We start from the raw sequence: 57,671 nt of genomic DNA on the forward strand, positions 1-57,671 counted from the left end.
CCCAACGGGAGCAAGCTCCCTCGCCACACATACAGCGTTCACCCTTAACTGACTGGCATTACGCACACCTGCCGTACCTTTAATAAAAACAATTATGAGGGCACCCGCGCATCGGGTGCCTGAGGTCCACACGATGTCCAAGCCTGCACCTGTTGCCCAGGTTTCCGTTGCCGTATCCGCGGCAAACAGCGACAAAACCAGTCGCTATTTCCAATTGCTGCTGCTGGTACTGGCCGCGGGCGCGATCTACCCGATCCTCTACCTGCGCCAGGTTTACCAGACCACCATGCTCGATGTGTTCCACATCAACCACAGCGAGCTGGGGTACCTGTACTCGATGCTCGGCACAATTTTCTTGCTCAGCTACTTGCCCAGCGGTTGGCTGGCCGACCGTTTGCCGCCGCGCTTTCTGATCTTCTTCTCGCTGGTCGCTACCGGCGCACTGGGCCTGTGGTACGCCAGCGTGCCGTCGATGACCGGCCTGATGATCATCTTCGGCTGCTGGGGCCTGACCACTGGCCTGACGTTCTGGGCCTCGGTGCTCAAGCGCGTGAAGATGATTGCCCATCACACCGAACAGGGCCGTTTCTTCGGCATCCTCGACGGTGGTCGTGGGTTGGTGGAAGCCTTGCTCGCCACCGTCGCCCTGGGCCTGTTTGCCTACGCGACCGAAACGCGCAGCGAGTCGGCGGCCGAGGGGTTCAAGCACGTCGTGTACCTGTACTCGTTCATCTGCATCGCTCTCGGGTTTGGCTTGGTGCTGCTCAAGGACCCCAAGTCCCTGGCGGAAACCGCCGCGGTGGAGAAGGGCAAGTTCAACCTGATTGCCGACCTGAGCACATTGGTAAAGATCCCCGAGCTGTGGCTGGTGACCGCCATCGTGTTCTGCGGTTATCACATGTTCTGGGCCACCTACAGCTTCTCCGACTACTTGCAGGGCAGCGGTATGACCGCCGTGATGGCCGGCACCATCACCACCATCAAGTTGTGGATGCGCCCTATCGGCGGCATCGGCGGCGGCTGGTTGGGGGATAAGTTCTCGAACATTTCGGTACTGATCGTCGCACTGGTACTGGTGACCCTCGCGATGGTCGGGCTGATCCTGTTCCCGGCGTTCAACAGCCTGGGCCTGCTGATCGGCACAGTGATCTTTATCGGCCTGATGACCTATGCGATCCGTGGCCTGTACTGGGCGATCCTCGACAGCTGCGACATCCCGCTGCGCATCACCGGCCTGGCCATCGGCATCGTCTCGGTGGTGGGCTACCTGCCGGACACGTTTATCCCGCTGATCAACGGCTACCTGACCGAGACCTACCCGGGCAAGGCCGGTTACAACCTGTATTTCGGCTACATCGCCTTCATCGGCGTGCTCGGGACCCTGGCGGCCCTGACATTGCGCGCCCGGATCAACCGTAAAAAATTCAACCAGACAGGTGCCTGAGATGAAAATCGTCGCCCTTGAAACCCATATCGTTGCCGTTCCACCGCCGCATATCGGCGGTATGTACTGGCTGTTCGTGAAGCTGAAGACCGACTGCGGCATTGAAGGCGTCGGCGAGATTTACGCCGCTACGTTCGGCCCCAAGGCCATGTTGCCGATCATCGAGGACGTGTTTGAGCGCTACCTGCTCAACCATGACCCGCACCATATCGAGCGCTTCTTCCGCCAGGCTTACTCCAGCGGTTTCACCCAGCGCCCGGACCTGACCATGATGGGGGTGGTCAGCGGCCTGGAAATGGCCTGCTGGGACATCATCGGCAAGGCCGCCAACAAGCCGGTCTACGAGTTGCTTGGCGGCAAGGTCAACGAGCGCCTGCGCTCCTACACCTACTTGTATCCGGTCAACAGCAAGGGCGAATACGACTACGACGACCCGGACCTCGCCGCCGAGTGCGCCATCGAGAACATGAATAAAGGCTTCACGGCGCTGAAGTTCGATCCGGCCGGGCCGTACACCGCCTATTCGGGCCACCAGATTTCCCTGGAAGTGCTGGAGCGCTGCGAGACGTTCTGCCGCAAGATCCGCGAAGCGGTGGGCGACAAGTGTGACCTGCTGTTCGGCACCCATGGGCAGATGGTGCCGTCGTCGGCAATCCGCCTGGCCAGGCGCCTGGAGAAATACGATCCGCTGTGGTTCGAGGAGCCGGTGCCGCCAGGCCAGGAAGACGCCATGGCCCAGGTCGCGGCCAAGACCAGCATCCCGATTGCCACGGGTGAGCGCCTGACCACCAAGTACGAATTTTTCAAGCTGCTGCAAGCCGGCGGCGCGTCGATCCTGCAAATGAACGTGGCGCGCTGCGGGGGGCTGCTGGAGGCCAAGAAGATCGCGAGCATGGCCGAAGCCTACTACGCACAGATTGCGCCGCATCTGTACAACGGGCCGATTGGTGCAGCGGCGAGCTTCCAACTGGCGACCTGCACGCCGAATTTCCTGATCCAGGAAAGCATCATGACCTGGGGCGGCTTTCACGCCGACGTGCTGACCAAGCCACTGCAATGGGAGGACGGCTACATCATCCCGTCCAGCGAGCCCGGGCTGGGTGTGGAACTGAATATGGACGTGGTGCGCAAGCACTCGCCGTATACCGGTGAACGCCTGCATTTGCAGATGGCGCCAACCCCGGCTGACGTCAAAGACACTTCGCCCGCCAAGGGCTAAAAAACGACTTACGCGGTAACCGTGAATGACATATGACTACATCATCGCCGGTGCTGGCGCCGCAGGCTGCGTCCTGGCCAACCGGCTGTCCGCCTCAGGCAAATACTCCGTCTTGCTGCTGGAAGCCGGCGGCAAGGACAGTTCCTGGTGGTTCAAGATCCCGGTCGGTTTCGCCAAGATGTACTACAACCCGACCTTCAACTGGATGTACTACAGCCAGCCGCAAAAACAGCTGGCCGGGCGTGAAATCTACGCGCCTCGCGGCAAAGTGCAGGGTGGCTCGGGCTCGATCAACGCGATGATCTACGTGCGCGGGCAGGCCCACGATTTCAATGACTGGGCCGCCAACGGCAACGACGGCTGGGGCTTCAAGGACGTGCTGCCGTACTTTCGCAAGCTGGAAAACCATCCGTTGGGCGACACCGAGTACCACGGTGGCAGCGGCCCCATCAGCATCACGCCGATGAAGGGCCATACCCACCCGATCTGCGATGCGTTCCTCAAAGGCTGCGAGCAGCTCGGCTATGGCCTGAGTGATGACTTCAACGGGCCGGATTTCGAAGGCGCGGGCCTGTATGACGTCAATACACGCAATGGCGAGCGCTGTTCCAGCAGCTTTGCGCATCTGCATCCGGCACTCAGTCGTCCGAACCTGACCGTAGAGCTGCATGCACTGGTCGACCGTGTGCTGTTCGACGACCAGCAGCGCGCCACGGGCATCAGTGTGACCCAGCACGGCGTGGCCCGCACCTTCACGGCACGCAAGGAGGTCATCCTTTGTGCCGGCGCTGTGGACACGCCGAAAATCCTGCAACTGTCCGGCGTGGCTGACCAGCGATTGCTCGCCGAACACAATATTGCGCTGGTCAAGCACCTGCCGGCCGTGGGTGAAAACCTGCAGGACCACCTCTGCGTCAGCTACTACTACAAGGCCAATATCCCGACCCTGAACGACGAACTCAGCTCGCTGTTCGGCCAGTTGAAGCTGGGCCTCAAGTACCTGTTCACGCGCAAGGGCGCGCTGGCCATGAGCGTCAACCAGGCCGGTGGGTTCTTTCGCGGCAACGATCAACAGGCGGACCCGAACCTGCAGCTCTACTTCAACCCGCTGTCGTACCAGATCCCGAAAAACAACAAGGCCAGCCTCAAGCCCGAGCCGTACTCCGGTTTCCTGCTGTGCTTCAACCCGTGCCGGCCGACCAGCCGCGGCACCATCCGCATTGCTTCAAAAAACCCAAGGGACGCGGCGCTGATCGATCCCAACTACCTGAGCACCCAAAAGGACATCGACGAGGTGATCCAGGGCAGCCGGTTGATGCGCAAGATCATGCAGGCCCCTGCGCTCAAGGGCATCACGGTGGCCGAGGTTCTACCCGGCGCGGCAGTGCAGACCGATGAGCAAATGCTGCATTACTTCCGTGAAAACAGCGGTTCGATCTACCACTTGTGCGGCTCCTGCGCCATGGGCTCGGACCCGCAGGTATCGGTGGTGGACAAGCGCTTGAAGGTGCACGGATTGGACGGATTGCGCATTGTCGATGCGTCGATCTTCCCGAACGTGACTTCGGGCAACACCCATGCGGCGGTGTTGATGGTGGCGGAGAAGGGGGCGGATTTGATCCTGCAGGATGCATAGGCGCCCATGTGCAGGAATAACAGGCAGTGCTATATATTTCCCAATGGAATAAATAAAGACTTATATATTCCTTTTAATGTTTTTATCGGTGGCGCATTTTGAGGGCCTGCGCATTCGTGCGGATTGACCCAACAGCCAAAAGGAAAGCCGACATGACCATTAAAGCGATCAACGTGCGCAACCAGTTCAAGGGCGTGATCAAGGAAATACTGCTGGGGGAAGTGGTGTCCGAGATCGACGTGCAGACCGCGTCCGGCATCGTCACCTCGGTGATCACCACCCGCTCGGTGCGTGATCTGGAATTGAAGGTGGGCAGTGAGGTGATCGCTTTTGTGAAGTCGACGGAAGTGTCGATCGCCAAACTCTGAGAGGTGTTCCCACGCGCTGCGTGGGAACACCGACCAGGCGCCCTGGGTGTCAGCGATGACGCAGGGCGCGCTCCATACGGTGTAATCCTTCTTCGAGCATCGCCCGTGGGCAACCGAAGTTCAGACGTACGAATTGTTGGCTGTCGTCGCCGAATTCGATCCCCGCGCTCAAACCGACCTTGGCCTGCTCAAGGAAGAATTGCTGCGGATCGTCCAGGCCCAGGGCACTGCAATCCAGCCAGGCCAGGAAGGTGCCTTGCGGGGCGTGCATCACCACGCCGGGCAGGCGGGTTTGCACGGCCTCGAGCAGGTAGTCACGGTTGGCTTGCAGGTACTTGACCAGCGCTTGCAGCCAATCGCCGCATTGGCTATAGGCGGCGCGGGTGGCTTCCAGGCCCAGGGGGCTGACGCTGTCGACCATGCCGCAACGCGCGTTGTTGAAGCGTTCGCGAATCTCGGCGTTCTGCACCACGGCAAAACAGGTCTTCAGGCCAGCCACGTTGTAGGCTTTGCTCGCCGACATCAACGTGATGGTGCGCTGGGCGATTTCGGGGCTGAGGCTGGCGGTGGGGATGTGGCGACGGCCGTCGAAGCACAGTTCTGCGTGGATTTCATCGCTGATGATCAACGTGCCGTTTTCCAGGCAGGCATTGGCTACCGCCAGCAGTTCTTCGCGAGGGAAGACCTTGCCGATCGGGTTGTGCGGGTTGCTCAACAACAGCGCACCGGCGCCGGTCAGTGCCTGCCGCATGGCAGCCAACGGTGTGACGTATTCCTCTCCCGCCCATTCAAACGGCACTTCGATGCGTGGCAGGTTCCAGTGGCCGGGCGCCAGGCGAATCGGCCGGTAGTTCGGGGTCTGCAGCACCACCGGCTGGCCCGGTTGCACGAAGGCGTGCAGCGCCATGTTGAAACCGGGCTCGACGCCGGGCAGGAACAACAACTCCTCAGGCTGCACACGCCAGGCGTACTTGGCCCACAGGTCGGCCACAATGGCTTCGCGCACGTCCGGGCCGGCCACGCTGTAGCCCAGAACCTGCTGGTCCAAGCGCTGGTGCAAGGCTTGCAACACGGCGGGTGGCGCGGCGATATCCATGTCGGCGATCCACATCGGCAACACGTCTGCCGGGTAACGGTTCCACTTGGTGCTGCCGGTGCCGAAGCGTGGGTGGATCGTGTCGAAATCAAAGCTCATGGGCGGCTCGTATCAGGGGAGGCGGGCAAATAATGGCGCCGATTCTAGCGCCATTAATTTTATAGGCCAGTGCTGATTGCCACAGACAGTGGCTGGTGTGCTTATTGAGGCACCAGCGTTCTGTCACCGACAAGCTCTGTAATAAAAACGCCATTGCGCTGGGGATTAAAACAGGGAAGGGCTATTTTGGTGCATCTCAATAAATAGAGTAGCCATGGATGAAATACCAACCCTTCAGCCGTACGTTGATTGCCACTGCGCTGGTGTTGACGGTCGGCGGTGTGCAAGCCGCTTCCCAGGCGCCGGTGGCCGGTGAAAACGGCATGGTCGTGACCGCCCAGCATTTGGCCACGCATGTGGGCGTGGATGTGCTCAAGGCCGGCGGCAACGCGGTGGATGCGGCCGTTGCGGTCGGCTATGCGCTGGCGGTGGTGTACCCGGCGGCGGGTAACCTCGGCGGCGGCGGCTTCATGACCGTGCAACTGGCCGACGGGCGCAAGACCTTCCTCGACTTCCGCGAAAAAGCGCCCCTGGCGGCCACCGCCGACATGTACCTGGACAAAGACGGCAAGGTCATCGACGGCCTCAGTGCCAAGGGCCACCTGGCGGTCGGTGTGCCCGGCACTGTGTCCGGCATGGAGCTGGCCCTGAGCAAATACGGCACCCTCAAGCGTGCCCAGGTGATTGCCCCGGCGATCAAGCTGGCGGAAAACGGTTTTGAACTGGAGCAGGGCGATATCGACCTGTTGCACACGGCTACCGGCGAGTTTGAAAAAGACCAGGACCTGCGCGGGATCTTCCTGCACAACGGCCAGCCGATGCAGGTCGGCCAGAAACTGGTGCAGAAAGACTTGGCCAAGACCCTCAAGGAAATCTCCGCCAAGGGCAGCGACGGCTTCTATAAAGGCTGGGTCGCCAAGGCACTGGTGGATTCCAGCCAGGCCGGCAAAGGCATCATTACCCAGGCCGACCTGGACAAATACAAAACCCGTGAACTGGCGCCTATCGAGTGCGATTACCGTGGCTACCACGTGGTCTCGGCGCCGCCTCCAAGCTCGGGTGGCGTGGTGATCTGCCAGATCATGAACATCCTCGAAGGTTATCCGATGGCCGACCTTGGCTATCACTCGGCTCAGGGCCTGCACTATCAGATCGAGGCCATGCGCCACGCCTACGTGGACCGTAACAGCTACCTGGGCGACCCGGATTTCGTGAAGAACCCTATTGCCCACCTGTTGGACAAGGACTACGCCAGCAAGCTGCGCGCCGTCATCGAACCGCAGAAAGCCGGCGACTCCCAGGCGATCAAGCCGGGCGTCTCGCCCCATGAAGGCAACAACACCACCCACTATTCCATCGTCGACAAGTGGGGCAACGCGGTGTCGGTGACCTACACCCTCAACGACTGGTTTGGTGCCGGCGTGATGGCGAGCAAGACCGGCGTGATCCTCAACGACGAAATGGATGACTTCACCGTCAAGGTCGGCGTGCCGAACATGTACGGCCTGGTCCAGGGTGAAGCCAACGCCATCGCACCGGGCAAGGCGCCGCTGTCATCGATGAGCCCGACCATCGTGACCAAGGATGGCAAGGCGGTGATGGTGGTGGGTACGCCGGGTGGCAGCCGTATCATCACGGCCACCTTGCTGACCATCCTCAATGTCATCGACTACAAGATGAACATTCAGGAAGCGGTGGATGCGCCGCGTTTCCACCAGCAGTGGATGCCGGAAACCACTAACCTGGAACGGTTTGCCGTAAGCCCCGACACCCAGAAGATCCTCGAAAGCTGGGGCCATAAGTTTGCCGGCCCGCAGGATGCCAACCACCTGGCCGCGATTCTGGTCGGCGCGCCGTCCCTGGACGGCAAGCCGGTAGGCAACAACCGTTTCTACGGGGCGAATGATCCGCGCCGTAACACCGGCCTGTCGTTGGGCTACTGACTGTAGCGAGCGGCTTGCCACCGCGCCGGGTGGCGCAGGGCAAGCCGCTCACTGCAACAGCCGCTCTACCGCCGTAAACGCCGCGACCCGGCGCTCTTCCCAATGTCCGTCAATCACCACGAAGGGCTGTTGATGCGCTTGCATCCACGCCAGGCTGTCCTGGAAGAATGCCCGACGATCCTCCAACTGCGGTTGGCAGCGCTGACCGTCCGCGGTCCATTCCACATCCTCCGGCGACAGCAGCAGGTGCAAGTCGTACCGGCGGGCCAACAGTTCACTGTCGAGCCAGGCCGGGTAGTCGCCGAACAGGGTCTGGCTCCATAACGTATTGGTCAGCAAGTGGGTGTCGAGAATCAGCAAATCGGGCTGTTCGGCGCGGGCGGCGTCTTCCCAGGCCAGTTGGCCACGAGCGATGGCCGGAATGTCGGCCAGGGTCGTGTCGCGCTGGTGGCGGTCGATGAAATCGCGCACATATTCGCCCACCATCAGCCCGCCGAAATGGGCGTGCAGCTCGGCCGCCAACCAACTTTTGCCACTCGACTCGGGCCCGGCCAATACCACCACCTTCATGCGTGCAGCGCCGGGTCGGTGCGCCATTCACGCCAGCCTTGCACGGCGATCACGGTGAACAGTGCATACAGCGCGGCGGTCAGGTACAGGCCCTTATAGAGAAACAGCCCGACGAAGATCACGTCCACGGCGATCCACAAGGGCCAGCACTGCACGCGTTTTTGCGCCATCCACAGTTGTGCCACCAGGCTGAAACCGGTGAGGGCCGCGTCGAGCCAGGGTTGGGCGGCGTCGGTCCAATGGGCCATGGCGGCGCCAAGCAGCAGGCTGAATACCGCGCCGATGGCCAGGCTGGTCGTGATCGCAGGCCAGCCCAGGCTGGTCACCTGGCGGCCTTGCCTGACCTCGCCGGCGCGGGTCCATTGCCACCAGCCGTAGAGTTGCAGGGCGGCGTAGACCACCTGCAGCAGCATGTCGGAATAGAGCTTTACGTCGAAGAATACCCAAGTGTAGAGCAAGACCATCACCAGGCCGATGGGCCAGCACCAGGGGTTTTGTTTGACCGTCAGCCAGACAGCGATCACCCCCAGGGCGGCGGCGAACAATTCAAGCCCGGACATGGCGGTTCCTTGGGAGAGTCGAAGAGGGCGGTGATTGTAACTTCAAAATGTGGAGGGACCAATGTGGGAGGGCGCAAGCTCTCTCCCACCTGTGGAAACGCGCTAGACCTTGAATTGGCGCAGGAGCGCGTCAAGTTGTTCGCTCAAGGCGCGCAGCTGTTCACTGGCCACGCTGGACTGCTGCGCCGCCAACGCCGTGCTATGGGACAAACCGGCCGCTTCGGTGACGTTCTGGTTGATGTCTTCCACGACATGCGCCTGTTGCAGGGTGGCGCTGGCGATTGACGCGTTCAGCCCGTTGAGGTTGTGCAGCGCCTGGCCGATGGCCGTGAGGCTGGCGCCGGCCTGGCCCGCTTGTTCAATGGTCAGTTGCGAGGCCGTGTGACTGTCACTGATGACCTTGACCGCCGCTTCCGAATGACCTTGCAGGCGCTCGATCATCACCTGGATTTCAGCGGTGGACTTCTGCGTGCGTTGGGCCAGCAGGCGGACTTCATCGGCCACCACCGCAAAGCCGCGGCCTTGCTCGCCGGCGCGGGCGGCTTCAATCGCCGCGTTGAGCGCCAGCAGGTTGGTCTGGTCGGCGATGGAGCGGATCACCTCAAGCACGCTACCGATCTGCGTACTTTCGCTGGACAGCGTGCGGATCACTTCCACAGCCTGGCCGATGGTGCCGGAGAGCCGGTCGATCTGTTGCAGGCTGCCGTCGATGTTCACCTGGCCCTGTTGCGCTTGAGCCTGGGCGTCGCGCATTTCGCTGGCGGCGTGCTCGGCGTTTTTCGCCACGTCCTGCACGCCATAGGTGACTTCATTGATGGCCGTCGCCACCAGTTCCATCTGCTGCGACTGTTGCTGGCTGCGGTCATGGGCCTGGCTGGCATTGGTGCCAAGCTCCGTCGACGACTGGCCCAGCGCGTTGGCGCAGGCCTGCAACTGGCCGATCACCTGGCGCAGTTTTGTCGTGAAGGCATTGAAGTGCAGGGACAGTTGGGTGACTTCGTCGCGCCCGTGGGTGTCGAGGCTACGGGTCAGGTCGCTTTCGCCACTGGCGATATTGGCCATGGCGTTTACGGCCTGTTGCAACGGGTGCAGGATGCTGCGGGCAATCAGCAGCACCAGCAATGCCATCACCGCAGCGATTGCCAGACTGATGAACGAGGTTCTCCACACTTGCACCTTGAATTCGGCCTGGACGTCATCCACGTACACGCCGGAGCCGATGATCCAGCCCCACGGCTCGAACAGTTGGATATACGAGGTTTTCTCCACCGGGGCTTCGGCTCCCGGTTTTGGCCAGCGATAGCTGACGATACCCGCGCCCTTGGCCTTGGCCAGGCTGACGAACTCGTTGAATACCGCAAACCCGTCCGGGTCGCGAATCGCCGAGAGGTTCTGGCCATCCAACTTGGGGTTGGCCGGGTGCATGATCATCACGGGCGTGAGGTCGTTGATCCAGAAATAATCGTCGTGGTCATAACGCAACCCGCGCACCGCGCTCAGGGCTTGCTGCTGCGCCGCTTCCCGGGTCAGCACGCCGGTTTTCTCAAGATTCTGGTAATACGCCAGTACGCCACTGGCGGTCTGGACCACGTGTTGGGTCTGTTGGCGCTTGGCCTGGTAGAGATCCCCATGGATCTGCTTGAGCATCAACAAACTCAAGGTCAACAGCATCAGCACGGCGACTATCAGGATCAGCCAGAGACGTCGGCTGATCGACATGTTGCGCAAACTGTTCATCGTCCTGTCACTCCATGCTTTTTATAGTTGTGGTGCTGCTTCGACATTTCCGGCGTGTCTGATAGGCTTTCGGCCCGTAATCGGAAAACCTGAGTACTGCCTGATTTTTCACGGAATTTTTGCAGTCCGGCGTGGATTATCCAACGCCTGGCCTTCAGCGCACTCATCATCATTGAACCACTAGAAAAGACTGACGAGGCGTGCCTCGCGCATGACCTTTGGGGGAAATATGGATTTTTGGACCGCCATACAGGCATTGATTCTTGGCGTGGTGGAGGGGCTGACGGAGTTCCTGCCGATCTCCAGCACCGGTCACCAGATTATCGTAGCCGACTTGATCGGTTTCGGTGGCGAGCGTTTTGAAGCGTTCAACATCATCATTCAGTTGGGTGCGATCCTGGCGGTGGTGTGGGAATTCCGGCGCAAGATCCTCGACGTGGTGATCGGTTTGCCGACTCAGCGCAATGCCCAGCGCTTCACCGTCAACCTGATCATCGCCGTGCTGCCGGCCGTGGTGTTGGGCGTGATTTTCGCTGACCTGATCAAGCACTACCTGTTCAACCCGATCACCGTGGCCACTGCGCTGGTGATCGGCGGCGTGATCATGCTGTGGGCCGAGCGCCGCCAGCATGCCGTACACGCACACAGCGTGGATGACATCACCTGGAAGGAGGCGCTCAAGGTTGGCCTGGCCCAGTGCCTGGCGATGATTCCCGGCACTTCGCGTTCCGGGGCGACCATCATCGGCGGGTTGCTGTTCGGTCTGTCGCGCAAGACGGCCACCGAGTTCTCGTTCTTCCTGGCCATGCCCACCATGGTCGGTGCGGCGGTGTATTCGGGCTACAAGTACCGTCACTTGTTCCAGCCGGATGACCTGCCGGTATTCGCCATTGGTTTCGTCACCTCGTTCATCTTCGCGATGATCGCGGTCAAGGCGTTGCTCAAGTTCATCGCCAGCCACAGCTATGCGGCCTTTGCCTGGTACCGGATCGCGTTCGGCCTGGTGATCCTGGCGACCTGGCAGTTTGGCTGGATCGACTGGTCTGCGGTCAAACCATGAGCCTCCAGCACCCACGCTTGAAGGCGGCGATCTTTGCACTGCTGTGCGCCGCGCCGCTGACAGGGGCGGCGTTGCTGTGGTATCGCGGCGAGACGCTGATCCCGCTGGCCGCCTATGGCGTGGTCAGCGTGGTGGCGTTTTTCCTGTATTGGAGCGACAAGCGCAAGGCGCAAACCGATGCACGCCGTATCCCGGAAAACATCCTGCACGCTGTCGAGCTGGCAGGTGGTTGGCCGGGGGCGTTGATTGCCCAGCAGGTGTTTCGCCACAAGACACGCAAGGTGTCTTATCAGGTGCTGTTCTGGGTGATCGTGCTGTTGCACCAGGTGTTCTGGCTGGATCAGTTGTTCCTGGGCGGTACGTTGTTGTCAGTCCTCTAGCCGCAGCCCGACCTGCGTGCGCTTGGGCAGTTTGCTGACCACCAACTGGTGGGAGCGCTGCAACAAGCCACGCAGTTCATCGGCGCCCAGCGGGTAGGGCGTGTTCATGATGATCCACTGCGCACGGGCCAGGTACGGTGCAGGATGAATGCCCGGACGGTCCACATGGCCGAGGAACAGTTCCTTGTCGACCTTGAATGCCAGCGAGTCACCGCGCAGGTTTTGCACGGCGAACATCTTGTTGCCGGCAATCGAAAACACCCGCACGCCGCCCCATTTGTAGTCTTCCCGCGCGCCGGGCAGGCCCAGGCAGAAGGTGGCGACTTGTTCTTCGTTCATCTTCATAGCAGTCGATCTCCGCAACCTTTGAAGCCCTCTTCAAGAAAGTCGATCCAGGCACGAATGGCCGGCAGCACGCCTCGCCGATGCGGGTAAACCGCCTGCAACCAGCCCCCCGGCAACGACCATTCAGGTAGCAGTTGTACCAAGCGGCCGCTGGCCAACTCTTCTTCGCAATACATCATCGGCAGCACGGTAAAACCCAGGCCCATGATTGCGCTGGCCTTGCGGACGATGAAGTCGTCGATACCCAGTCGGGCCTCCATCACCAGTTCATGGGGATGCCCATGGGGGTCGAGAATGCGCTGATGCACCATGCGGTCCGCCTCCAGGGCGCCGAGCATCGGCAGTTGCTTGAGGTCTTCGAGGGTATTGATCTGCCTGTCATGTATAAAAGCAGGGCTGGCCACCAGTGCCGTCTGGGCCTGGCGCAGGCGCTTGGTGACCAGCAACGGGTCTTCATCCCCCTGTTCGCGCACGCGCAGGGCGACGTCGATACCTTCAGCTACCAGGTCCACACGGCGGTTGACCAGGGTCATTTCCAATTGAACCAGCGGGTGGGCGGCGAGAAACCCGGCGACCATGTCCGGCAGCATGTGCTGCGCCATGCCCACCGGGCAACTGACCCGCAGGCGTCCACGGGGCTCGCTGGACATGCTGGCCACGGCCTCATCGGCCATTTCCGCCTCCAGCAACATTGCCTGGCAATGGCGCAAGTAGCGTTCACCCACGGCGGTGAGGGTCAGTTGCCGGGTGGTGCGCTGCAGCAGGCGGGCGCCGAGGCGTTCTTCGAGTTCGGCAATGCGCCGCGACAGGCGTGATTTGGGAATGCCCAGCAGCCTGCCGGCCGCCGCGAAACCGCCGGACTCGACAACTTTCGCGAAATAGTAGAGGTCGTTGAGGTCTTGCATGGTCGTCCCATTGTCCTGTCAATGGGACGAACTATCCGCGCCTGATCCGTACAAATCTACTTCTGGATTTAAAATTGTGCGCCGCCCATCAGCACATATTTCACATGCACATACTCGTCGATCCCGTAATAGCTGCCTTCGCGGCCGTAGCCGGATTGCTTGATGCCGCCAAATGGAATCGACGCCGTGCCCACCGAACCCGAGTTGAGAATCACCATTCCGGCCTCCAATTGGCGCGACAGACGCAACGAGCGACCGAGTGCGCTGGTATAGGCATAGGCCACCAGGCCGAACTCGGTCTGGTTGGCGCGGGCGATGACTTCTTGCTCATCCTTGAACGAGTAGATGGCAAACACCGGCCCGAAAATTTCCTCGGTTGCCAGCGGTGAGTCATCCTGCAGGCCCGTCAGCACCGTCGGCTCATAGAACAGGCCACCCTTGGCGTGGGGCTTGCCGCCCATCAATATCCTGGCGCCGGCAGCCTTGGCGTCTTCCACCAGGCGCGCGACCTTGTCGAAGCCCAGTTGATTGACCAGCGGCCCGACCACAAAGTCTTCACGCAGGCCCTGGCCCACTTCGATTTGGGCCACGCTGTGCTGCAGGCGCTTGATGAAGTCCTCAAGGATGCTGTGCTGCACAAAGATCCGGTTCGGCGAGATGCACACCTGCCCGCAGTTGCGCAGTTTGGCGCTGACCAGGCCCTTGACGGCCTCATCCAGGTTGGCGTCCTGGAACACAATAAAGGGCGCGTTGCCGCCCAGTTCGAGGGTCATTTTCTTGACCGTTGCCGCGCATTGCGCAGCGAGCAATTTGCCGACACCGGTCGAACCGGTGAACGAGATTTTGCGGATGCGCGGATCGCCGGTGAGGAGCAGGCCGATTTCCCTGGGGTCACCGACCACCACTTCCAGCACGCCCTCATCGATGCCGGCTTTGCGCGCGTATTCCAGCAGCTTGAAGGCGGTGAGCGGGGTGTCTTCGGCAGGCTTGATCACCATGGTGCAGCCGGCGGAAAGGGCTGTCGCTACCTTGCGGGTGATCATCATGAAAGGGAAGTTCCACGGGGTGATGGCCGCGACCGGGCCGATGGCCTCTTTGGTCACCATCACATTGGCGTTGCGGTCGTGGGTGGGGATGGTGTCACCGTAGACGCGTTTGGCTTCTTCGGCGTACCACTCGATAAAGCCGAGGCCGTAATCGATTTCGCCGCGGGCTTCGCTGAGACATTTGCCGTTTTCACGGCACAGCAGTTCGGCGAAGGCTTCCTTGTCGGCTTTCACAGTGTCGTGCCAGCGGCGCAGGATGTCGCTGCGCTCCTGGGCGAGCTTGCCGGACCAGGCGGGGAAGGCGGCGCAGGCGCGGTCGATGGCGGCCTTGACTTCGGCCTGGGAGTTCTTGGTGACGCGGCCGATTTCTTCGCCGGTGGCGGGGTTGTAGACGATAAGCATGTGGGGAGTCTCCGAGGGCTGAACGTGCTGATTCAGGCTACGCAAAGCGTGCTGCCGGGCGAATATCCATTCCAATGTGCTGATTGCCTATTCCTATGAGCCCATGGTCATGAAGCCCCTGGCGCGGTAACGTGCGGTTTTATCCCGGAGCCGCCAAGCATGGGCCGTGCCGCAAGAATCATCGAACTGATGGGCAGCCTCGCGCCTGTCGAAGGCTATAATCTGAGCCCCATGGATGATGTGCGCTTCCTGCGTTCCAACCGCCCTTTGCACCGAGTGCCGGTGCTGTACGACCCGGGTATCGTGATGGTGTGCCAGGGCCGCAAGCGCGGTTACCTGGGCGACGCGGTGTACCTGTACGACGCGCAGCATTATCTGGTGGTGTCGGTGCCGGTGCCGTTCACCATGGAAACCGATGCCAGTGAGGAGGAGCCGATGCTGGCGGTGTACCTGCGCCTGGATTTCACCCTGGCGGCGGAGCTGATGCTGCTGCTGGACGCGTTTCCCGACTTGCCCGACGCCAGGCCCAGGGGCATGTATTCGTCGCCAATGGACGACAAGCTGAGTGAATCACTGTTGCGTTTCCTCGAAGCCATGCATGAGCCGATGGACGCGCAATTGCTGGGGCCGACGCTGGTGCGTGAGATCTATTACCGGATCCTGACGGGCGAGCAGGGCGGTTCGATGCGCGCGGCGCTCAATCGCCAAGGCCAGTTCGGCAAGGTGGCGCGGGCGATTCGCAAGATTCATGGGTGTTACCACCAGCACCTGGATGTAGAGGCACTGGCGCGGGAAGCGATGATGAGCGTGCCGAGCTTTCATGCGCACTTTCGTACGGTCACCGACACCTCGCCGATGCAGTACCTCAAATCCACGCGCCTGCATCAGGCGCGCCTGCTGATGCTGCGCAACGACATCACCGCTGCCACGGCGTGTATCAAGGTTGGCTATGAAAGCGCCTCGCAGTTCAGTCGTGAGTTCAAGCGCCTCTTCGGGCGCGCGCCGCAGGAGGAGATTCAGTGGATGAAGCGCACCTATGCGTTGCCGGCGCCTACGTCGGCGTCGATTTATGTGTCTTCGCACTGAACAGCGTCACCAGCAGCGCCGTGCCGACAAAGGCCGCGCCGGTCAGCGCCTGGCCCTGCCAGCCATAATGCTCCGAGGCCAGGGCACCGCAGGCTGAACCCAGGGCACCGCCGATAAAGTAGATGACCATGAACACGGTATTCAGCCGGCTGGTGGCGGCGGGATCAAGGGCCAGTACGCGGGTCTGGTTGGCCAGTTGGTTGATACGGTTGCCGAGGTCGAGGAAGGTCGCCGCGATCAGGATTGGCCACCACCAGCCTTGCGGGCCCAAGGCGTAGATCAGGATAAACGCCACCAACACCGTGGCGATGCCGACGCGCTCCAGCAGGCGAGCGTGGCGGCGGGTGTATTGGCCGATCGTCGAGGCGCAGAGGATGCCGACAATCGCCGATAACCCCAGCAGGCCGGCCTGAGCACTGGAAAACCCATAGGGCGGCAAGGCCAGCAATGCGGCCATCGAGCCCCAGAACACATTCAGCGCACCAAACACCAGCCCGCCCTTGATCGCCGACTGGCGCAGGGTCGAGTGCTGTCGGGCCAGCCCCCACAACGACTTGAGCAAGGCGCCATATGCCAGTTTGCTGGTGGAGACCGACACTGGCATGCGCGTCAATATTGCCATGAACAGCAGCACATCCAGCGCGGCCGCCAGGGCAAACATGCCGCGCCAGCCCAGCCAGCCGCTGACCACGCCACTGACGGTCCGCGCCAGCAAGCCGCCGGCAGACAGACCGCTGACCATCAAGCCCAGCACAGCGCCTTTCTGCGCGGGTTCGCTCAGGTCCGAGGCCGCCGGAATGATCACTTGTGCACTGATGCCCGACAGCCCCAGCAGTGTGCTCGCCACCAACAGCCAGGCGTAGGACGGCGCCGTGGCGGAGGCCAGCAGGCTGATGAAGTTGATGCACAGCACGGCGAGGATCAACGTGCGTCGGCTGATGCGATCACCCAGCGGTACGAACAGCAACAGGCCGCTGGCATAGCCCAGTTGGGTCAGCGTGGCTATCTGGCCGACATGCGCCGTGGACACGCCGAAGGTATCGGCAATCAGCGGCAGCATGGCCTGGTTGTAATAGATGGTGGCGACCGAAAACCCGCAGCAGATGGCGAGTAGCAGGGTCAAGCCTTTGGTGAGGACGGCGGGGTGTGAATGCATGGCGTGCCCAGTCGCTGTTGGAACTGCGGCGAGGATGCCGCCAAGCGAGGGTTAAATCCAGTGCCCAAGAGGATTGAGCAATAACCGCGTTGAATTGAAGCATGGCGATCCAATGACTGTCCTGCTGATGGGACAAACAATCGCATTTCAGCCGTCTAATCGTTGATTCGCTTCGCCTGTAGGATTAACCCCACTTGATCGCCCTGGGGCGATCCTCACTTGGAGAACCGCCATGAAACTTTTGCATATCGATTCCAGCATCCTCGGCGACAACTCGGCTTCCCGTCAGCTAAGCGCTGGTGTGGTCAAGGCCTGGCAAGCGGCCGAACCCGGTTTGGAAGTGACTTACCGCGACCTGGCCAGCGAAGGCATCAACCATTTTTCCAGCGCCACCCTCGGCGCACTGGGCACCGCGGCCGAACTGCGTGACGCGGCGCAAAAACACGAAGCTGACCTGAGTGCATCGTCGCTGGCTGAGTTTCTCGCCGCCGATGCCGTGGTGATCGGTGCGCCGATGTACAACTTCACCATCCCGACCCAGCTGAAAGCCTGGATCGACCGCATCGCCGTTGCCGGCCAGACCTTCCGCTACACCGAAGCCGGCCCTGAAGGCCTGTGCGGCAACAAGAAAGTCATCATCGTGTCCACGGCGGGTGGCCTGCATGCTGGCCAGGCGTCAGGCGCAGCCCATGAAGGCTACCTGAAATTGCTGTTTGGCTTCCTCGGCATCACCGATATCGAAATCGTGCGCGCCGAAGGCCTGGCCTATGGTGATGAAGTGCGCGCCAAGTCGATAGGCGACGCCAACGTAGTCATTAACGAACAATTGTTCGCTGCCGCGTAAGGCTTGTGTAAATTCCGCCCTTCCTCGGTTTCAATCTGAACCCGGGCGCCTAAACTCTGTACTCTGATCGCGTTAAACGATTGGGTACGGAGTTTTTTCGTTTTGCCGATGTCTTTAATTTGGCCCAGGTTATGCAAGCACGGGTTATCACCTGGATTCTTAATTCGACATGTCGGTTCTCATGCAGCAAAGGTGGACATCCCCATGATGCGTCTTTGTGCTGTTTTGGTTCTTTCCCTGCTCGGCGGCCTGGTTTCAGTGCACGCTGCGCCTGCACCGCACCCGCATTGGAGTGTGGGCTTTCATCGCATGACGTTTCTCGATCCGCTGGATTCGCAACCGATGAAAGCCATCGCGTTCTATCCCTCCACCGGCCCCTCCCTGGGCCTTGAACATGCCACTCGGCTGGGGCCGTATCACGTCGCCGCCACCGAAGACGCGAGGGTCGCCATCGGCCGTTTCCCGATGCTGATGCTGTCCCACGGCAATACCGGTACACCCTTGGCCCTGCATGACCTTGCCACATCCCTTGCACGCAAAGGTTTTGTGGTGGTGGCGGTGCTGCATCCCGGCGACAACTACAAGGATCACAGCCGCTTGGGCACGGTGAGCAATTTGTATGGCCGGCCAATCCAGATCTCCGCCGCGATCACGGCGACCTTGAATGAACCGATGCTGTCGCCGTTCGTCAACGTCGATCAGGTGGGCGTCATCGGTTATTCGGCGGGGGGCGAGACGGCCTTGATCCTCGCCGGCGCCAAGCCCGACTTCGATCGTCTGCGCCGCTATTGCCAGGAGCGTCCGGAGGACCGTGATGCCTGCACCACCAAGGGTGAGCTGGTGGTGGACCGTGACGATCTGCAACCGCAGGCCGATCCACGTATCCACGCATTAATGTTGATGGCACCGCTGAGTCTGATGTTTGGTCGCCATACGCTGGCGGATGTGCATGTGCCGGTGCTGCTGTATAGCGGGGATGGCGACAAGCTGGTGGCCGTGGACAAGAACGCTGCCGCCCTGGCCCGCAAACTACCGCAGCCACCGGATTTCAAGCTGTTGGCCGGGGCAGGGCACTTTGTGTTCATGGCACCTTGCGACAGCGATCAACTGATGGCAATGCCGGCCATCTGCACTGACGCGGATGGCGTCGACCGCGAAGGGATTCACCGTGATCTGATTTCCGAGGCCGGACGCTTTTTCACTCACACACTTGGCCAGTTCACCCGGGCGGGGTTGCAGACCGCCGATCAGTAGGCGCGGCGCTTGAGTTGCAAGGTCACGCCCAAGGCCGTGAGCGATAGCAGCGCGGCGCAGAAGAAGATCCAGCCGTAGCCGAGATTCAGCGCCACGGCGCCCATCAGCGGGCCGGCAATCGCCAGGGCCAGGTCAAAAAACACCGCATACGCACTCAAACCCGCGCCCCGGCTGCTGTTGGGCACCTGCTTGATGGCCTCCACGCCCAGCGCCGGATACACCAGCGACAAACCGAAACCGGTCAGTCCTGCGCCAATCAAGGCGATGCTGGTGGATGGCGCCAGCCAGAGTAATGTCAGCCCTGACGTCTCGATGGTCATGCAGACAATGGCCGCGCGGAAGCCTCCCAATCGGCTGATGGCGGAGATAAACACCAGGCGCGACAGGATAAAGCACACGCCAAATACCGTAAGGCAATAAGCTGCGCCGGTCCAACCGCGATTGAGGTAGTACAGGGTGATAAAGGTGGTGAGTGTGCCGTAGCCGATCGACGCGAGGCACAGGCTCGCCCCAAACGGAGCGATGCGACCGAACACCGCCCAGAAGGGCAGCCGTTCGCCACGCACCACGGGTACTGAAGGTTTATTGCGAATCAGCACAAGCCCCAGGGCCGCGAGTGCCGACAAGGCGATGCCCAGGCTGGTATAGCCATAATCGGCCACCATCACCACACCCAATGGCGCTCCAATGGCAATCGCGCCGTAGGAAGCGATGCCGTTCCAGGAAATCGAGCGCGCCGTGTGCTCGGCGCCTACTGCCCCCATGCACCAACTGATGGTGCCCACGCCGATCAGGCCTTGGGCCACGCCAAGCAACAGTCGCCCGGCGATCAGAATGCCCAGGCTCAGTGCGGGCATGCTCTGTAGCAAGGTCGCGAAAAGCGTCAACACGCCACTGGCGAAAATGCCGGCCAAGCCCAGCACAATCGCGCGCTTGGTGCCGACGTTGTCGGACATGCGCCCGGCCATCGGGCGACTGAGCAGGGTGGCCAGGTACTGCGAGCCGATGGTGATGCCGGCGACTACCGCACTGAAACCCAGTTGTTCATGCACATAGCCTGGAATCACCGCAATCGGCAGGCCGATGCAGATGAACGCGATAAAGGTGTAGAAGACAATAGAGACGATCTGCAGGGTGATCGACAGAGAGGAGGGGGCGGCGTCGGACATGGGCACTCGTTCGCGGGCGGGCGGTGAATGCATCATGGCAAGGGCCTGGAGGGAAAGGAAGCAGGCTAACCATCAATGATGGTATTCCATCAGATGTAAAAAGCCCCATCACATTGAATGGGGCTTGATCTTGCCGCTTGCAGCTAACAGCTGATCGCTGCTCTTAAAACACCACGCCCTGGCTGCGCAGGTAGTCGTCGTAGGTACCGCTGAAGTCTGTAACGCCGTTGGGGCTCAGCTCGATGATGCGGGTGGCCAGGGACGATACGAACTCACGGTCGTGGCTGACGAAGATCAGCGTGCCCGGGTAGTTCTCCAGCGCCAGGTTCAGCGCTTCGATGGATTCCATGTCCAAGTGGTTGGTCGGTTCGTCCATGATCAATACGTTCGGCTTTTGCAGGATCAGCTTGCCGAAGAGCATGCGACCTTGCTCACCACCGGAAATCACCTTCACCGACTTCTGGATCTCGTCGTTGGAGAACAGCATACGGCCCAAGGTGCCACGGATCATTTGCTCGCCTTGGGTCCATTGGCCCATCCAGTCGAACAGCGTGACGTCGTCTTCGAAATCATGGGCGTGGTCCTGGGCGTAGTAGCCCAGTTCCGCAGCGTCGGTCCACTTGATGCTGCCGGCATCCGGCGTCAGTTCGTTGACCAGGGTGCGCAGCAGGGTGGTCTTGCCGATACCGTTCGGACCGATGATCGCCACGCGCTCGCCCGCTTCGACCTGGAAGCTGAAGTCCTTGAACAGCGGCTTGCCGTCGAAGCCTTTGGCCATACGTTCGACGATGACTGCCTGACGGTGCAGCTTTTTATTCTGCTCGAAGCGGATGAACGGGCTCACGCGGCTCGAAGGCTTGACCTCGGCCAGTTGGATCTTGTCGATCGCCTTGGCGCGGGAAGTGGCCTGCTTGGCTTTCGAGGCGTTGGCCGAGAAGCGGCTGACGAAGGATTGCAGTTCGGAGATCTGCGCCTTCTTCTTGGCGTTGTCTGCCAGCAGTTGCTCACGGGATTGGGTGGCGACGGTCATGTATTCGTCGTAGTTGCCCGGGAACAGGCGCAGCTCGCCGTAGTCCAGGTCAGCCATGTGGGTGCACACGCTGTTCAGGAAGTGACGGTCGTGAGAGATGATGATCATCAGGCTGGAGCGTTGGGTCAGGATGTTTTCCAGCCAACGGATGGTATTGATGTCCAGGTGGTTGGTCGGTTCGTCGAGCAACAGCACTTCCGGATCGGAGAACAGCGCCTGGGCCAGCAATACGCGCAGTTTCCAGCCGGGGGACACTTCACTCATCGGGCCGAAGTGTTGTTCCAGGGGGATGCCCAGGCCCAGCAGCAGCTCACCGGCACGGGATTCGGCGGTGTAGCCGTCCATTTCGGCAAACTCGGTTTCCAGCTCGGCCACGGCCATGCCGTCTTCTTCGGTCATTTCCGGCAGCGAGTAGATGCGGTCGCGCTCGGCCTTGACCTTCCACAGTTCCTCGTGGCCCATGATTACGGTGTCGAGTACCGTGAATTCTTCGTAGGCGAACTGGTCCTGACGCAGTTTACCCAGGCGCACGTTCGGCTCCAGCATGACCTGGCCACCGGACGGGTCCAGGTCGCCGCCGAGGATTTTCATGAAGGTCGACTTGCCGCAACCGTTGGCACCGATCAAGCCATAACGGTTACCGGCGCCGAATTTGACCGAGACGTTCTCGAAGAGCGGCTTGGCGCCGAACTGCATGGTGATGTTAGCTGTGGAGATCAATTACTTTACCTATCAATAGCTTAGGATGCGCTTATTTGAGCTGGGACCAATTTGGGACCAATCTGGAGCTTTTCCATTTCGCTCCAGTCCGAGCTTGAGTTGATCCAACGCGCATAAGTCGAGAGCAGCATCTGCACACTATGGCCGAGCTGCTGGGAGATGAAGGCGGGGTTCATGCCAGACATAATGCGTATTGTCGCATAGGTATGACGACAGTTGTATGGCGGTCGACGACGGATGTTCAAAGCTTTCAACGACACCGGAATTCAGGATGGTCGATAACTCGAAATGGCGTTGCGCTTACACCCCAATCAATGCGCGCGTAGAGAAGCATGCAAAGCTGATTGAACAAGTCTCCGCGCTCGCGCCAACTCACACTCAGGGCGAAATCGCCCAGTTACTCAAGGTCAGCCGTCGAGCGTTATGCAGCATGGCTCAGGAGTTCGGGATCAAGTTCAAGAAGGCGATGCGCGGTGGCAATCGAGACGCCGAGCGTAGAAAGCAGATGGGGGCTATCGCTGACCTTGACCCTCGACTCATTAACCTTTTCGAATGTTCCGGCGATCAGGTTCTTGATGGCGCTCGTGACACGATTGCCAATATTCGAATCGGTGTCGGTCACAACGTGAGGCAGGTAGAACTCGCGCACGACCTCGAAAAGCGAAGACATTCTCCCGGCATTGAGCACGCGCGGTCGGTGCCTAGAGATCAAGCTTGCCGTCACGGAGTTTTCGATCACGCTCCGCCATTTCGGCGTCGTCGGCTGGGAATATGGTTGCCATGCCTTCATTGGCGGCCCTTGTCTGAATATCTTCGACAAAGCCGTGCAGTTTCTCGTGATAGTCCTGGAAGGCGGCAGCGTAGTCGGCGCCGTGCCGTTCCAAGGCTTGCGCAAGCCGCCCCGCACCGATGATCGCCATCGAGCCGCCCATGCCGGCGACCGGCGATACGCAGTAGCCCGCGTCCCCCACGAGAACGACCCGCCCCTTCGACCAGGACGGCATCCGGATCTGGTTGATCCTGTCGAAGTAAAAATCGTCGTCGGCATCCACATGTTTCAGGGCAGTCGGCACCTTCCAGCCCAGCCCATCGAAATGGTCATGGATCATCGCGCGCTGATGCGCGCGGTCGCGATAGTCATATTCGATTTCACCTGCGGTGCGAAAAGCGAGGCAGATGTCTGTCCGGTCGTCGTAGCCGTTCAGCATCGCCGTCCGGCCTGGCGCGCTGAACACCTCGGATACGTTGGGCGGTAATATTCCCGTCACCGGTACGACCTTCAGGTAGACATAGCCTCCCATGAAGTAACTGAAGTTCTCCTCGGCGCCAAACACCAACTTCCTGGTGTTGGAGCGATTGCCGTCGCACCCGAACACCAAAGCAAAAGTGCGCCGCATGCCGTCGCTCAGAGTGACCGTGACGCCGTCTGGCCCGTCCTCGAGTTGTTTGATCGACCGGCCGAATAACACCTCGGCCGATCCATTGATTCCGCAGAAGAGGATATCCAGCAGGTCATCGCGATGTATCTCAAATCGAGTGCGCGAGGGTTCTTCCGCGCCCGTCGCGGCGTCGATGCCGCCGAGCGTACGATCGTCGGCGTCCTTGAACCTGAATGCGCGAGGGGGAAGTGCCTTCGCCCGGACCGCACCGAACAAGCCCATGCGCTCAAGAATGCAGATGGTTTCGCCTTCGATGTCGACCGGCGTCCCACCTCTGCGAAGTCCGCTTGCAAGCTCGACAATCGTAACCTGGTAGCCCAGACGGTTGAGCCAGAAGGCAGTCGCCAGGCCCGCAAAGCTGGCGCCACTGACGAGCACGGGAGAGGCGGACGGCAGGAGCGGACTCTGGACGGGAGCAGAGTGGTTGGTCATAGGAGGATCCACGGAGAGATGAGCACCGAGCATTATACTCAGTCTATAAAGGCCAGGGCTGATGGACGATGTTGATGGACGATAGAGAGAACCACCGGACCCGAAAGCGCTTTCCCAACTCGTCAGAGCATTTCGTTCAGCTTGGAAAGCAGGAGGGGGATCAGATCTGAGTTTGGCGTCAGTGTACCTCTGTGAACTGACCGGCGTAGCAGACGCGACTGGATTAAATCCCATCGGACCAGGTTGGATCGGTGGTCAATTTTCAGTAGGCGCGCACTCTTTGATGAGTCCGCTCTCAATGGCCTCAAGGGTATTGCGCTCAACCAATAACTTGAACCTGCGCTTCATTGCTATCGCCTCACTGCTGCAGCTCTTGAGGTTAGAAAGCTGAACTGCCGCGCTGTATGCCTGGTAGCACGCATCAGCATTGATTACGCTCTGTTTGCACTGGCTGACGACCTGGAATGTCAGGTCGGGATCCGCCCTGTAGCTCTGTATTTGAGGGTTGGACCTCAGCCCGGTCAGAACGGAAGGTAGTAGTAAGTAGTCAGCCAGCGCCACGAGAAGAGCGGCACCGATGGCCAGCATGTTAAAGCGCATTTCCACTCTCTCTTCGATAAGCAGACGCATCATAACGGATCGTCCAATGCGTCGTTATGAGCGCGTGGCGGCAGGGGGCTTCAGGCATGCGTCAACAGCGACATCGAGGCGCGAAACCCGGTCGCTGAGCAGAAAATTGGGGATATGTGTCGGAATTTGGCGCGCATTGTCGCATAGGTCAGGCAACACTTGTCTGGCACTCGAAAGAGGGTTTTGCCAGGGTTTCCGGCATTGCCAGCCATAGCAGCGCCAACGCCACGGCTGCAACAAACGCCAGGGTCAGGAAAGCGGCATTGTAACCGGCCTGCTGCACCACAAAGCCGGCGAGGCTGCTGCTTAACGCCGCGCCCAGGCCGAAGACCGTGGACAGTGCGCCCAGGCTGACGTTGAAGCGCCCGGTGCCTTGGGTCAGGTCCTTGACGATTACCGGGAACAGCGCGCCGAAAATGCCTGCGTCAATGCCATCGAGCATTTGTACCGCCACCAGCCAATAGGGATCGTCGGACAGCGTATACAGCACACCGCGCAGCGGCAGGATCAGGAACCCAGCCAGCAGTAAAGGCTTGCGGCCCCACACGTCGGCTTTTATGCCTACCAGCCAGGCCATTGGCACCATGACTAGCTGTGCAGCGACGATACAGGCGGAGGTCAGGGGCGTGGCCATTTGCAGGTTGATCTGAGCCAGTTTCTGGCTGACGAGCGGCAGCATGGCGGCATTGGCCAAGTGAAACAGTGCACAGCAAATGGCGAACAGCAACAGCGGACGGTTGGCCAGCAGTACTTTCCAGCCGGACGGCACTTCGTGGTCTTGAGCGTGGGCCGGGTCGAAGCCCCGGGCAACCTCGTGATCGATCGCCGTCGGTGACACACAGCTGACCGCTACCAGGCTGGCTATCGCCATGAAAGCCATCAGGTAGAACACCACAACGGGTCCGAACAGGTAGGCCAGGCCGCCCGCCAGCATCGCAGCCACGGCATTGCCGGCGTGGTTGAACGTTTCGTTGCGCCCGGTCCGACGGGTAAAGGCACGTGGCCCGGTAATCCCCAGGGAAATCGCCGAAATCGCCGGGGCGAATACGGAGGCGGCGACCGCGCTGGCCGCCTGGGTCAGCGCCACCCAACCGAATGAGCTGACAAAGGGCAATATCAGGCAGCTTATGGTCACGAGGATGGCGGCAATCGCGATCACCGCGCGTTTGCTATGGGTGCGATCAACCAGGGCGCCCGCCGGGCCTTGGGTAATCAGGGCGGCGATACCTGCCAGGGTCATGACTACGCCGATACTGGCCGGGTCCCACTTATGTACCGCTAACAGGTAGATCGCCAGATAGGGCCCGAGGCCATCTCGCACGTCTGCCAGGAAGAAGTTCAGGCTGTCCAGGGATAGGGTCGTACGCAGGTCGGTGTGATGAGCCACGATGAATTCTTCAGCAGCAGCACTCAGGCGTTGAGCACTCATTGGCCTAATGACCTGTAGGCATAGAGATTAGTTTCAGCCTGCCCGAGGGTTTTATCTGGCAGGAAACTGGCTTACTTTCTGAACCCCGCCGCACTGACTTTCTGGAGACGCAATGGACATGCCTACGCCTGAACAGGCAGTTACGAGCAATCGGCACGCCTGGGATGAATCCGCCAGGCTGCACAAGGACACCGCCACCTGGAAGGCGATGTTGGCAGCGGTCGCGCATCCCGACTTTTCCTGCCTTGACCCCACCATAATCCGCTTGCTGCAAGAGGTCGGCATTGCCGGCAAGGACGTGGTGCAGCTTTGCTGTAACAACGGCCGCGAGTGCCTGTCATTATTTGGCTTGGGGGCTCGTTCCGTGGTGGGTGTCGATCAATCCCGTGCGTTTATCCAGCAAGCCCGAGAATTGGCCGATGTTTCGCCCCATTGTCCGCAGTTTATCGAGAGCGATATCCACCATCTGCCTGAGCCGCTCATGGGGCAGTTTGATGTAGCGCTGGTGACCATTGGGGTATTGGGCTGGATGCCGGATGTGGCACTGTTCATGCGCCAGGTGGCCAGTACGCTCAAGCCTGGCGGAGTCCTGGTGATGTACGAAACCCATCCGTTCCTTGAAATATTCGATCCCAGGGCCGCCAACCCAATGCTGCCGGCCAGCTCGTATTTCCAGCGCGATCCCTTTGTGTTGCAGGAATCCATCGTCTACGAGGGGCAAGACTCGATTGAAGGGCCGACGTCGTATTGGTACGTGCACACGCTGGGGGGCGTGATCAGCGGAGCGATTGCGGCGCAGTTGCAGATCGGCCATTTGCAGGAGTACCCGCACTCCAATCGTGAAGAACTGTATGACCAGTACGAACACCAGTGCGCGCAATTGCCACTGTGTTTCACCCTGACTGCGACCAAGCTTCCCGCTTGAGCAGGGTTTTCCGACGAAAAAAAGCCCGCGAGAGGCGGGCTAAGGGATTCACTGGAGTAGGTAAGCGTCAACGTAGCGCTCGGGAAGTGAAGGCTGTGTGAAAAGGGTGTCGAGCGTTCGGATGTGCGCCTTTTCAACCGCGTCGTACAAACGTACGCATGGTTTGCCCCGGGCCGGTACTGAACACCGTCGGCCTGGGCATGCCCTCGTCAGCAGCGATAAATACGAAATGATCCCCCTCGAGCCGGTAGCTGGCAGGTAGCTGCTTTCCTGCGTCATCGCCGATGGCGTCCACCCAGGTAATGCTTTTGGGGTGGGTGTTGGTGTCCAGGGAAAACCGCCCGGCCAGCAAAATAACACCCTCGACCGTGGTCACTTGGAAGCGGTCCCCTTCAATCGTAGTCATGGCACCGGGCGCGCTGTGGGAGTCGACGGGGTTGAGTACGCCGCTGTCTTCAAGGGCGGTCTGCTCCCAGGTGCCTTGGAGGGCGTTATAGTCATGGTCGGAAGGGGATGACATGCAAATTCCTTTTTCTTGGCGCTGAATGAGGGTTTTGTACCGGGTAAAAACGGTAATTCGGACGGTATGCAGGAATTTTTCTTTAGAAGACAGGGATTTGACAGCTTTTTCATGTTGTATTGACTACGATTCTAGCTACGTCTGTCCTACATGAATGCTGTAGCCAATATTTGCCTGCATAAGACAGAAATAAACTCCTGCTAAGTAGGACCTTTCATCAGACTAAGTGGTCACAGTGCCATCGGTTCGTTATCGCAGGGCGTTGTCCCTGATTTCGAAGTCACAGGACTTTGATGGGTGATGGCCTTTTAGTATTAATTTTAAGGTGTTCTTATTTTGAATCGAACTTCCCCGCTTCCGCCCGCCGTCGCTTCCGATGAAATTGATCTATTTGAACTGTTCCAGGGTATTTGGCGGCAAAAAAAGCTGATCGTGGGTTGTACGCTTCTGGTAGGAGTGCTGGGTGCGGGCTATGCCTTCCTGGCGCCTAAGACGTATGAGGTCAGCAGTGTGCTGCGGCCTGCGGCAATCAACGAGCTGGATGCGTTGAACCGTTCCGAGGTCTACAAACTCCCACCCGCAGACGCTCTTATAAAAGTCGGGGCCCAGTTGGACTCGTACGAAGCTCGCCTAGGCTTTTTCAAGGAACACGAGGAGTTGTTCAAGGCTTTCAAGAAACCGGGGCAAAGCCTGGAGCAGAGCTTCGAGGATTTCAACCGCAATTCCGTCAATCTGATCCTGCCGGACCCGAAGAAATCAGACTCGTTGAGTAGCTATATCCGCCTGGAATTGCAGTACCCCGCAGACGTTGATGGCGTTGCCATTCTCAACGGCTTTGTCGATTACGCCATCGCAGCCGAACGTGCGCAAGTCGGTGCCGACCTCAAGGTGATTGTCAATAACCGGTTGACCGAGCTCAAGGGCAAGATCGACGCGGCCCGTGCCAACTACGATACCGAAAAGGAATCCAAGATCGCCAAGCTGCTTGAGTCTGATCGACTCAAGCGTGCGCAGTTGCAGGATGAGCTGGGCGCCCTGCGTTTGCAGATGAAGATGGAGCGCACCAATCGCTTGGCCGAACTGGCCGAAGCCATTTCCATTGCCAAGTCCATGGGCATCAAGACACCGACCACGCCATCCTCCATGGCCGATTCCACCCGCGGCGGTTCGAATCAGGTGATGCGTACTGAGGTCAACAATCAGAAGATCCCACTGTACTTCATGGGGACTGAAGCCCTGGAAGCAGAGCGCGCCGCGTTGCAGCAGCGGACCAGTGACGATTTCACCAACCCTCGCATTGCGGAAATCGGCAAGGAACTTCAGTTGCTTGAGTCCAACCGGGAAGTTGAGATTCTGAAAAAACGTGGGAATGAAGACATTTTCCTGAAGGATGTCGAGCCGCTTCGAGCTGAAGTTGCCCGGTTGCGCGGTCTCAACATCGATATGAGCAACCTCAAGCTGGTCACGGTTGACCGTCGCGCCCAGGAGCCATTGGCGCCGGTCAAGCCGAAGAAAGCCTTGGTCATTGCGTTGAGCCTGGTGGGTGGTGTGTTGCTGGGGTTAATGATTGCGCTGATACGCCATCTCATGCTGTCCCGTCAAAACGCTATCGCCTACTCGGCATTGGAAGACAGCAGTTTTTCCCGCCGCGAACGCAAAGACGATCAACCCTTGACGTAAAGACCCACGCCAGTGGGCGGGCGAAGGAGCCCGCCCACAAATCCCCCAGCACATTCAGTGGACAGCTTTTCACAATTCTTAGTTAACCTTTGGTTACAAACTGTGGCTAAATAACGGCCAATGGTCATGCGTCGCCGGATTTTTCCGTGCGCGCGTGTCACCTGTACATGAATTGTGATTTCAGGTGCTGCTTATCCATCCTCGGCTGATGTGGGCCAGCAGGAGCAGCCTGTTCTCTCCCTGACTTGTGACGAATCCCTTGAAACTCATCATTGTTATTCTCTACGTTGCCTCTATTGCGTATGTCCACCTGCGTGGGCGGGTACGGCACAAGCTGGGCCGTCAGCTTAGCGACCATTCGACGTTCCTGGCGCCGGTCAACTGCTTTCTTTACCTGTTCTCCAAGCAGCCAAGCCGTCCTTATCTGTCACCCAGCGACTTTCCGGACCTGAGTCCGCTGCAGGAGCATTGGGAGGAGATCCGCAAGGAAGGTCAGGACCTGATGCAGGCAGGGGCGATCAAACGTTCGGATCAGTATAACGACGTGGGTTTCAACTCGTTCTTCAAGTCGGGCTGGAAGCGCTTCTACCTCAAGTGGTACGGCGACAGCCATCCATCGGCGATGAAGCTGTGCCCGCGTACCACGGAACTGGTGCAGAGTATCGGTTCGATCAAGGCCGCCATGTTCGCCGAGCTGCCGCCGGGGTCCAAGCTGGTGCGTCACCGTGACCCGTACGCGGGTTCCTACCGCTATCACCTGGGCCTGGATACACCGAATGATCCGGGTTGCTACATCAATGTGGACGGCGAAAGCTATTACTGGCGCGACGGCGAGCCGGTGATGTTTGACGAGACCTACATTCACTACGCGGAAAACGCTACGCAGCACAACCGCATCATTCTGTTCTGTGATATCGAGCGCCCGATGAAGTATCGCTGGGCGGCAGCGTTCAATCGCTGGTTCAGTCGCAACGTGATGGCTGCTGCGGGTTCGCCCAATGATGATGGCGACAAGACTGGTGGCTTGAACCGCGCCTTTACCCGCCTGTACAAGATCCGCCTGCGGGGCAAGGAACTCAAGAAGCGCAACCGCGCACGCTACTACCTGGAAAAGTGGGCGATCTTCGCCGGGCTGGCGTTAATCTTCATCCTCATTTGAAGCATGGCTGCGGCGCGCCTCACTGCGGTGGTTGCGCGCCCAGCTTGTCCCACATCTTCTTGCTGATCCGCTGGCGGTTGGCATAACCGGCCCACGGGTCGCTCTTCAAGCCTTGTAACCGTTCCTGCAGGTTCGCGACCGTCCACTGCTGGGCACCTCGCAATTCTTTCAACTCATCCCGACTGACCGGCACCGACACCGGCAGGCCCGGTCGTGCGCGTACCGAATAGGCTGCAACGGTGCTGGCGCCACGGGCGTTACGCAGGTAATCGACAAAGATCTTGCCGACCCGGTTTTTTGGGCCGCTGGTGGCCGTGAAACGCTCGGGCAGTGACTGGGTCATGAACTGTGCGATGGCCTTCGCGAACGCTTTTACGGTGTCCCAGCCATCCCTGCGCGCCAGCGGCACGATCAGGTGCAAGCCCTTGCCACCGCTGGTCTTGACGAATGCCTCGAGCCCCAGCTCATCGAGTACCGACAGCGTCAATTGCGCCGCTTCCAGCATGCTTTTCCAAGGCAGCGCCGGGTCTGGGTCGAGGTCGAGTACAAATTGGTCCGGTGTTTCGATCTTGTCTGTGGTGGCACCCCAGGTATGCAGTTCGATCGTACCCATTTGTACGGCACCGATCAGCGCCTCGACATTGGCGATTTCCATCAGGCGCGCGTGGCCGGGGTCCAGGGCCGGTTCAAGCTGCTTGATATGAGGAATGGGCAGGCGCTCTGAGTGTTTCTGGAAGAACTGTTCGCCCTCAACGCCTTCAGGCGCTCTGAGCAGCGATACCGGCCGGTGCCGCAGGAACGGCAATATCCAATCGCTGATCTGCGTGTAGAACTGCGCCAATTGCTGCTTTTGCGTGCCGCTCTGCGCGTCTATGACACGCTCCGCATGGGTGATGTTCACCTGGCTACCCTCGGGTTGGGGCTTGTTGGATGGGGTGCGGTTGGCTTGCTCGTGAATGATCTGCGTAACGGGTTTGTCGGTGCGCAGTGCAATGAACGCGGCCTGACGCACCAGGCCCTCGCGTGTCCACTCGGCAAATTGCACCTCGCCCACCAGGCTGGGCTTCACCCAATGCACGTCCTGCGCCTGGCTGCCTTTGAGTGGCTGCAGCAGGGGTGAGGTGTCTTGCTCCAGGTCTTTGAGTGTTGCGTAAAGGTTTTTCAGCGCAGCCTGATCGAAACCTGTGCCCACGCGACCGGCGTACACCAGCCCGGCCTCGTCGTTGACCGCCAGCAGCAACGCGCCAAACCCGCTGCGCGAGCCTTTGGGTCGTGTGTAGCCGACAATCACGAACTCCTGGCGCAGGCGGCATTTGAGCTTGATCCAATCGGTGCTGCGCTCAGAGACATAGGGACTCCCCGCGCGTTTGCCGATCAGCCCCTCCAGCTTTAAGGTACAGGCACTTTCGACGATGTCGCGCTCAGGGGCGGTGAAGGTCTCCGAGAATCGCAGCAGTGTGCTCCTGCTGCCGGACAGCGCCGCTTTAAGGGCTGCCCGACGGTCCTCGACCGGGGCCTGGCGTTGGTCGACACCGTTCAGGAAGGGCGCATCGAACAGGTAATAGACGATATCCAGGCTGCGGCCGATGTCGAAGGCATTCTGCAGCGCCTGGAAGTCCGGCAAACCGTCGCCATCCAGGCTGACCATCTCACCGTCGAGCCAGCTGTCCTTGAGTTTGAGCGCCTGCAAGGCTTTGACCTGCCGTGGCAGACGATCCGACCAGTCATGGCCGTCACGCGTGAACAGGCGAACCTCACCTTCGTGAACGCGGGCGAGCATACGGTAGCCGTCGAATTTGATTTCGTAATGCCATTGGCCAGGCGGAGCGCGGTCCATCAGGGTAGCCAGTTGCGGGGCGAGTTGCATGGGGAAGGGGACATGCGCCTTGGAAGGCTTGGCCTTGGCGCTGGCTTTACCCACTGAAGCGTTGCTGATAACACTGTTTGGTTCGGCCTGGACGATATCGTAGTCGGTGGCCGGGCGTGCCTGCTGATCCTTTTCCTTGATCAGCAACCATTGTTCCTTGTCACCGCTGCCCTTGAGGCGGGTGCGTACCAAGGTCCAGTCGCCGGAGAGTTTTTCACCGACCAGCGTGAATTTCAGCTTGCCGGCGCGATAGGCTTTGTGCGGATCCTCATGGGGCTGCCAGACGCCACGGTCCCACACGATCACATCGCCGGCACCGTATTGACCGGCCGGGATACTGCCTTCGAAGGTGCCGTAGCTCAGCGGATGATCTTCGACATGCACCGCCAGGCGCTTCTGGCTCGGGTCCAGGCTCGGACCCTTGGGCACGGCCCAGCTTTTGAGCACACCGTCCAACTCCAGGCGGAAGTCATAGTGCAGGTTGCGTGCGTCATGTTTCTGGATGACAAACGACAAGGCGGTCGCTTTTCGCGCGCTGGTCTGCGCCGCGCCGGAGGGCTCTGCAGTGATTTCGAAGTCGCGTTTACGGTTGTATTCGCTCAGGGGCTTGGGCATGGCAAGAGGCTCCTTTGGCAGGCTCAGGAGGCTTTACGCGGTTTCTTGGCTGGGGCTTTCTTCGCCGGTTTGCCGGCCAGACTGCGTTTGAGCAATTCCGTAAGGTCAATAACGTCGGCGGTTTTGCGTTCCTCACTGTCTTGTTGGGTTTCCACGTCTTCGATCTTGCCGGCCTTGGCCTTCTTCTCGACCAGCGCCATGATCTTGTCCTGGAAACTGTCGCGATAATCGTCCGGTTGCCAATCGGCGCTCATGTCCTCCACCAGCCGCTTGGCCATGTCCAGCTCACCTTTGGCCAGGCTTGGCTCGGTGACGTCGCTGCCCAATTCCAATTCGTCGAGGCTGCGCACTTCGGCGGGCCAACGCAGCATGACCAGCACCAGGGCAGACTCCAATGGCATCAGCGCCGCCAGATGCTGCTTGGTGTGCAGCACGACGTTGGCCAGGGCGACCTTGCCGGTTTTCTTCAGGGTTTCACGCAGCAGCGCATAGACTTTGCCGCCGCGTTTGTCCGGGGCCAGGAAGTAGGGCGTGTCAATGTTCGGCAGTGGAATCTGCTCGCTGGCGACAAAGGCGATGATCTCGATGGTTTGGGTCGACTTGGGGTGGGCCGAGCGGATTTCGTCCTCGCTTAGCACCACGTAGCGACCTTTTTCAAAGGCCACGCCCTTGACGATGTTTTCTTTGGTGACTTCCTTGCCGGTGGTCTTATTGATGCGTTTGTAGCCCACCGGGTCCATGCTGCGCTTGTCCAGCCAATCAAAATCCACGCCCTGTGACGACGTTGCCGAGACCAGTGAAACAGGGATGTGGACCAAGCCGAAGCTGATGGCGCCTTTCCAGATTGCCCGTGGCATATGTGCGATTCCTTCTGAGGTGCTGGTTTTCTGCTGACTGGACGGCTCGGGGAAAAGTTTCGATGGATGGACGTGCGGACAGATCGTGTTACATCTGACCGGAAAGTATTTAGTTACGAATGCCGAACCCCAGGCGTAGCGTGTTATCGAAAGCAGGTGTTATCCGCTCCAGAGAGGCATCGTCATGAACCGTTGCATACTTCGTTTTACCGCGCTGGCGTTGGGCCTGGCGCTGGTGCCCTTAACCCAGGCGCAAAATCTGCCCGGCCACTTTGATACCAACAACAGCCCAATTCATCGGGCCAACCCCAACAGCATGCAGGGCACCGTGCCCAATGCGCCGGCTACTCGCGGTATTCAGCCGGCCCCCAGCGGCCCCGCGCCGACCCTGGAAAACGGCGGTATCGGCAATCGCTACCCTCAGCGTGACAGCGCCCCCAGCCGGCCCGCGACCGAAACCAAAGCCCCCACCTATGATGCCAACGGCAACCGCCGGTAAGGATGATGTCTTATGTTTCTACGCAAAACCCTGCTAGCCGCTATTTGTGCAACCACGCTACTTCCACTGACGGCCGCCTATGCGGCGCAGGCTCAACAGTTTCCCAGCGAGCAGGGCAGCATCAGCGCCACGCCGATCGCCAAGGGCCTGGACCATCCCTGGGCTGTGGCATTCCTGCCGGATAAACAAGGTTTCCTGGTGACCGAACGCCCCGGCCACCTGCGGTTTGTCAGCCCCGACGGCAAACTGTCGGCACCGCTGACCGGCGTGCCTCAGGTGTGGGCCAAAGGGCAGGGCGGCCTGCTCGACGTTGTGCTGTCACCGGATTTCAAGCAGGACCGCCTGGTGTATCTGTCCTACGCCGAAGGCGGTGGTGAGGGTGGCAAGGCCGGGACCGCCGTTGGGCGTGGTCGCCTGGCCGATGACTTGAGCGGCTTGAAGGACTTCAAGGTCATCCTGCGCCAGGAGCCCAAGTTATCGACCGGCAACCACTTTGGCTCGCGCCTGGCTTTCGACCGTGATGGCTACCTGTTTGTGACCTTGGGAGAAAACAACGACCGCCCGACGGCCCAGGACCTGGACAAACTGCAAGGCAAGGTCGTGCGCATCTTTGCGGACGGTCGTGTGCCGGAGGACAACCCCTTCGTCGGCCAGCAGGGCGTACGGCCTGAAATCTGGTCCTACGGTCAGCGTAACCCGCAGGGGCTGGCCATGAACCCGTGGAGCGGCACGATCTGGGAAAACGAACATGGACCGCGCGGGGGAGATGAAATCAACATCATCGAGCGTGGCAAGAACTACGGTTGGCCACTGGCGACCCACGGCATCAACTATTCACTGACGCCGATCCCGGAAGCCAAGGGCAAGACAGTGGAGGGCACCGTGCCCCCGCATCATGTCTGGGAAAAATCACCGGGCATCAGTGGCATGGCTTTTTACGATGCTGATCGTTTCAAACCGTGGCAACACAACGTGTTCATCGGTGCCTTGGCCAGCCAGGAGCTGATCCGCCTGCAGTTCGATGGCGACAAGGTGATCCATGAAGAACGCTTGCTGGGCGGCTTGAAAGCACGCATCCGCGATGTGCGGCAAGGGCCGGACGGCTACCTGTATGTGCTGACGGATGAGGATGACGGTGTGTTGTATCGGGTTGGCCTGAACACGGACTGAATGTGTTGCCGAGCAATGCCAGTCAGTCAGGACTTGATGCTGTCACTGTGGCGAGGGAGCTTGCTCCCGTTGGGCCGTGTAGCGGCCCCAGCTTTTGGTTCGAAAAGACTGGGCCTGCTACGCAGTCCAACGGGAGCAAGCTCCCTCGCCACAGGTTATCCGTCGTCCGCTCTAAATGTTTAGAGCTCTAAGTCGGACAGCCCTGGATGCTCATCCGGACGTCGGCCCAGCGGCCAGTGGAACTTGCGCTCGCTCTCCTTGATCGGCAGGTCATTGATGCAGGCGAAACGGTTGGCCATCAGGCCGTTTTCGTCGAACTCCCAGTTCTCATTGCCGTAGGAGCGGAACCAGTTGCCGGAGTCGTCGTGCCATTCATAGGCATAGCGCACCGCAATCCGGTTGTCGGTAAACGCCCATAATTCCTTGATCAGCCGATAGTCCAGTTCCTTGGCCCATTTACGGGTGAGGAAGTCCTTGGCTTGCTCGCGGTTATGCGCAAACTCGGCGCGGTTACGCCATTTCGTATCGAGGGTATAAGCCAGGGAAACCCGCTGTGGGTCGCGGGAGTTCCAGCCGTCTTCGGCCAGGCGGACTTTTTCGATTGCTGATTCGCGGGTAAATGGCGGTAAAGGCGGGCGTGTTTCCGGTGTAGGTGACATGGGGCAGCTCCTTGACACAATAAGCGGTAGTGATAGTTGCCAGGTTTACGCGTTCTCAAGTCCCAATAACGTTCGCGCCATGCATTGCGCATTATCAGCGGCTGTTGAATCGCCCATGACCAGGGCAACGGTAATCGCACCATCGATCAGGATCAGCAGCTGCGCGGCCTGCTGTCGCGGGTCGGGGGTGCCATGTGCTTCACACAGTTCAAGTGCGTACTCGAACAGTTTCTGTTTGTGGGCTTTGGCCAACAGACGCACCGGGTCCTGCGCGTCGCCGGTTTCGCCGCTGGTGTTGATGAAGGCGCAGCCACGAAAGTCTGCAGACGCAAACCAGGTTTTCAGCGCACTGAACAGCGCCAGCAGGCGCTCACCGCTGCCTTCGCGGCGTTCCACCTCGGCACGCAGCCAGTGCAGCCAACGCTCATCGCGACGTTGCAGGGCGGCGATCACCAACTCGTCCTTGTTGGCGAAGTAGCGATAGATGCTTTTTCTCGAAACACCGGCGGTTTTCACCAGGAACTCCATGCCCGTGGCAGCGATGCCGTGGCGATAGATCAACTTCTCGGTGACGTCGAGGATAATATCGCGGGTTTCATTCTGGGTCATATCGTTCATGCGGCCAACAGTAGAACGATCGTTCTTCTTGGTCAATCAACTTTTTCCATGCCTGACAACGAGACCTGAGCCCACCCATGGTGTAAGCTCGGGGCCTCTTCGGATTCGACCCATTGCGAGCCTTATGCCGTCGTTCTTCAAACGCTCCCTATTGCCCAAACTGCGCGGTTTTCCACTCACCCCCGAGGCCATTGACGTGCTGTGCGGCGCCCAGGAGTTCCGGCGCTGCCTGCTGGAAAAAATCTCCCAGGCCACTCAGCGTATCTACATCGTTGCGCTGTACTTGCAGCATGACGAAGCGGGGCAGGAGATCTACGACGCGCTGCACGCCGCCAAAGCGGCACGGCCGGAGTTGGACATTGTGGTGGTGGTCGATTTTCTACGTGCACAACGTGGCCTGATCGGCGCCGGCAAGCAGCCGGGCAACAGTGCCTGGTATCAGGCCATGACCCAGGGCAACGCCAGCGAAGTGCCGGTGTATGGCGTGCCGGTGCAGACCCGCGAGCTGTTCGGCGTGCTGCATCTCAAGGGCTTTGTGATCGACGACAGCGTGTTGTACAGCGGTGCGAGCCTGAACAACGTGTACCTGCATAAGTTCGACAAGTACCGCTATGACCGTTACCACTTGATCCACAGCAAACCGCTGGCCGATTCGATGCAGCACTTGGTGGAGCATGGCCTCGTCGCCTCCAAGGCTGTGCATCGCCTCGACCTGCCCAACCCGCCCACCGCCCGCAGTCTGCGCAACGACATCGGCGACCTGCGCAGCCGCCTGAAACATGCGGCCTATGACACGACGGCCGGGCAACTGCCCAACAATCATCTGGCAATCAGCCCATTACTGGGCGTGGGCAAGAACAACCCGCTGAACCGGGTGGTGCTCGAATTGATCGCCGGCGCCCAGCATCAACTGACCATTTGCACCCCCTATTTCAACCTGCCACTCCCTGTGACCCGGGAAATCAACCGTGCCCTGGCGCGGGGCGTGAAGATCGACATCATTGTCGGCGACAAAACCGCCAATGACTTCTACATCCCACCCAGCGAGCCGTTCAAGGTGATCGCGGCACTGCCTTACCTGTACGAAATCAGCCTGCGCCGTTTCGCCAAGCGTCATCAGCCGGCAATCGACAGTGGCCAGTTGAACCTGCACCTGTGGCGCGACGGTGAGAACACCTACCATCTCAAGGGCATGTGGGTCGACCAGCGCTACACCTTGCTGACGGGAAATAATCTCAACCCGCGTGCGTTCCGCCTCGACCTGGAAAACGGCTTGTTGATCGATGACCCGCAGGGGCAATGGCTGGAGGCGCGGCGTACGGAGTTGGCGCACATTTTCCAGCACACCACGCGTATTGCAGGCTATCAACAGTTGCAGACCCTGACGGATTATCCGCAGGCCGTGGGCAAGTTTTTGCGGCGGGTCAGTCGAGTGCGAATCGAGCGGTTGTTGTACCGGATTCTGTAAGCGACGAGCGTAGCAAGATAATTCCGGGTTTCTGCCTTCAGCTCTTTGGGAGTTGGCTTACGAAGCATCCAGGTTCCGACTTGTAGATTTCCTCTCGACAGTTCTTACGGACGAGAACTCTCACCATCCTTATTGGTAGAGAGGAAATAGAAATGTCGTTTATTCAGGTAATCCCCCACAGCCGGTTCTCCCGCCCGCCGATCCCACCCCACCCTGCGTCAAGCCTGATGGGGCCAAGCCCTTTACCGCGGGGCAGGCGTAGCGCCGAGGCTGCGGTAACCGAAACTCCACGTCGATTCCCCTCCGAAGAAAACGCTCCCAAAGGCGATGCAACGCTGCAGACCAAAGTGGGACGCTGGCTGAGCTCAGGTATTACCCCTGAGCCGCTCATCCCGCGAAATGCGTCTATCGGGCCATTTATCAGCCAGTATCAACAGGCGCTCAGTGAGCCGCGACTGCAGGACTGGTTCCGTGCCAAGGGCCTGAAGATCTCTACGGTGCGCGTGTTCAGTGACAGCGTTGTGGGCGTGGTCAGCCGCGATGGAAAAGACGCCGTTGTACGGTTTACCACCACCGATGGTTCAGGTTGGTGGGCGGTCGGCAGCACGCTCGCAAAGCTGCAGAAAATACTGTCGCCGAGTGACTTGGGGATTCCCGCCAACATGCCTTCTGAGCCGATCCCGCGGGATATCATTCTGGATTTTTACGGGGTGCAACCTGCGAAGAACGAGCAGGCGGCTCCAGCGCTGGGTGCACACCTCAAGCGCGATGGCTGGCCACCCATTACCGTTGAGAAGCGCCAGCAATGGCGGGACGCTTTTACCCGCGCAGTGGCGGCGAACAGCAATGCAACTGCCCGCGCCGGCTTGGCGGAGCAGCTTCGCCAGCGTATGCGCGGCCTGAAGGCGGGCGATGATCTGCGGTTGGATCAGCAGCCCTTTGGTGCGCCCCTTGGCTCCTCCCTGGAGCGCGACAGCCAATTACCACGCCAAGCCTTTGTCGAACTGCTTACCTCGCAAGCGTTTCGTGATTTTCTTGAGAAGATCGGCCTGGACAGCGTCGGTGACCGTTTCAGAATCAGCCAGGGCGTCCTTCAACAGCGCGATGCCAAGGGCACATGGCGGACGCTGCAAGCCCACTTCGACGACGAAGTCGGCAAGAATCAGGCCGCTGGCGTGCAGGAAATGAAAAGCCGCTTACACGCGCTGGTCGAGCAAAGCCAGAAAACCGGCAACGCGCTGTACTCCACCGCCACCTGGGATGTGCGCCAAGCGTTGGATTATTTTGGGGCGGGCTCACCGACGACGCCAGAGCAAGGCCGCGATGTACTGGCTTGGCTCGACACACGCTGGCCAGAACCGCCCCTGGTCGCTGATTATGCAAGCTTGACCCCCGGCGTCTGGGCGCCGGGTGCACTGACCGGCGCTGACTGTGACGTACTCAAGAGGAGCGCCGCGAGCGTAGCCGCGTTGTTCGACAGCTTTCTGGCCGGCCCCGACCCTTGGCAGACGTTGTCTGCAGACCCTGATCGGCGGCTGAGTGCGTTTTTCGATTCCCCCATTGCCGTGGCCAAAGCAGACGCCTTGGCCAAGGAACTCAAGCTTTTCGATGTGGCCGATGGCCGACCGTTGCCCAGGGCGCAGCGTCACGCATTATTGGCCACGGCGCTCAAGCTCACCGTTCAGGGCAGCCTGCCGGGCACGCCCGGAACCGTGGCCGGCTACGCCATTTATCAGCCCGGCAATCTGGGGCGCACGCAAAAACAGGTGCGTGCCGACGTTGAGCGACATCTGCAGGAAAAAGGCGCAACTGTCGAAAGTGCGCCGTTTCTGGCGCATATGTTCTTGGCACACGCTGCGCCGGAAATGCTGATCAAGCTCGATCCGCAAGTGCCGGCACAGATGCCGGAGGTTCTCAAGCAGAACCCGGATGACGTACGAATAGGTTCTCCGGCATGGCTTGCTCTGCGGTTGGGTTGTGGCGTCGCCGAAGCGCTGGCTGGGCAAGGCAGCTCGCGGGCGCTGAACGGCACGCAGATCATGGCCCTGGCACGCCTGCAACCGCAAAACCCGGAGCAGGAGGCACTGTTCAAAGGCGTGGGCACCGTGCCCTTGCTGGAGTGGGCCGTCATGGCGGGCGTGTTTCCCGCGCCTCAGGAGGGGAAGTACACCCCGCACCACTACCAGGCGGCGGCGCAGGCGTTCAGCCAACAGCAAAACACTGCGCGCGATGCCTTCACGACGCTTACGGCCGAGCCTCCCTCGATGACGCGCTTGCTTGTCGAGCAACTGGCTCTGCTGTTTCCCGAGATGACTGACGATGAAATTCGCGGGTTCAACTTGCGTCGTGTGGCCGACCCCCGGCAGCACGGTCAGCCCCAAAAGGTATTGTTGACTGAGTTTCTGCTGGCAGAGCAGGACTCGCCGGGTGCGCTGGTTGCCTTGAATACGTGGCTGAACGATTACCGCACAGGCAAAGCGAAGTACCGGTTCGAGCACCCGAAAATTTCCCAGGCCGAGTTTGATGAGCGCATCAAAAAACTGCCGAAAATCGCGCCGCTGGTAGCCCCTGCCATCGAGCATTACGTGGCGGATTGCCGCGCGGCGCAGAGCACGGTACTCAAATTGATGTTCGCGCAGTTGCCGCTGGAAGATCGCAAGGCCTTGGAGGTAGGGCAGGTCGAATTCTTCAGTTTGCGCGAGGAGACCGGCGAAGCCATTGAGGACGACAATGGGCCCGACTCCAACGTATCCAGGCATAAGGGCACCCATGGCACCTTGATCCGCTATGAGACGGGCGCAGTCGAGCCACGGTTCGGTTATTTCGAGGTCTTCCCGGATTCCATGCGCATCATCAAGCTTACCGATCTGAGCTACACGTTGGCGCTGGGCGGGCAAGTCAAGATGGGCCAGAAACCCTACGGCCCCTTTGCCAACGTGCTGCGGGATTTCCGACACGCAGCGCCAGCCAGCTTTGACTTCGAGGCGTACAAGCATGGCAGTGAGCCAAAAGCAGGTGCGCAGTCGTCGGTCATCATCGAAAAGGCCGCGCCTGACCTGGCTGCCGAACGGTTGGCCGGGAACCCGAAACATGCACAGTTGCCGGTGCCCGATACGTTCAACAGCGAGAAAATCGACCGTATCGTCGAGGGCGTATTAGCTAACAGCTTCACCATGCCGCGCGAACCTCTGGTCCGCTATGCCAGTCAGCCCACCGACTATCAGCGCAGGCGGGCATTTCCATTTGGCACCGACGACGTTTTCAGCCCGGGCAACCTGCGGATGGTCGTGGGCCTGCTGCCATTTGTCGGTGCATTCGTCGATCTGGGTGAGGGCAATATTGCACAAGGGCTACGCGGGATGTTGATCGACTTCGCCTCGTTTGCGGTAACCGGCGGGTTGTCGGGTGCGAAGCGCTTTTACAAGGGAATGAAAGTGGTCCTGCCATTTAACGGCAGGGCGTTTTCCCTGCAGGGACTCGACGGGGCATCGCCGTTTCTGCGCAGCGTATTCAACCCGTTGGAAGGTGCCGTCGGGGTGTTGAAAACGGGCCAGAAGGTGGCCGCTTTGGGGAAAGAGTTTATGAAGGGGGAACTGCGTGCCCTGGGCGCGGGTATCTACCTGCCTGCCACGGCCTTTGAAAAGTGCCGCTGGGGCGCCGGGGTGTATACCAGCGTCTATGCGGCTAGCGGCCAGCCGGTCGGCAGCCGAGCCGGCACTTGTGCCGGGCATTCGTTGTACGCCGTGCAGAAAAACAACCTGTGGTACGCAATCAACCCACGCACCTTCAAAGCTGAAGGGGCACCTCTGCAGGGCTTCGAGCCAACGGCCACCTGACGGCACAGACGCCTTCGCCGCGACAATGGCGAAGGCGTCCGTCAACGTCAGTTCAAGCCCAACTTGCCACGCAGGGTGGACAGGTCTTCCGCCAGGGTGTTGACCGGGCCCACCAGCGCCTTGCGGTCGTTTTCCTTGACCTTGTCGTAGGTCTCAAAACCGCCATCCTTGGTTTTGTACTTGGCCAGGATCTTGTCCACGGTGGCGAAGTTCTTGTCGACCTTGGTCAGGAACGCCTTGTCCTGCTTCTCAATCTGGCCACGGAACAGGTCGACGATTTTCTTCGCGCCGTCGACGTTGCCCTGGAAGTCATAAAGGTCGGTGTGGCTGTAGCGGTCTTCCTCACCGGAGATCTTGGTGGCCGCGACTTCTTCGAGCAGCGCAGCGGCGCCGCCAACGACTTTCTCGGGCGGGAAGGTCAGGCCCTCGACGCGGGTCTGCAGGTCCTTGACGTCGCTGTTCAGCTTGTCGGCCAGGGCACCCAGGCCTTCGGTGCTGTTCTTGGAGAACAGGGCGTATTCGATACGGTGGAAGCCGGTGAAGTCTTCAGCTTCAACGCCTTTTTCGTGGTCGTCGACACGGGAGTCGATAGACGCGTCGAGGTCGCTGAACAACTCGGCGATCGGCTCGATGGACTCGTAGTGCACACGGGTCGGCGCATAGAGCTTCTTGGCGGTGGCCAGGTCGCCTTTCTTCACTGCATCGGTAAACGCTTGAGTCTGGGTGACCAGCTCACCGATTTCTTCGGTGACGTAGATCTTGTATTCCGACACCGGGCCTACCAGGTCCAGCGGCGCAGTAGCGGCGAAGGCCGCCAGCGGCGAAAGGGACATTAACAACGACAACGCGATAGACGACTTCTTCATGGGACGTATCCGCTCTGGGTTTGTTTTAGGTATTGGCAGTGGTTTGAGGGTGCGAGGCTTCGAGCAGCGTGCGCCCAAGGAAATCCTTGGATCCCGTGACGCCGGGCAAGGTGAAGAAGTACCCGCCGCCGACCGGCTTGAGGTATTCCTCCAGAGGCTCGCCGTTGAGCCGGGTTTGTACGCTGATGAAGCCTTTTTCCAGGTCAGCCTGGTAGCAGATGAACAACAGCCCCATGTCCAGCTGACCGTTTTTATTGACGCCGTTGGAGTAGTTGAATGGCCGACGCAGAATCAGGTTGGCCTGGGTCTGTGCCGTACGCGGGTTGGCCAGGCGGATGTGGGCATCGAGCTTGGTCACCTTGCCTTCCGGGTCCTTGCTGTAGTCCGGAACCTGGCTTTCGTGCTGGCCATCCATGGGCGCGCCCGTGGGTTTGACGCGACCGATGATGCTCTCTTGCTCTTGCAGCGGGGTACGGTCCCAGCGCTCCACGAAGTTGCGGATGATCCGCACCGCCTGGTAGCTGCCGTTGGCGGCCCAGGCGGGTTCATCGCTGGTCGGCTGCACCCAGACGATCTGGTCCATGGCCTTGTCATCGTTGGAATTCGGGTTGGCCGAACCATCCCGGAAGCCGAGGAAGTTGCGTGCGCTCTGCGCCGGTTCGCCTGGTTTGGCGGGGGCCTGGGGCGGAACGCTGCCTTCCTGTTTCCAGCGCACCAGCAGCAGGTCCGGCAGGTTTTTCACGATGTCACGCAGCGCGTGGATATTGGTGTCCGTGGTGTTGGAAGAAAACTGCAGGCTCAAGTCGCCGTGGCACTGCGCCGGTTCCAATGCATCGTTGGGGAAACCAACCATGCGAATCAGGCGCTTGGGCTTGACCGCAGCCAGGCCGAAGCGCTCGTCGAACAGCGACTCACCCACCGAGACAGTGATGGTCAGGTTGTCCGGTGTCACCACCGGGCCGAGAATACCGGAGTCGGTCGGCGGCAGTTTCGGGTCGACTTGCGGCACGGTGCCGCCGGTCATCAGGAACTGGATGCGCTCGTTCAGGGTGCGGAACAGGCGTTCCAGGTCTTCACGGTCGCTGGCCAATACGTCAAACGCCACGACCATGCCGCAGGCCGGACGCGGAGTGACGATGCCGGTCTGGTGTTTGCCGAAGAAATCGTGGCGGTCCTGGGTCTTGTCACTGCGCGGTGCGGTGGTGACTTGCTCGGCTGCAGCGGCCATGGCCGGGCAGGCCAGGCTGCTGCCGGCAATGGCCGCGCCGGTGGCCGCCATGCCCAGCAGGACGCGGCGACGTTGGAGGTTGGTATGTTCTGAATCACTCATGTATGCGGTCGTCTTCACTGCAGGCCGGAAAGGCCGAGGGCGGGGTCGATTCCATCGAGTGCAACGGCCAGAGCCTTGGCCTTGTCGGCGATCTGCTTGCGCTGATCGGCCGTAACACTGTCGTAGCGGCTGAATTGGCCGTCGACTTTGAAACCATTGAGTTCGGCATCGAACGCATCAAGCGCTTTGTCGACCTTGGGCAACAGGTCGGCGGCGGATTGGGTCAACAGGGGGCGCATCAGGTCGACTACCTTGCGGGCGACCTCAAGGTTGGCGGCAAAACCGTTCAAGTCGACATGGCTGTAGCGTTCTTCTTCACCACTGGCCGCACGCACATCCGCCAGGCTGTTGAGGTTGCGTACCACGATGCTGACCAGTTGCTCCGGTGGCAGCGACTGCGTCAGCAATTGTTGCTTGAGCTGGGTGACATCGGTGACCAGGCGTTGTGCAACCGGAGCCAGGCCGTTCAGGTCGTGCTGCTGGAACAGGCCGTATTCCAGGCGGTGGAAGCCGCTGAACGCGGCATCTTGCTCACGCTTTTCAAAGTAGTCGGCGCGCGCGTTGATCGCGTTGTCCAATTCGGCCAGGCGCTGGGACGCCGGCGCCAACCGTTGGTAGGCTTCGCGGGCCGGCACATACAGCGTCTGCGCGCGGGCCAGGTCACCGGCTTCAATGGCCTGCTGCAAGGCGTTCACGGCCTTGATCAGCGTGCTGCCCTGGCTGCTCAGGTACACGCGGAACTCCGACAGTGGCCCGATAAACGCCACCATCGATGGCTTGGCCTTGGCCAGGGCATCGGACTCGGCGGTCGGCGTCACATGCAAGGTGCCGCGTGGGTTACTCAGCAAGCCGCAGGTGATGGCGTAGTCACCGGGCAACAGGTTGGCGTTGATCACCTGGCTCAAGCCGGGTGCGATGTTCTCGCGCTCTTCGACCACCAGTACACCGTCGAGGATTTCCCATTCCACCGCTCGATCGGAGCGGTTGATGATACGAAAGCTGGCGCGCCCGGCAGGCACAGTCAGTGTGTTGGGTTCGCAGGCGTGGCTGTGGATGGTCACGGCGATTTCATTGTGGTTGGTCTGGCGCTTGGCGGCGGCCAACTGTGAGGCGTAGTAGAACAGGCCACCGGCGGCGATCATCACGACCACCGAGCCGGCGACGGCCCAGCGCAGGGCGCGGGACGGCGGGGCCGGTTGAGGGGTTGGGTTGGACAAGAGGCGGTCCTTACTGACTGGAAGCGGAAGAAGGTTTGGCAACGGGCTTGGCGGGCGCCGAGGGCAGGAAGAACATCACCAGGGCCACCACCAGATAAATCAGATAAGCGCCCAGGGTGCTGACGGTCGGCGCTTCCTGGTAACCGAACATACCGGCCAGTACCGAGCCCAGCGGGCTGTCCATGGGCAGCGCGGCGCTGAAGTCGAACAGCACGGTTTGCAGGTGGTTCCACACGCCGGCTTCATGCAGGGCCTGCACCGAGTTGGCGAGGATGCCGGCGGCTACCACCAGAATGAACAGACCGGTCCAGCGGAAGAACGCGCCGAGGTTCAAGCGCATGCTGCCGGAATAGATGAGGAAACCGACCACAATCGCCAGGATCAGGCCGAGCAGGGCGCCGAGCGGCGCGCCGGGACCTTCGCTCTGCTGGAACACGGCCAGCAGGAAAAACACCGTCTCCAGGCCTTCACGGGCCACGGCGAAAAACACCATGGCGATCAGCGCGAACACCTGGTGCCTGGAGCCGGCCAGGGCGTGGTCGAGGGATTCATGCAGGCTGTGCTTGATGGAACGCGCGACCTTGCGCATCCAGAACACCATGGAACTGAGGATGCCCACGGCGATCAATCCTACGACGCCTTCGAAGAGTTCCTGTTGTTTCTGCGGAAATTCAGCGCTGACCAACTCCAGGCCACCGCCTATCAGCAGGGCGAGCGCGGCGGCGAGAAACACGCCGATCCACACGGCGGGCATCCATTGGCCACGGCCGGTCTGCTGCAGGTAACTGGCGATAATGCCAACGATCAACGCAGCTTCAATGCCTTCGCGCAGCATGATTAAAAAGGGAACAAGCATTCGGCACCGCATCATGACTGGATAGGGTGGTAATTTGTAACATAATGATACTCATTGCTAAACAAGAAATATTGACTTTTGCTGAACCGAGGCTGAACGGTGGTGGCGAAGCGCAACCGCCTTTATGATGCTCGCCTTGTATCGACACAGCTGAATAGCCCATTCCCATGGCGGAAAAAGACACCATCTCCATCCATCTTGTGCGTGAGGCTCTACTGCAGAGCTGCGCGCCCGGCATGGCGCCTGCCGACGTGCTGGGTAAGGTCGGTATTGACCCCGCATGGTTGCAGCAATCCGATGCCCGCGTGCCGGCGGTGGCTTACGCGCGGTTGTGGCGTTTGTTGGCGCGGCGCATGGACGATGAGTTTTTTGGCATGGACCCACGCAAGCTCAAGTCCGGCAGCTTGGCGTTTCTCTGCCACGCCGCCATGGCGCAACCGACCCTGGCGGCGGCCCTGGAAACCGCGCTGGGGTTCCTGTCACTGATGCTGGAGCGGCTGCCCGCGCAACTGGTGCGCCGGCAAAGCCTGGCGGAGATCGTGTTGCATGAGCCCGAGGCTGCACCCAATCGGGCATTCACCTATTTTACGTATTGGATGATTGTCCACGGCGTGGCCTGTTGGCTGGCGGGGCGGCGGATTCCGATCCTGGCCATCGAGCTGCGCTGCCCGCAGCCGGACTTTTGCGACGACTACCAAGTGATGTTTTCCGACAACTTGCGTTTCGATCGGCCACATACCCGCATGATTTTTTCCGCAGACTGCCTCGATCTACCGATCAAACGCAGTATCGAGGAGCTCAAGCGCTTTCTGGCTCACGCACCGGCCAACATACTGGTCAAATACCGCGACCCCGACAGCCTCGCCAACCGCATCAAACACGATCTACGCCAGATGCCGCCTGATACCTGGCCGGAAACCGATAGCCTGGCCACCCGGCTATGCATTTCCGCCTCCACCCTGCGCCGCCGCCTGGCGGAAGAAGGGCAGACCTACCAAGGCCTCAAGGACAGCGTGCGCAAAGAGCTGGCGATTGTCTGGCTGGCCGAGCCGCAGATCAGCTTTGCCGAAATAGCGACGCGGTTGGGGTTCGCGGATACAAGTTCATTTTACAAGGCATTTCGTAAGTGGTCGGGGTCAAACCCGGGGCACTATCGAAGTCTGATCCTGAATGAGCACAGCCGATTTTAGTTGCCACTGTGCGGGATTAGGAAATAGCTGACCAAGTCTTTCTCGTGTGTATGACAGAGCGACCCTATTTGATGATAGGAAACGACTGGCATATTCAGCGCTATAAAGCGTGCACAGTAAGCGGCGTGATTCCTACCTGTAGTTCGGTCTGAGGAGTTGAGGGGTAGGTCGATCACTTGATCAATCTGTCGTTCAACTGTGAGGAAGGCAATCATGAAAAGGTTTTTTGCGTTAGTTGTTTTGATGTTGGCTTTTTTGTCGCCTCAAGCGTTTGGTGGTTGTTGGGCTATCACGGACACCTACACGGGGATACTGGAAGGTGAAAGCGAGAAAGTGGCTTATGGACCCTTTACAATAACCTCCGCGAATGGATGCCTGAGCGCGAACATAGATGCAAGCATTTCCGCGGTAGATCGCGGCAGGCCACCTCAGTTGTCGATACAACAGGAGGTCGGTTCATCGTGGGTGCAGGTGGCAGGAAATGTTGGGAGCAACGTGTTGTACAGCGGTTCGTTTGGCACCTATCGAGTGTTGATAAAAAATCCCGATGCTGCACCTAAAGTCTACTTGGGAACTGTCAAGTACGGACGGTGAAGAGGATGTCTGCAGTGTGTCAAGTTTGTTGCTTGGCTCACTGCAGGCTTAACATTGCAATTATGCCTGCTCATCTAAGGAAAGCTTATTGTTGGTGGAGTTGACGAAATAGGTGAGGGCACCAATAGCATGATTGGCTGCAATCATGGCTTTTTTCCATGTCAAGTTATCCGGTGTGGCATGGCCAGGGAAGTCTTCGAGAAATTTGGCGTATTCTTCTAGCTTTTGATTGAATAACGCAATGGCGTTAAATTTGACATGCGTATTTGCCTGGTTGCCCTTGGCGTCGAACTCTCCATTTCCACTTATAAACATTCCAAACGCCATCACATCAATGGCTCCGCTGCTGTACAGTTGCCTGCCTACCTTCTTCAGTTCATTGGTGCTGATTGATGTCATGTCATAGTCTTTTAAAAAGCTCTTCAGTTCGGTAATTTCTTTCTCGGCGCCTATTTTAAGTATATCCGCCGCTTTTGAGGCGTCTGTTGGAGTGAACGAGTTTTTAATTTCTCTCGGATTTTTGATGAGGTAAGCGCTGGTCGCTTTTGAACGCTGTACGGAGTCAGTCGTCGCTACAATAGCCATTGTGATGTCCACCGTCATTTAAGGGCTTGTAGCGGCAATGCTAGTTTTATTCGCTCAACACTTCATTGGGTAAAATGGCTATAAAGAATATTTGGAAGCTGCTTACAAAGACCTACAACAGAGTCTGACAGCTCAATCCTTCTCATTTTTTTGGAAGGAGCTGTTTTCTGAATAACACATCGTGCACTCCAGGCGATATGTATCCTGCTCTGATCGAGCAGCGAAGGCCTAATCTATGAAGAAATGCCTGATCACTTCAGGGCATCCAAACAAAAAAAGCCCCGCGACCGAATGGACCGCAGGGCTAAAGAATTGGCTGGATGCGACCAACCAAAGGAGCTCTTTACATCATTTGACGCTGGCGACCACCGTGTCCGGCTGCCAGCCACCTCCCAGCGCCTTGTAGATCGCGACTATCCCGCGATACAGATCCACTTCGGCCTGGGCCTGGGCGTCTTCGGCGGCCAGGCGTTCGCGTTGGGCGTCGAGCAGTACCAGGAAGTCCACAGTGCCTTCGCGGTAGCGGATCGCGGCGAGGTCGGCGGCGGCGCGGCTGGATTCACTTTGACGGATCAGCGAAACCAGGCGCTGTTGGCGTTTGCCGTAATCACTGAAGGCATTTTCCGATTCCTCCAGTGCCAGCAACACTTGCTGCTCATACGTTGCCAGGGCGCCATCGGCCTCGGCGTTGGCGCCGCGCAGACGGGCGCGCACGCTGCCCAGGTCGAAGGCGGCCCAGGTAATGCTTGGGCCGAGGGACCAGGCGTTCGCTGCCGCCGAACCGATCTGCGAACCGCGCCCGGCGGTAAAGCCGAGGAAGCCGCTGAGGCTGACCCGTGGGAACAGATCGGCCTTGGCCACGCCGATACGCGCGGTGGCGGCGGCCAGTTTGCGTTCGGCACTGAGGATGTCCGGGCGACGCTGCAGCAGTTGCCCTGGATCGCCGATCGGCAACGCCTTGGCAATCGCCGGCAGGTCTTTGGGGCTCAGGTCCACGCTCAGCTTGTCGGGGCGCTGGCCGAGGAGGGTGGCGATGCGGTTACGTTCGCGCACTTGCTCGGCCTGCAGTTGCGGCACGCTGGCTTCAACCGCCGCCAAGCGTGCGTCGGCGCGCTCCACGTCGAGCTGATCGCCGACACCGGCGTCGCGCAGGCTGACGGTGATGGCGCGCGATTCCTGCTGGTTCTTCAGGTTGTCCAGGGCAATGCGTTCACGCAATTGGGCGCCACGCAGTTGGCCGTAGGCATCCACCAATTCGGCAATCATGGTGACTTGCAGTTGGTACAGGTCGGCTTCGGCCACTTGCTGGTCCGCGTCGCTGGCCTCCAGGTTGCGGCGGATACGGCCGAACAAGTCGACTTCCCAGGCCATGTCCAGCCCCAGGTCGTAGCGCTCGCTGTTGACACGCTTGGTGGTCTGGCCCGGGATCTGGCCTTTGCCCACGTCGCTGCTGGCCCGCGAGGTCACCACCGGCATGATGTCGGTGGCCACGTCGTCACGAATGGCCCGCGCGGCCCGCAGACGGGCAAAGGCTACGCGCAGGTCACGGTTGCCGCTCAGCGACTGGGTCACCAGCTGGTTGAGGGTCGGGTCGTCGAACTGTTGCCACCAGATGCCTTCGTATTTGGCATGGTCATAACTTTTGGTGTCAGCGGCGGCCGTGATATTGGCCGCCTCCAGCTTCTCGGTTTTATAGTCCGGGCCTACCGCACAGGCACTCAGGGCCAGTACCAGCAAGCTCGGCAAAAATACTTTCACACTCATTGCTGTGTCTCCAGCTTCAAGGCCTTGGCCGCTTTGCGCGTTTCGCTGCGCTCCACATAGCGACGGATCAGTACGTAGAACACTGGCGTCAGCAACAGACCGAAGAAGGTCACACCGATCATCCCGGAGAACACCGCCACGCCCATGGCATGCCGCATCTCGGCGCCGGCACCGCTGGACAACACCAGAGGCACCACGCCCATGATGAACGCGAACGAGGTCATCAGGATCGGTCGCAGACGCAGACGGCAGGCTTCCAGTACCGCGGCGAGCGGGTCGAGACCTTCCTGCTGTTTATCCTTGGCGAACTCGACGATCAGAATCGCGTTCTTGCACGCCAGGCCCACCAGTACGATCAAGCCGATCTGAGTGAAGATGTTGTTGTCGCCGCCCGAGATGATCACCCCGGTAATGGCCGACAGCAGCGTCATCGGTACGATCAGGATCACCGCCAGCGGCAGGCTCCAGCTTTCGTATTGAGCGGCCAGTACCAGGAACGCCAACAGTACGCAGAGCGGGAACACGAACAGCGCGGTATTGCCCGAGAGGATCTGCTGATACGTCAGGTCGGTCCACTCGTAGGTCATGCCGTTGGGCAATTCCTCTTTCAGCAGTTTTTCAATCGCGGCCTGGGCCTGGCCGGAGCTGTAGCCCGGGGCGGCGTTGCCGTTGATTTCTGCGGTGATAAAGCCGTTGTAGTGCATCACGCGGTCCGGGCCCGAGGTGTCGCTGACCTTGATAAAGGTCGCCAGCGGGATCATCTCGCCTTTGTTGTTACGCACTTTCAACTGGCCGATCTGGTCTTCGTCCAGGCGGAACTGCTGGTCAGCCTGCACGTTGACCTGATAAGTGCGGCCAAAACGGTTGAAGTCGTTGGCATACAACGAACCCAGGTAGATCTGCAGGGTGTCGAAGATGTCGCTGATCGCCACGCCGTGGGTCTTGGCCTTTTCGCGGTCGATGGCGGCATCGACCTGCGGCACGTTGACGGTGTAGCTGGTGAACAGGCCGAACAACTCCGGCACGTTATGGCTCTTGGCGATGATGTTCTGGGTTTCTTTGTACAGCTCGTCATAACCCAGGTTGCCACGGTCTTCGATCTGCAGGCGGAAACCGCCAATCGTCCCCAGGCCCTGCACCGGCGGCGGTGGGAAGATCGCCATGTAGGCTTCCTGGATGCCGCTGTACTTGCCGTTCAGTGCACCGGCAATCGCACCGGCCGACATGCTTGGGTCTTTACGCTCATCGAACGGCTTCAAGGTCACGAACACGATGCCGCTGTTCGGGCTGTTGGTGAAACCGTTGATCGACAGGCCCGGGAACGCCACCGCAGCTTCCACGCCGGGTTGTTTCAGGGCGATATCGGACATGCGCTTGATCACGTCCTCGGTGCGGTCCAGGCTCGCGGCGTCCGGCAATTGCGCGAAGGCCACCAGATATTGCTTGTCCTGGGCCGGTACGAAACCGGTCGGCGTGTGGGCGAAGCCCAGCCAGGTCAGGACAATCAAGCCGGCGTACAGGAACAGCGCGATCCCACTGCCACGAATCACGCGGCGCACGGTGCCGACGTAACCATGGCTGGCCTTGTCGAAGAAGCGGTTGAACGGTTTGAACAACCAGCCGCCGAGTATTTTGTCGAGGAATCTGGAGAAGCCATCTTTCGGTGCATCGTGACCTTTGAGCAGCACGGCAGCCAGCGCCGGCGACAAGGTCAGCGAGTTGAACGCCGAGATCACAGTAGAGATCGCAATGGTCAACGCGAACTGCTTATAGAACTGCCCGGTCAAGCCGCTGATAAAGGCCGCTGGCACGAACACCGCACACAGCACCAACGCGGTCGCGATGATCGGGCCGGTCACTTCGCTCATAGCTTTTTCAGTCGCCGGGAACGGTTCCAGGCCCAGCTCGATGTTGCGCTCGACGTTCTCCACCACCACGATGGCATCGTCTACCACGATGCCGATGGCCAATACCAGACCGAACAGCGACAGTGCGTTGAGCGAGAAGCCAAACAGGTGCATCACCGCAAACGTACCGATCAAGGACACCGGTACCGCCACCAACGGGATGATCGAGGCGCGCCAGGTCTGTAGGAACAGGATTACTACCAGTACCACGAGAATCAGGGCTTCGAACAGGGTGTGCACCACCGCCTCGATGGAGCCGCGCACGAAGATGGTCGGGTCATAGACAATGCTGAAGTCCATGCCTTGCGGGAAGTTCTGCTTGAGCTCCGCCATCTTGGCGCGTACTTCGTTGGAAATCTCGATCGCGTTGGAACCCGGGCGCTGGAAGATCGGGATCGCCACCGCCGGCTGGTTGTCGAGCAACGAGCGCAGCGCATATTGGCTGGAACCCAGCTCCACCCGCGCAATGTCTCTCAGGCGCGTGATTTCACCGTTGTCGCCCGAGCGAATGACGATGTTCTCGAACTCCTCCTCAGTCACCAGGCGGCCCTGAGTGTTCACCGACAACTGGAAGCTGGTGGCAGTCGGTGCAGGTTGCGCACCCAGGGCACCGGCGGCCACTTGGCGGTTCTGTTCGCGAATCGCGGTGACCACGTCGGTGGCGGTCAGGTTGCGCGAAGCGGTCTTGTTCGGGTCCAGCCAGACGCGCAGCGAGTAGTCACCCATGCCGAACAGCTGCACGTCACCCACACCGCCCAGGCGTGCCAGCTCATCCTTCACATTGAGCAAGGCGTAGTTGGACAGGTAGAGCATGTCGTAACGCTTGTCCGGGGAGGTCAAGTGCACAACCATGGTCAGGTCAGGGGAGGCCTTGTCCACGGTGATACCGATGCGCGTCACTTCTTCAGGCAGTTTCGGCTGAGTCCGGGTCACACGGTTCTGTACCTGTACCTGCGCGTTGTCCAGGTCGGTGCCCAGGGCGAAGGTGATGGTCAGGGTCAGCTTGCCGTCGGCGGTCGACTGCGAGGACATGTACAGCATGTTCTCGACGCCGGTGATGGCTTGCTCCAGCGGAGCGGCCACGGTTTCACCGATGACTTTGGGGTTGGCACCCGGGAAGTTGGCACGTACCACGACGGTCGGCGGCACCACTTCCGGGTATTCGCTGATCGGCAGTTGGAACAGCGAGATCGCACCGGCAATCAGGATCAGCAGCGAAAGCACTGCTGCGAAGATCGGCCGCGAAATGAAGAACTTGGAAAAATTCATCTTGAGTTGTATCCCTTAACCGCGTGGAGTCGCGACGGCTGCGAGCTTGGGCGCGGCTTTATCCGGCGCCACTTGCTCCAGGTTGCTGGCTTCAAGCGCTTGTCGTTGTTGTGCCAGGGCAGCGAGGGTTTCCTTGCTGGCCATCGGGATGGTTTCCGGCGCTACCGGCGACCCCGGGCGAATGCGCTGCAGGCCCTTCACGACGATGGTGTCGTCCTTGTTCAGGCCGCTGCGCACGATGCGCAAGCCTTCGATCTTCGGCCCCAGTTCCACCGCACGATAGGCCGGCTTGTCGCCGTCCATCACCAGGACGAACTTCTTGCCAAGGTCGGTGCCCACCGCCTCGTCGTTGATCAGGACGGCGGAATAGGTGCCGCTGCCGACCAGCTTCAGGCGGGCATACAAGCCTGGGGTGTATTCGCCCTTGCTGTTATCGAACACGGCGCGACCGCGGATGGTGCCGGTAGCCGGGTTGACCTGGTTGTCGACAAAGTTCATCTGGCCCAGGTGCGGGTTGCCGGTTTCGTTGGACAGGCCCAGGTACACCGGAGTGGTTGCGCCACGACGGCCTTGGCGGGCCAGCTCGGTGTACTTGAGGTACACGCGTTCATCGGCATCGAAGTAGGCGTAGACCTTGTCGGTGGAGACCACGCTGGTCAGCGCGGTGACATCGGCGGTTACCAGGTTGCCGGCGGTGATTTCGGCACGGCTGACGCGGCCGCTGATCGGTGCGGTCACGCGGGTGAAGCTCAGGTTCAACTTGGCCAGGTCCAACTGCGCCTGAATGCCGGCGACAGCTGCGCGGGCTTCCTGGGCGGCGGTGGTGCGCGAGTCGGCCAGTTCGGCGGAAATCGCATTGCTCTGACGCAGGCGTTCGCCACGTTGCGCTTCATTATCGCTACGGGTGGCGGCGGCTTTGGTTTGCGCCAGTTGAGCTTCAAGGCGGCGCACTTCAGCCTGGAACGGGCGGGGGTCGATCTGGAACAGCAAATCGCCTTTCTTCACCAAGGCACCTTCGGTGAAGGCCACCTGATCGATCTGGCCCGACACGCGCGGGCGGATCTGCACGGTTTCCGGAGCTTCCAGGCGCCCGGTGAACTCATCCCACTCGTTGACCGGTTGTTCCAGCACCTTGGCCACGCTGATTTTTGCAGGGGGCATGGCGGCCGCTTGTTCCGGGGTTTTGCCGCATGCGCTCATCACCACTACGGCCAGAATCGCCAAGGGGAAGCGCAAATGTTTGAGTGACTGTTCCATGAGGTGCATCCGCCAATGTATTTGAGATGGGCGGATCATGCGCGGCGATGTGCTATGTCACGAATCGAATGAAACAAAGGTAACTATCATTCGGAATGATATAAACGAGAAATCAGCCCTCTAGCATGGGGGTTTCGTTAGGGAGCTATCAATAGGCGTGATGACAAAAGACTTTTGCAGCCTGCGCAATCAGTCTGCGGATGACCCACGCCTATCTGTCGCAACCCCTTCCTTAAAGAGCGCCCAACTGCTGCATCACCGTGAGATTGTCCTCGATGTGCCAGTTGGCGGCGATCTTGCCACCCTCGATCTGATAGATATCGGTGGCGATGAAGTCCACCGGCTGGCCCTTGCCCTTGACCTCGCCAAAAGTGCCGGTGAAGTGACCGCGAAAATGCAGGTGCACCACCACCCGGTCACCCGCGATGATCATTTGTTCGATCGTGCAGCTCAGGTCGGGCACCGCGCCACGAAAGGCCCGGGACGCCAGCAGCGGACCCTCAGGCCCTTGTTTGCGCCCCGGCGGCGGGGTTTTATCGATGAAGTGTTCGGCCAACGCTTCGCGGGCCAGGGTTTCATCGCCGGTATGCCAGAACGTGTCGTAGCGCCGGGCAACGTTTTCCATGGCCTCGCGTTGGCTCGTTGTGAGGCTCTTGTCGACCACGAGGGTCTCCGGTCTCACTAATTCAGTGTTTGCAGCGATGGCGGCGCCCGACAGGGCCAAGCCTAAAGCCATGGCCATGATTCGATAGTGTTTCATTGAGCAGTTTCCTTGAGTGGAAGAGGGCGTGACGCTTCAAATCGTCTCGGTTTCCCGCAGGCTGAGCGGACTCTTGAGGGTGTATTGCGCGATTGCGTCCTTGCGCATGAAGGCCACGCCCGGGTGACTGTTGGCGTACCGCAGGAACTCATCCCAGACTCTGACCATCTGTGGCGTGCCGCTGATACGGTCGTGGGCACTGATGGACATCATCCGGCGCCGACTGCCGGCCTCTGCGTACAGTTGGTCGAACTCCAGCTTCACCTGTTCGAGGAACTGGGACGGTGAGTAGTTGCGCCCCTCAATCAGCACGATGTCGTTGTTGCGCAAGGTGTACGGCACAACGACGAAGTCCTTGCCGTTGACCTTCTCGATAAAGGGTTCATCCCGGCTCACGTCATCGATGTGATAGACGTAACCCAGCTCTTGCAGGAGCGACAGGGTATTGGGGCCACGACGCAACCAATTGCAGTTGTAGCCGGTGACCGGCTGGCCGGTCACGTCTTGCAGCATGCTGCTGGCCTGGCGCAGGAACGTGCGTTCTTCATTGCGGCTCATGGCAAATTGCGAACTCCAGTGAGGCCCGTGACCTGAGGCTTCATGACCGCGTGCGACGATCTCGCGGGCCAGCGCGGGGTTGCGCTTTGCGGCATCGCCGATCATGTGACAAGTGACCTTCACACCGTGCCGGTCCCACAGGTCAAGCATCCGCGGTATGCCTTCGCGGTAGCCGTAGGCAAACCAGGCAGTGGTGGCCAGGTCCGCCGGAACGCTGTCGGGAAGGTCCACTTTCGGGAATGGGCTGTCAGTGCCTTTGAGCGGCTGGCCACCGGCTTCGAACTGCATCGAGATCGACACCACCAGCCGCGTGTCGTTTGGCCAGAAACGTCCGTTCGCCGGGCTTTGGGTTGGCGCAGGTGACGGGGTCGCCGCCGCCTTCGCGCGGGTCGGGTTGAGTAATGCACCCGCGGCCAGTACGGCCGCGCCTGCACCGGCTTGGGCCAGGAACGTGCGCCGCTGGGGATTGGCCGGCGCAGGCTCGCGCGTTGCAAGCGGGTCGCAAGGGGTATCGATGTTGGCCATCTCACATTGAATGATGGGCACTGTTGGGTCACTGCAAGGCATCAGTCTCACTCCACGCCGTAAAGGATGGATGCAACCCTAAGTCTTTAGGTTTATTTTGATAATCGAGCAAAAATCAAAAACCATCTTCGGAAATACCGAACAATGCTGCTAAAGAACCTTGAACTGTTTTTGCTAATCGTCGAGAAAGGCGGGTTATCGGCGGCCGGCAGGGAGCTGGGGCTTTCGCCCGCGTCGGTCTCCGAGCGACTGGCCCAGTTGGAAGGGTTCTACGGTGCCAGCCTGCTGAACCGCACCACACGGGCGATCAACCTGACCGACGAAGGCCGCCTGCTGGTAGAGGGCGCCCGCCGCTTGCTGGCGGAAGCCGATGAATTGCACAGCAGTATTCGCCTGGGTACGCACAGGATCTGCGGGCCGATCCGCCTCAGCGCCCCTGAAGACCTCGGACGCCAACTCATTGAGCCGATCCTGGCGCAGTTCATGGAAGAGCACCCGGACGTCAGCATCGATCTCAACCTCAGCGACGGCTACGTCGACCCCGTCAGCCAGGGCATCGATTTTGCCGTGCGTTACGGGGCGCTGGCCGACAGCCGCCTGCATGCCAGACCGATGGGGGAGAACCGCCGTGTCCTGTGTGCCTCGCCGGGTTATCTGGAGCTGAACGGCACGCCGCTGCACCCCGAAGACCTGACTCGGCACGAATGCCTGGTGATGCGCTTTGGTATCAATATTTCGCGCGAATGGACCTTCAAGCGTCACGGGCACACCCATCGGATCATGGTGCACGGCCGCAGAGTGGCAAACGACGGCGCGTTGGTGCGGCAATGGTGCCTGGCCGGTCACGGCATCTGCCTGAAATCGATATGGGACGTCAGCGCCGACCTCAACGCGGGGCGATTGGTTGAACTGCTCGAGGACTACGACTTGGGCAGTACCGCGCTGAACATCGTCTATCCGCCCACAAGGGTCCAGCCCCGGCGGGTGCGGATGTTGATCGAGCGGATTGTGGCGCAGTTGTCCAGCGCCGATGCAACGTCCGTTTCAGGCTGACAGCGAACGCTGGAGGGCAGGGCGGGCATGCCGCCAGGCCGTGCCTCCGCTGTTTATTCGTACCGGCT

50 protein-coding genes and 1 pseudogene (1 of these 51 running past the window's edge) are annotated in these 57,671 nt (G+C 60.0%); 20 read left to right on the forward strand and 31 right to left on the reverse strand.

All coding sequences use genetic code 11. From position 1 onward, the window contains the following. Positions 1-133: 133 nt before the first annotated feature. From EXW71_RS00005 to EXW71_RS00020, 4 genes are all read left to right on the forward strand, one after another. Complete coding sequence (locus EXW71_RS00005) at positions 134-1,444, forward strand: nitrate/nitrite transporter (protein ID WP_134657082.1); 1,311 nt, start codon at positions 134-136, stop codon at positions 1,442-1,444. 1 nt (position 1,445) lies between these two features. Beyond that, positions 1,446-2,663 (forward strand): mandelate racemase/muconate lactonizing enzyme family protein, encoded by a 1,218-nt coding sequence (locus EXW71_RS00010; protein WP_134657083.1) that lies wholly within the window; start codon positions 1,446-1,448, stop codon positions 2,661-2,663. 25 nt (positions 2,664-2,688) lie between these two features. Next, positions 2,689-4,299, forward strand: a complete 1,611-nt coding sequence (locus EXW71_RS00015; RefSeq protein ID WP_134657084.1) for a GMC family oxidoreductase — start codon at positions 2,689-2,691, stop codon at positions 4,297-4,299. A 152-nt stretch (positions 4,300-4,451) separates the two neighbouring features. After that, on the forward strand, positions 4,452-4,667 hold the full coding sequence (locus EXW71_RS00020) for a molybdopterin-binding protein (protein WP_003173733.1): 216 nt from the start codon (positions 4,452-4,454) through the stop codon (positions 4,665-4,667). 49 nt (positions 4,668-4,716) lie between these two features. Here EXW71_RS00020 and EXW71_RS00025 read toward each other — a convergent pair whose 3' ends face one another. Further along, positions 4,717-5,862, reverse strand: a complete 1,146-nt coding sequence (locus EXW71_RS00025; RefSeq protein WP_134657085.1) for a MalY/PatB family protein — start codon at positions 5,860-5,862, stop codon at positions 4,717-4,719. 218 nt (positions 5,863-6,080) lie between these two features. Between EXW71_RS00025 and ggt the strand changes: the two genes are divergently transcribed. Further along, positions 6,081-7,805, forward strand: a complete 1,725-nt coding sequence (ggt, locus tag EXW71_RS00030; RefSeq protein WP_134657086.1) for a gamma-glutamyltransferase — start codon at positions 6,081-6,083, stop codon at positions 7,803-7,805. 48 nt (positions 7,806-7,853) lie between these two features. On the opposite strand, the gene EXW71_RS00035 is transcribed toward ggt, so the two are convergent. From EXW71_RS00035 to EXW71_RS00045, 3 genes are all read right to left on the reverse strand, one after another. Then, complete coding sequence (locus EXW71_RS00035) at positions 7,854-8,375, reverse strand: AAA family ATPase (protein WP_134657878.1); 522 nt, start codon at positions 8,373-8,375, stop codon at positions 7,854-7,856. Further along, positions 8,372-8,935 carry a nicotinamide riboside transporter PnuC gene (gene pnuC / locus EXW71_RS00040; RefSeq protein WP_123716411.1) on the reverse strand — a complete coding sequence of 188 codons (564 nt, stop codon included), beginning with the start codon at positions 8,933-8,935 and terminating at the stop codon, positions 8,372-8,374. The genes EXW71_RS00035 and pnuC overlap by 4 nt, the downstream gene beginning before the upstream one ends. 102 nt (positions 8,936-9,037) lie before the next feature. Then, positions 9,038-10,672, reverse strand: coding sequence for a methyl-accepting chemotaxis protein (locus EXW71_RS00045; protein WP_134657087.1), 1,635 nt, complete (start codon positions 10,670-10,672; stop codon positions 9,038-9,040). Between the two features lie 229 nt (positions 10,673-10,901). On the opposite strand from EXW71_RS00045, the gene EXW71_RS00050 reads away from it, so the two are divergent. Together EXW71_RS00050 and EXW71_RS00055 are read left to right on the forward strand one after the other, a co-directional pair. Continuing rightward, complete coding sequence (locus tag EXW71_RS00050; protein ID WP_134657088.1) at positions 10,902-11,732, forward strand: undecaprenyl-diphosphate phosphatase; 831 nt, start codon at positions 10,902-10,904, stop codon at positions 11,730-11,732. Then, positions 11,729-12,112, forward strand: coding sequence for a DUF1294 domain-containing protein (locus EXW71_RS00055; RefSeq protein WP_123716409.1), 384 nt, complete (start codon positions 11,729-11,731; stop codon positions 12,110-12,112). Before EXW71_RS00050 ends, EXW71_RS00055 begins: the two co-directional genes overlap by 4 nt. Here the strand turns inward: EXW71_RS00055 and EXW71_RS00060 are convergent. The 3 genes from EXW71_RS00060 to EXW71_RS00070 all read right to left on the reverse strand — a co-directional run bounded on the left by EXW71_RS00060 (position 12,101) and on the right by EXW71_RS00070 (position 14,810). Further along, complete coding sequence (locus tag EXW71_RS00060) at positions 12,101-12,457, reverse strand: MmcQ/YjbR family DNA-binding protein (RefSeq protein ID WP_123716408.1); 357 nt, start codon at positions 12,455-12,457, stop codon at positions 12,101-12,103. The genes EXW71_RS00055 and EXW71_RS00060 overlap by 12 nt on opposite strands. After that, positions 12,454-13,362 carry a LysR substrate-binding domain-containing protein gene (locus EXW71_RS00065; protein WP_123716407.1) on the reverse strand — a complete coding sequence of 303 codons (909 nt, stop codon included), beginning with the start codon at positions 13,360-13,362 and terminating at the stop codon, positions 12,454-12,456. The genes EXW71_RS00060 and EXW71_RS00065 overlap by 4 nt, the downstream gene beginning before the upstream one ends. Before the next feature lie 68 nt (positions 13,363-13,430). Continuing rightward, positions 13,431-14,810 carry an NAD-dependent succinate-semialdehyde dehydrogenase gene (locus EXW71_RS00070; RefSeq protein WP_134657089.1) on the reverse strand — a complete coding sequence of 460 codons (1,380 nt, stop codon included), beginning with the start codon at positions 14,808-14,810 and terminating at the stop codon, positions 13,431-13,433. A gap of 159 nt (positions 14,811-14,969) precedes the next feature. On the opposite strand from EXW71_RS00070, the gene EXW71_RS00075 reads away from it, so the two are divergent. Beyond that, positions 14,970-15,896, forward strand: coding sequence for an AraC family transcriptional regulator (locus tag EXW71_RS00075; RefSeq protein WP_134657090.1), 927 nt, complete (start codon positions 14,970-14,972; stop codon positions 15,894-15,896). Here EXW71_RS00075 and EXW71_RS00080 read toward each other — a convergent pair. Then, on the reverse strand, positions 15,862-17,052 hold the full coding sequence (locus EXW71_RS00080; protein WP_134657091.1) for an MFS transporter: 1,191 nt from the start codon (positions 17,050-17,052) through the stop codon (positions 15,862-15,864). The two genes, EXW71_RS00075 and EXW71_RS00080, sit on opposite strands and share 35 nt — an antisense overlap. Positions 17,053-17,284: 232 nt before the next feature. Between EXW71_RS00080 and EXW71_RS00085 the strand changes: the two genes are divergently transcribed. Both EXW71_RS00085 and EXW71_RS00090 read left to right on the forward strand, forming a co-directional pair. Then, on the forward strand, positions 17,285-17,896 hold the full coding sequence (locus EXW71_RS00085) for an FMN-dependent NADH-azoreductase (protein WP_134657092.1): 612 nt from the start codon (positions 17,285-17,287) through the stop codon (positions 17,894-17,896). A 204-nt stretch (positions 17,897-18,100) separates the two neighbouring features. After that, positions 18,101-19,150 (forward strand): dienelactone hydrolase, encoded by a 1,050-nt coding sequence (locus EXW71_RS00090; RefSeq protein ID WP_123716402.1) that lies wholly within the window; start codon positions 18,101-18,103, stop codon positions 19,148-19,150. On the opposite strand, the gene EXW71_RS00095 is transcribed toward EXW71_RS00090, so the two are convergent. The 7 genes and pseudogenes from EXW71_RS00095 to EXW71_RS00125 form a co-directional block, all read right to left on the reverse strand. Further along, positions 19,144-20,319 carry an MFS transporter gene (locus tag EXW71_RS00095; protein ID WP_134657093.1) on the reverse strand — a complete coding sequence of 392 codons (1,176 nt, stop codon included), beginning with the start codon at positions 20,317-20,319 and terminating at the stop codon, positions 19,144-19,146. The two genes, EXW71_RS00090 and EXW71_RS00095, sit on opposite strands and share 7 nt — an antisense overlap. A gap of 163 nt (positions 20,320-20,482) precedes the next feature. After that, on the reverse strand, positions 20,483-22,069 hold the full coding sequence (locus EXW71_RS00100; RefSeq protein ID WP_123716400.1) for an ABC-F family ATPase: 1,587 nt from the start codon (positions 22,067-22,069) through the stop codon (positions 20,483-20,485). A gap of 20 nt (positions 22,070-22,089) precedes the next feature. Further along, positions 22,090-22,326: pseudogene (locus tag EXW71_RS28885) on the reverse strand (site-specific integrase); the annotation flags it as partial. A 164-nt stretch (positions 22,327-22,490) separates the two neighbouring features. Further along, the gene (locus EXW71_RS00110; protein ID WP_134657094.1) at positions 22,491-22,739 is read right to left on the reverse strand and encodes a hypothetical protein; all 249 of its coding nucleotides are present in this window, start codon (positions 22,737-22,739) and stop codon (positions 22,491-22,493) included. A gap of 31 nt (positions 22,740-22,770) precedes the next feature. After that, on the reverse strand, positions 22,771-23,940 hold the full coding sequence (locus EXW71_RS00115) for an FAD-dependent monooxygenase (protein ID WP_134657095.1): 1,170 nt from the start codon (positions 23,938-23,940) through the stop codon (positions 22,771-22,773). A 255-nt stretch (positions 23,941-24,195) separates the two neighbouring features. Beyond that, a complete protein-coding gene (locus tag EXW71_RS00120; protein ID WP_134657096.1) occupies positions 24,196-24,573 on the reverse strand; it encodes a hypothetical protein in 378 nt (125 codons plus the stop codon). A gap of 145 nt (positions 24,574-24,718) precedes the next feature. After that, positions 24,719-25,957, reverse strand: coding sequence for an MFS transporter (locus EXW71_RS00125; RefSeq protein ID WP_134657879.1), 1,239 nt, complete (start codon positions 25,955-25,957; stop codon positions 24,719-24,721). 154 nt (positions 25,958-26,111) lie between these two features. Between EXW71_RS00125 and EXW71_RS00130 the strand changes: the two genes are divergently transcribed. Further along, positions 26,112-26,924 (forward strand): bifunctional 2-polyprenyl-6-hydroxyphenol methylase/3-demethylubiquinol 3-O-methyltransferase UbiG, encoded by an 813-nt coding sequence (locus EXW71_RS00130; RefSeq protein ID WP_134657097.1) that lies wholly within the window; start codon positions 26,112-26,114, stop codon positions 26,922-26,924. A 133-nt stretch (positions 26,925-27,057) separates the two neighbouring features. Here EXW71_RS00130 and EXW71_RS00135 read toward each other — a convergent pair whose 3' ends face one another. Next, positions 27,058-27,444: a TIGR03067 domain-containing protein gene (locus EXW71_RS00135; RefSeq protein WP_134657098.1), complete on the reverse strand. Its 387-nt coding sequence runs from the start codon at positions 27,442-27,444 to the stop codon at positions 27,058-27,060. A gap of 336 nt (positions 27,445-27,780) precedes the next feature. On the opposite strand from EXW71_RS00135, the gene EXW71_RS00140 reads away from it, so the two are divergent. Both EXW71_RS00140 and lpxO read left to right on the forward strand, forming a co-directional pair. Then, positions 27,781-29,124: an LPS O-antigen chain length determinant protein WzzB gene (locus tag EXW71_RS00140; protein ID WP_134657099.1), complete on the forward strand. Its 1,344-nt coding sequence runs from the start codon at positions 27,781-27,783 to the stop codon at positions 29,122-29,124. 259 nt (positions 29,125-29,383) lie between these two features. After that, positions 29,384-30,283 carry a lipid A hydroxylase LpxO gene (gene lpxO / locus EXW71_RS00145; RefSeq protein WP_134657100.1) on the forward strand — a complete coding sequence of 300 codons (900 nt, stop codon included), beginning with the start codon at positions 29,384-29,386 and terminating at the stop codon, positions 30,281-30,283. A 19-nt stretch (positions 30,284-30,302) separates the two neighbouring features. Here the strand turns inward: lpxO and ligD are convergent, their stop codons facing one another. Both ligD and EXW71_RS00155 read right to left on the reverse strand, forming a co-directional pair. Continuing rightward, positions 30,303-32,765: a DNA ligase D gene (ligD, locus tag EXW71_RS00150; RefSeq protein WP_134657101.1), complete on the reverse strand. Its 2,463-nt coding sequence runs from the start codon at positions 32,763-32,765 to the stop codon at positions 30,303-30,305. Between the two features lie 23 nt (positions 32,766-32,788). Continuing rightward, complete coding sequence (locus EXW71_RS00155; protein ID WP_134657102.1) at positions 32,789-33,622, reverse strand: Ku protein; 834 nt, start codon at positions 33,620-33,622, stop codon at positions 32,789-32,791. Between the two features lie 184 nt (positions 33,623-33,806). Between EXW71_RS00155 and EXW71_RS00160 the strand changes: the two genes are divergently transcribed. Together EXW71_RS00160 and EXW71_RS00165 are read left to right on the forward strand one after the other, a co-directional pair. Next, entirely contained in the window at positions 33,807-34,121 is a 315-nt protein-coding gene (locus EXW71_RS00160) for a hypothetical protein (RefSeq protein ID WP_123716390.1), read from the forward strand. Positions 34,122-34,133: 12 nt separating this feature from the next. Beyond that, complete coding sequence (locus EXW71_RS00165; RefSeq protein ID WP_134657103.1) at positions 34,134-35,291, forward strand: PQQ-dependent sugar dehydrogenase; 1,158 nt, start codon at positions 34,134-34,136, stop codon at positions 35,289-35,291. Positions 35,292-35,470: 179 nt separating this feature from the next. Here EXW71_RS00165 and EXW71_RS00170 read toward each other — a convergent pair whose 3' ends face one another. Together EXW71_RS00170 and EXW71_RS00175 are read right to left on the reverse strand one after the other, a co-directional pair. Continuing rightward, on the reverse strand, positions 35,471-35,950 hold the full coding sequence (locus EXW71_RS00170) for a nuclear transport factor 2 family protein (protein WP_134657104.1): 480 nt from the start codon (positions 35,948-35,950) through the stop codon (positions 35,471-35,473). 45 nt (positions 35,951-35,995) lie between these two features. Continuing rightward, entirely contained in the window at positions 35,996-36,568 is a 573-nt protein-coding gene (locus EXW71_RS00175) for a TetR/AcrR family transcriptional regulator (protein ID WP_134657880.1), read from the reverse strand. A 124-nt stretch (positions 36,569-36,692) separates the two neighbouring features. Here EXW71_RS00175 and pssA point away from each other — a divergent pair, with 124 nt between their 5' ends. Further along, the gene (gene pssA, locus EXW71_RS00180) at positions 36,693-38,036 is read left to right on the forward strand and encodes a CDP-diacylglycerol--serine O-phosphatidyltransferase (RefSeq protein ID WP_134657105.1); all 1,344 of its coding nucleotides are present in this window, start codon (positions 36,693-36,695) and stop codon (positions 38,034-38,036) included. 152 nt (positions 38,037-38,188) lie between these two features. Continuing rightward, entirely contained in the window at positions 38,189-41,872 is a 3,684-nt protein-coding gene (locus tag EXW71_RS00185) for a hypothetical protein (protein ID WP_256657132.1), read from the forward strand. Positions 41,873-41,919: 47 nt separating this feature from the next. On the opposite strand, the gene efeO (EXW71_RS00190) is transcribed toward EXW71_RS00185, so the two are convergent. The 4 genes from efeO (EXW71_RS00190) to efeU are packed head-to-tail and all read right to left on the reverse strand — an operon-like array spanning position 41,920 to position 46,141. Then, on the reverse strand, positions 41,920-42,738 hold the full coding sequence (gene efeO, locus EXW71_RS00190) for an iron uptake system protein EfeO (protein WP_134657106.1): 819 nt from the start codon (positions 42,736-42,738) through the stop codon (positions 41,920-41,922). A 25-nt stretch (positions 42,739-42,763) separates the two neighbouring features. Beyond that, the gene (efeB, locus tag EXW71_RS00195; RefSeq protein ID WP_134657107.1) at positions 42,764-44,068 is read right to left on the reverse strand and encodes an iron uptake transporter deferrochelatase/peroxidase subunit; all 1,305 of its coding nucleotides are present in this window, start codon (positions 44,066-44,068) and stop codon (positions 42,764-42,766) included. 14 nt (positions 44,069-44,082) lie between these two features. Continuing rightward, complete coding sequence (efeO, locus tag EXW71_RS00200) at positions 44,083-45,285, reverse strand: iron uptake system protein EfeO (protein ID WP_134657108.1); 1,203 nt, start codon at positions 45,283-45,285, stop codon at positions 44,083-44,085. Positions 45,286-45,295: 10 nt separating this feature from the next. Continuing rightward, on the reverse strand, positions 45,296-46,141 hold the full coding sequence (gene efeU / locus EXW71_RS00205) for an iron uptake transporter permease EfeU (protein ID WP_134657109.1): 846 nt from the start codon (positions 46,139-46,141) through the stop codon (positions 45,296-45,298). A 167-nt stretch (positions 46,142-46,308) separates the two neighbouring features. Here efeU and EXW71_RS00210 point away from each other — a divergent pair, with 167 nt between their 5' ends. Together EXW71_RS00210 and EXW71_RS00215 are read left to right on the forward strand one after the other, a co-directional pair. Continuing rightward, complete coding sequence (locus EXW71_RS00210) at positions 46,309-47,331, forward strand: AraC family transcriptional regulator (protein WP_134657110.1); 1,023 nt, start codon at positions 46,309-46,311, stop codon at positions 47,329-47,331. Between the two features lie 213 nt (positions 47,332-47,544). After that, complete coding sequence (locus EXW71_RS00215) at positions 47,545-47,925, forward strand: hypothetical protein (protein ID WP_134657111.1); 381 nt, start codon at positions 47,545-47,547, stop codon at positions 47,923-47,925. Between the two features lie 60 nt (positions 47,926-47,985). Here the strand turns inward: EXW71_RS00215 and EXW71_RS00220 are convergent, their stop codons facing one another. The 6 genes from EXW71_RS00220 to EXW71_RS00245 form a co-directional block, all read right to left on the reverse strand. Next, a complete protein-coding gene (locus EXW71_RS00220) occupies positions 47,986-48,510 on the reverse strand; it encodes a hypothetical protein (protein ID WP_134657112.1) in 525 nt (174 codons plus the stop codon). Between the two features lie 348 nt (positions 48,511-48,858). Continuing rightward, positions 48,859-50,274, reverse strand: coding sequence for an efflux transporter outer membrane subunit (locus tag EXW71_RS00225; protein ID WP_134657113.1), 1,416 nt, complete (start codon positions 50,272-50,274; stop codon positions 48,859-48,861). Continuing rightward, positions 50,271-53,450 (reverse strand): efflux RND transporter permease subunit, encoded by a 3,180-nt coding sequence (locus EXW71_RS00230; protein WP_134657114.1) that lies wholly within the window; start codon positions 53,448-53,450, stop codon positions 50,271-50,273. Before EXW71_RS00230 ends, EXW71_RS00225 begins: the two co-directional genes overlap by 4 nt. 15 nt (positions 53,451-53,465) lie before the next feature. Then, positions 53,466-54,707: a multidrug efflux RND transporter periplasmic adaptor subunit MexE gene (gene mexE, locus EXW71_RS00235; RefSeq protein ID WP_123716421.1), complete on the reverse strand. Its 1,242-nt coding sequence runs from the start codon at positions 54,705-54,707 to the stop codon at positions 53,466-53,468. A 232-nt stretch (positions 54,708-54,939) separates the two neighbouring features. Continuing rightward, the gene (locus EXW71_RS00240) at positions 54,940-55,443 is read right to left on the reverse strand and encodes an ester cyclase (protein ID WP_372241311.1); all 504 of its coding nucleotides are present in this window, start codon (positions 55,441-55,443) and stop codon (positions 54,940-54,942) included. Positions 55,444-55,503: 60 nt separating this feature from the next. Further along, a complete protein-coding gene (locus EXW71_RS00245; RefSeq protein WP_372241297.1) occupies positions 55,504-56,571 on the reverse strand; it encodes a polysaccharide deacetylase family protein in 1,068 nt (355 codons plus the stop codon). A 123-nt stretch (positions 56,572-56,694) separates the two neighbouring features. Between EXW71_RS00245 and EXW71_RS00250 the strand changes: the two genes are divergently transcribed. Continuing rightward, positions 56,695-57,603, forward strand: coding sequence for a LysR family transcriptional regulator (locus EXW71_RS00250; protein ID WP_134657116.1), 909 nt, complete (start codon positions 56,695-56,697; stop codon positions 57,601-57,603). Between the two features lie 53 nt (positions 57,604-57,656). Here the strand turns inward: EXW71_RS00250 and EXW71_RS00255 are convergent, their stop codons facing one another. Continuing rightward, on the reverse strand, positions 57,657-57,671 hold the 3' portion of the coding sequence (locus EXW71_RS00255) for a sterol desaturase family protein (protein ID WP_134657117.1). It continues 513 nt past the right edge of the window; 15 of the gene's 528 nt are visible here — the last part of the coding sequence; its start codon lies off the right edge, out of view — the gene reads right to left on this strand; it ends in the stop codon at positions 57,657-57,659.

The sequence above is a fragment of the Pseudomonas sp. BCA17 genome (genome assembly GCF_004519405.1).
Taxonomy (GTDB): Bacteria; Pseudomonadota; Gammaproteobacteria; order Pseudomonadales; family Pseudomonadaceae; genus Aquipseudomonas.

Coding starts and splice junctions, on each gene's coding strand:
- EXW71_RS00005 (WP_134657082.1), top strand. CDS start 134: ATGTCCAAGCCTGCACCTGTTGCCCAGGTTTCCGTTGCCGTATCCGCG.
- EXW71_RS00010 (WP_134657083.1), top strand. CDS start 1,446: ATGAAAATCGTCGCCCTTGAAACCCATATCGTTGCCGTTCCACCGCCG.
- EXW71_RS00015 (WP_134657084.1), top strand. CDS start 2,689: ATGACATATGACTACATCATCGCCGGTGCTGGCGCCGCAGGCTGCGTC.
- EXW71_RS00020 (WP_003173733.1), top strand. CDS start 4,452: ATGACCATTAAAGCGATCAACGTGCGCAACCAGTTCAAGGGCGTGATC.
- EXW71_RS00025 (WP_134657085.1), bottom strand. CDS start 5,862: ATGAGCTTTGATTTCGACACGATCCACCCACGCTTCGGCACCGGCAGC.
- ggt (WP_134657086.1), top strand. CDS start 6,081: ATGAAATACCAACCCTTCAGCCGTACGTTGATTGCCACTGCGCTGGTG.
- EXW71_RS00035 (WP_134657878.1), bottom strand. CDS start 8,375: ATGAAGGTGGTGGTATTGGCCGGGCCCGAGTCGAGTGGCAAAAGTTGG.
- pnuC (WP_123716411.1), bottom strand. CDS start 8,935: ATGTCCGGGCTTGAATTGTTCGCCGCCGCCCTGGGGGTGATCGCTGTC.
- EXW71_RS00045 (WP_134657087.1), bottom strand. CDS start 10,672: ATGAACAGTTTGCGCAACATGTCGATCAGCCGACGTCTCTGGCTGATC.
- EXW71_RS00050 (WP_134657088.1), top strand. CDS start 10,902: ATGGATTTTTGGACCGCCATACAGGCATTGATTCTTGGCGTGGTGGAG.
- EXW71_RS00055 (WP_123716409.1), top strand. CDS start 11,729: ATGAGCCTCCAGCACCCACGCTTGAAGGCGGCGATCTTTGCACTGCTG.
- EXW71_RS00060 (WP_123716408.1), bottom strand. CDS start 12,457: ATGAAGATGAACGAAGAACAAGTCGCCACCTTCTGCCTGGGCCTGCCC.
- EXW71_RS00065 (WP_123716407.1), bottom strand. CDS start 13,362: ATGCAAGACCTCAACGACCTCTACTATTTCGCGAAAGTTGTCGAGTCC.
- EXW71_RS00070 (WP_134657089.1), bottom strand. CDS start 14,810: ATGCTTATCGTCTACAACCCCGCCACCGGCGAAGAAATCGGCCGCGTC.
- EXW71_RS00075 (WP_134657090.1), top strand. CDS start 14,970: ATGGGCCGTGCCGCAAGAATCATCGAACTGATGGGCAGCCTCGCGCCT.
- EXW71_RS00080 (WP_134657091.1), bottom strand. CDS start 17,052: ATGCATTCACACCCCGCCGTCCTCACCAAAGGCTTGACCCTGCTACTC.
- EXW71_RS00085 (WP_134657092.1), top strand. CDS start 17,285: ATGAAACTTTTGCATATCGATTCCAGCATCCTCGGCGACAACTCGGCT.
- EXW71_RS00090 (WP_123716402.1), top strand. CDS start 18,101: ATGATGCGTCTTTGTGCTGTTTTGGTTCTTTCCCTGCTCGGCGGCCTG.
- EXW71_RS00095 (WP_134657093.1), bottom strand. CDS start 20,319: ATGTCCGACGCCGCCCCCTCCTCTCTGTCGATCACCCTGCAGATCGTC.
- EXW71_RS00110 (WP_134657094.1), bottom strand. CDS start 22,739: ATGTCTTCGCTTTTCGAGGTCGTGCGCGAGTTCTACCTGCCTCACGTT.
- EXW71_RS00115 (WP_134657095.1), bottom strand. CDS start 23,940: ATGACCAACCACTCTGCTCCCGTCCAGAGTCCGCTCCTGCCGTCCGCC.
- EXW71_RS00120 (WP_134657096.1), bottom strand. CDS start 24,573: ATGATGCGTCTGCTTATCGAAGAGAGAGTGGAAATGCGCTTTAACATG.
- EXW71_RS00130 (WP_134657097.1), top strand. CDS start 26,112: ATGGACATGCCTACGCCTGAACAGGCAGTTACGAGCAATCGGCACGCC.
- EXW71_RS00135 (WP_134657098.1), bottom strand. CDS start 27,444: ATGTCATCCCCTTCCGACCATGACTATAACGCCCTCCAAGGCACCTGG.
- ligD (WP_134657101.1), bottom strand. CDS start 32,765: ATGCCCAAGCCCCTGAGCGAATACAACCGTAAACGCGACTTCGAAATC.
- EXW71_RS00155 (WP_134657102.1), bottom strand. CDS start 33,622: ATGCCACGGGCAATCTGGAAAGGCGCCATCAGCTTCGGCTTGGTCCAC.
- EXW71_RS00160 (WP_123716390.1), top strand. CDS start 33,807: ATGAACCGTTGCATACTTCGTTTTACCGCGCTGGCGTTGGGCCTGGCG.
- EXW71_RS00165 (WP_134657103.1), top strand. CDS start 34,134: ATGTTTCTACGCAAAACCCTGCTAGCCGCTATTTGTGCAACCACGCTA.
- EXW71_RS00170 (WP_134657104.1), bottom strand. CDS start 35,950: ATGTCACCTACACCGGAAACACGCCCGCCTTTACCGCCATTTACCCGC.
- EXW71_RS00175 (WP_134657880.1), bottom strand. CDS start 36,568: ATGAACGATATGACCCAGAATGAAACCCGCGATATTATCCTCGACGTC.
- pssA (WP_134657105.1), top strand. CDS start 36,693: ATGCCGTCGTTCTTCAAACGCTCCCTATTGCCCAAACTGCGCGGTTTT.
- EXW71_RS00185 (WP_256657132.1), top strand. CDS start 38,189: ATGTCGTTTATTCAGGTAATCCCCCACAGCCGGTTCTCCCGCCCGCCG.
- efeO (WP_134657106.1), bottom strand. CDS start 42,738: ATGAAGAAGTCGTCTATCGCGTTGTCGTTGTTAATGTCCCTTTCGCCG.
- efeB (WP_134657107.1), bottom strand. CDS start 44,068: ATGAGTGATTCAGAACATACCAACCTCCAACGTCGCCGCGTCCTGCTG.
- efeU (WP_134657109.1), bottom strand. CDS start 46,141: ATGCTTGTTCCCTTTTTAATCATGCTGCGCGAAGGCATTGAAGCTGCG.
- EXW71_RS00210 (WP_134657110.1), top strand. CDS start 46,309: ATGGCGGAAAAAGACACCATCTCCATCCATCTTGTGCGTGAGGCTCTA.
- EXW71_RS00215 (WP_134657111.1), top strand. CDS start 47,545: ATGAAAAGGTTTTTTGCGTTAGTTGTTTTGATGTTGGCTTTTTTGTCG.
- EXW71_RS00220 (WP_134657112.1), bottom strand. CDS start 48,510: ATGGCTATTGTAGCGACGACTGACTCCGTACAGCGTTCAAAAGCGACC.
- EXW71_RS00225 (WP_134657113.1), bottom strand. CDS start 50,274: ATGAGTGTGAAAGTATTTTTGCCGAGCTTGCTGGTACTGGCCCTGAGT.
- EXW71_RS00230 (WP_134657114.1), bottom strand. CDS start 53,450: ATGAATTTTTCCAAGTTCTTCATTTCGCGGCCGATCTTCGCAGCAGTG.
- mexE (WP_123716421.1), bottom strand. CDS start 54,707: ATGGAACAGTCACTCAAACATTTGCGCTTCCCCTTGGCGATTCTGGCC.
- EXW71_RS00240 (WP_372241311.1), bottom strand. CDS start 55,443: ATGGCTTTAGGCTTGGCCCTGTCGGGCGCCGCCATCGCTGCAAACACT.
- EXW71_RS00250 (WP_134657116.1), top strand. CDS start 56,695: ATGCTGCTAAAGAACCTTGAACTGTTTTTGCTAATCGTCGAGAAAGGC.